Annotated in this window: 49 protein-coding genes (1 of these 49 running past the window's edge); 25 read left to right on the top strand and 24 right to left on the bottom strand. The window is 45.7% G+C overall.

The genetic code is table 11. The features are described 5' to 3' along the window. From rplL to IUA53_RS02050, 8 genes are all read left to right on the top strand, one after another. A protein-coding gene (gene rplL / locus IUA53_RS02015; RefSeq protein ID WP_044058296.1) for a 50S ribosomal protein L7/L12 crosses the window boundary here: on the top strand, window positions 1–83 show its final stretch. The gene continues 292 nt to the left of window position 1, outside the view; the window shows 83 of its 375 coding nt (coding positions 293–375); its start codon lies beyond the left edge, outside the window; its stop codon occupies window positions 81–83. A gap of 325 nt (window positions 84–408) precedes the next feature. Continuing rightward, window positions 409–4,437 (top strand): DNA-directed RNA polymerase subunit beta, encoded by a 4,029-nt coding sequence (rpoB, locus tag IUA53_RS02020; RefSeq protein WP_196898161.1) that lies wholly within the window; start codon window positions 409–411, stop codon window positions 4,435–4,437. 81 nt (window positions 4,438–4,518) lie between these two features. Then, window positions 4,519–8,691 (top strand): DNA-directed RNA polymerase subunit beta', encoded by a 4,173-nt coding sequence (gene rpoC / locus IUA53_RS02025; protein ID WP_044058294.1) that lies wholly within the window; start codon window positions 4,519–4,521, stop codon window positions 8,689–8,691. 310 nt (window positions 8,692–9,001) lie between these two features. Then, window positions 9,002–9,376 carry a 30S ribosomal protein S12 gene (gene rpsL, locus IUA53_RS02030; RefSeq protein WP_013786326.1) on the top strand — a complete coding sequence of 125 codons (375 nt, stop codon included), beginning with the start codon at window positions 9,002–9,004 and terminating at the stop codon, window positions 9,374–9,376. 75 nt (window positions 9,377–9,451) lie between these two features. Beyond that, window positions 9,452–9,922: a 30S ribosomal protein S7 gene (gene rpsG / locus IUA53_RS02035; protein ID WP_044058293.1), complete on the top strand. Its 471-nt coding sequence runs from the start codon at window positions 9,452–9,454 to the stop codon at window positions 9,920–9,922. A gap of 27 nt (window positions 9,923–9,949) precedes the next feature. Next, on the top strand, window positions 9,950–12,052 hold the full coding sequence (gene fusA, locus IUA53_RS02040) for an elongation factor G (protein WP_044058292.1): 2,103 nt from the start codon (window positions 9,950–9,952) through the stop codon (window positions 12,050–12,052). Window positions 12,053–12,115: 63 nt separating this feature from the next. Then, window positions 12,116–13,300, top strand: coding sequence for an elongation factor Tu (gene tuf, locus IUA53_RS02045; protein WP_014980400.1), 1,185 nt, complete (start codon window positions 12,116–12,118; stop codon window positions 13,298–13,300). A 349-nt stretch (window positions 13,301–13,649) separates the two neighbouring features. Beyond that, on the top strand, window positions 13,650–14,651 hold the full coding sequence (locus IUA53_RS02050; RefSeq protein WP_196898163.1) for an alpha/beta hydrolase: 1,002 nt from the start codon (window positions 13,650–13,652) through the stop codon (window positions 14,649–14,651). A gap of 83 nt (window positions 14,652–14,734) precedes the next feature. Here IUA53_RS02050 and IUA53_RS02055 read toward each other — a convergent pair whose 3' ends face one another. Then, a complete protein-coding gene (locus tag IUA53_RS02055; protein ID WP_044058291.1) occupies window positions 14,735–15,253 on the bottom strand; it encodes a membrane protein in 519 nt (172 codons plus the stop codon). Between the two features lie 300 nt (window positions 15,254–15,553). On the opposite strand from IUA53_RS02055, the gene IUA53_RS02060 reads away from it, so the two are divergent. The 3 genes from IUA53_RS02060 to IUA53_RS02070 all read left to right on the top strand — a co-directional run bounded on the left by IUA53_RS02060 (window position 15,554) and on the right by IUA53_RS02070 (window position 19,970). Beyond that, window positions 15,554–17,245 carry a carbon starvation CstA family protein gene (locus IUA53_RS02060; RefSeq protein ID WP_044058290.1) on the top strand — a complete coding sequence of 564 codons (1,692 nt, stop codon included), beginning with the start codon at window positions 15,554–15,556 and terminating at the stop codon, window positions 17,243–17,245. Between the two features lie 278 nt (window positions 17,246–17,523). Next, on the top strand, window positions 17,524–18,750 hold the full coding sequence (locus IUA53_RS02065; RefSeq protein WP_196898165.1) for an SO_0444 family Cu/Zn efflux transporter: 1,227 nt from the start codon (window positions 17,524–17,526) through the stop codon (window positions 18,748–18,750). 137 nt (window positions 18,751–18,887) lie between these two features. Beyond that, entirely contained in the window at window positions 18,888–19,970 is a 1,083-nt protein-coding gene (locus IUA53_RS02070) for a CNNM domain-containing protein (RefSeq protein WP_044448875.1), read from the top strand. Window positions 19,971–19,981: 11 nt separating this feature from the next. Here the strand turns inward: IUA53_RS02070 and IUA53_RS02075 are convergent, their stop codons facing one another. The 6 genes from IUA53_RS02075 to pdsR all read right to left on the bottom strand — a co-directional run bounded on the left by IUA53_RS02075 (window position 19,982) and on the right by pdsR (window position 27,961). Next, complete coding sequence (locus IUA53_RS02075; protein WP_231401238.1) at window positions 19,982–21,241, bottom strand: hypothetical protein; 1,260 nt, start codon at window positions 21,239–21,241, stop codon at window positions 19,982–19,984. Next, complete coding sequence (locus IUA53_RS02080) at window positions 21,198–21,854, bottom strand: methylamine utilization protein (protein WP_052364457.1); 657 nt, start codon at window positions 21,852–21,854, stop codon at window positions 21,198–21,200. Before IUA53_RS02080 ends, IUA53_RS02075 begins: the two co-directional genes overlap by 44 nt. A gap of 93 nt (window positions 21,855–21,947) precedes the next feature. Beyond that, window positions 21,948–22,628 carry a Fe2+-dependent dioxygenase gene (locus IUA53_RS02085; protein ID WP_196898167.1) on the bottom strand — a complete coding sequence of 227 codons (681 nt, stop codon included), beginning with the start codon at window positions 22,626–22,628 and terminating at the stop codon, window positions 21,948–21,950. A 29-nt stretch (window positions 22,629–22,657) separates the two neighbouring features. Then, a complete protein-coding gene (locus IUA53_RS02090) occupies window positions 22,658–24,952 on the bottom strand; it encodes a TonB-dependent receptor (RefSeq protein WP_044058285.1) in 2,295 nt (764 codons plus the stop codon). Window positions 24,953–25,081: 129 nt separating this feature from the next. Next, the gene (pdsS, locus tag IUA53_RS02095) at window positions 25,082–27,259 is read right to left on the bottom strand and encodes a proteobacterial dedicated sortase system histidine kinase (RefSeq protein WP_196898169.1); all 2,178 of its coding nucleotides are present in this window, start codon (window positions 27,257–27,259) and stop codon (window positions 25,082–25,084) included. 12 nt (window positions 27,260–27,271) lie between these two features. Continuing rightward, complete coding sequence (pdsR, locus tag IUA53_RS02100) at window positions 27,272–27,961, bottom strand: proteobacterial dedicated sortase system response regulator (RefSeq protein ID WP_044058283.1); 690 nt, start codon at window positions 27,959–27,961, stop codon at window positions 27,272–27,274. Window positions 27,962–28,527: 566 nt separating this feature from the next. On the opposite strand from pdsR, the gene IUA53_RS02105 reads away from it, so the two are divergent. From IUA53_RS02105 to panP, 4 genes are all read left to right on the top strand, one after another. After that, complete coding sequence (locus IUA53_RS02105) at window positions 28,528–29,448, top strand: ABC transporter ATP-binding protein (RefSeq protein WP_196898171.1); 921 nt, start codon at window positions 28,528–28,530, stop codon at window positions 29,446–29,448. 4 nt (window positions 29,449–29,452) lie between these two features. Then, a complete protein-coding gene (locus IUA53_RS02110; protein ID WP_196898173.1) occupies window positions 29,453–30,268 on the top strand; it encodes an ABC transporter permease in 816 nt (271 codons plus the stop codon). Further along, complete coding sequence (gene trmB, locus IUA53_RS02115; protein ID WP_044448861.1) at window positions 30,268–30,939, top strand: tRNA (guanine(46)-N(7))-methyltransferase TrmB; 672 nt, start codon at window positions 30,268–30,270, stop codon at window positions 30,937–30,939. Before IUA53_RS02110 ends, trmB begins: the two co-directional genes overlap by 1 nt. Window positions 30,940–31,141: 202 nt before the next feature. Beyond that, entirely contained in the window at window positions 31,142–32,767 is a 1,626-nt protein-coding gene (panP, locus tag IUA53_RS02120; protein WP_196898175.1) for a pyridoxal-dependent aspartate 1-decarboxylase PanP, read from the top strand. 112 nt (window positions 32,768–32,879) lie between these two features. Here panP and panC read toward each other — a convergent pair whose 3' ends face one another. The 7 genes from panC to sfsA all read right to left on the bottom strand — a co-directional run bounded on the left by panC (window position 32,880) and on the right by sfsA (window position 38,930). Then, a complete protein-coding gene (gene panC, locus IUA53_RS02125; RefSeq protein ID WP_044058278.1) occupies window positions 32,880–33,728 on the bottom strand; it encodes a pantoate--beta-alanine ligase in 849 nt (282 codons plus the stop codon). Window positions 33,729–33,738: 10 nt separating this feature from the next. Beyond that, entirely contained in the window at window positions 33,739–34,533 is a 795-nt protein-coding gene (gene panB / locus IUA53_RS02130) for a 3-methyl-2-oxobutanoate hydroxymethyltransferase (protein WP_044058277.1), read from the bottom strand. A 51-nt stretch (window positions 34,534–34,584) separates the two neighbouring features. Further along, on the bottom strand, window positions 34,585–35,082 hold the full coding sequence (folK, locus tag IUA53_RS02135; protein ID WP_044058276.1) for a 2-amino-4-hydroxy-6-hydroxymethyldihydropteridine diphosphokinase: 498 nt from the start codon (window positions 35,080–35,082) through the stop codon (window positions 34,585–34,587). After that, entirely contained in the window at window positions 35,075–36,406 is a 1,332-nt protein-coding gene (gene pcnB / locus IUA53_RS02140) for a polynucleotide adenylyltransferase PcnB (RefSeq protein WP_196898177.1), read from the bottom strand. The genes folK and pcnB overlap by 8 nt, the downstream gene beginning before the upstream one ends. 98 nt (window positions 36,407–36,504) lie before the next feature. Further along, window positions 36,505–37,449: a tRNA glutamyl-Q(34) synthetase GluQRS gene (gluQRS, locus tag IUA53_RS02145; RefSeq protein ID WP_196898179.1), complete on the bottom strand. Its 945-nt coding sequence runs from the start codon at window positions 37,447–37,449 to the stop codon at window positions 36,505–36,507. 109 nt (window positions 37,450–37,558) lie between these two features. Further along, a complete protein-coding gene (gene dksA / locus IUA53_RS02150) occupies window positions 37,559–38,008 on the bottom strand; it encodes an RNA polymerase-binding protein DksA (protein ID WP_044058273.1) in 450 nt (149 codons plus the stop codon). 220 nt (window positions 38,009–38,228) lie between these two features. Continuing rightward, window positions 38,229–38,930 (bottom strand): DNA/RNA nuclease SfsA, encoded by a 702-nt coding sequence (gene sfsA, locus IUA53_RS02155; protein ID WP_196898181.1) that lies wholly within the window; start codon window positions 38,928–38,930, stop codon window positions 38,229–38,231. 89 nt (window positions 38,931–39,019) lie between these two features. Here sfsA and pepB point away from each other — a divergent pair, with 89 nt between their 5' ends. Next, window positions 39,020–40,309: an aminopeptidase PepB gene (gene pepB, locus IUA53_RS02160; RefSeq protein ID WP_044058271.1), complete on the top strand. Its 1,290-nt coding sequence runs from the start codon at window positions 39,020–39,022 to the stop codon at window positions 40,307–40,309. Window positions 40,310–40,383: 74 nt separating this feature from the next. Here the strand turns inward: pepB and IUA53_RS02165 are convergent, their stop codons facing one another. Next, window positions 40,384–40,566, bottom strand: coding sequence for a hypothetical protein (locus IUA53_RS02165; RefSeq protein WP_044058270.1), 183 nt, complete (start codon window positions 40,564–40,566; stop codon window positions 40,384–40,386). A 341-nt stretch (window positions 40,567–40,907) separates the two neighbouring features. On the opposite strand from IUA53_RS02165, the gene IUA53_RS02170 reads away from it, so the two are divergent. Then, window positions 40,908–41,510, top strand: a complete 603-nt coding sequence (locus IUA53_RS02170) for a YhgN family NAAT transporter (protein ID WP_196898183.1) — start codon at window positions 40,908–40,910, stop codon at window positions 41,508–41,510. After that, complete coding sequence (locus tag IUA53_RS02175; RefSeq protein WP_196898185.1) at window positions 41,511–42,089, top strand: YjaG family protein; 579 nt, start codon at window positions 41,511–41,513, stop codon at window positions 42,087–42,089. It begins immediately after the preceding gene. On the opposite strand, the gene rsmD is transcribed toward IUA53_RS02175, so the two are convergent. Beyond that, window positions 42,086–42,742 carry a 16S rRNA (guanine(966)-N(2))-methyltransferase RsmD gene (gene rsmD, locus IUA53_RS02180; protein WP_196898187.1) on the bottom strand — a complete coding sequence of 219 codons (657 nt, stop codon included), beginning with the start codon at window positions 42,740–42,742 and terminating at the stop codon, window positions 42,086–42,088. The genes IUA53_RS02175 and rsmD overlap by 4 nt on opposite strands. Window positions 42,743–42,808: 66 nt before the next feature. Between rsmD and ftsY the strand changes: the two genes are divergently transcribed. Genes ftsY through ftsX form a run of 3 tightly spaced genes read left to right on the top strand, consistent with a single transcriptional unit; the run spans window position 42,809 to window position 45,989 of the window. Further along, complete coding sequence (gene ftsY / locus IUA53_RS02185; RefSeq protein ID WP_196898189.1) at window positions 42,809–44,290, top strand: signal recognition particle-docking protein FtsY; 1,482 nt, start codon at window positions 42,809–42,811, stop codon at window positions 44,288–44,290. Between the two features lie 29 nt (window positions 44,291–44,319). Further along, window positions 44,320–45,012: a cell division ATP-binding protein FtsE gene (gene ftsE, locus IUA53_RS02190; RefSeq protein WP_044058265.1), complete on the top strand. Its 693-nt coding sequence runs from the start codon at window positions 44,320–44,322 to the stop codon at window positions 45,010–45,012. Further along, window positions 45,009–45,989 (top strand): permease-like cell division protein FtsX, encoded by a 981-nt coding sequence (ftsX, locus tag IUA53_RS02195; RefSeq protein WP_196898190.1) that lies wholly within the window; start codon window positions 45,009–45,011, stop codon window positions 45,987–45,989. The genes ftsE and ftsX overlap by 4 nt, the downstream gene beginning before the upstream one ends. A gap of 89 nt (window positions 45,990–46,078) precedes the next feature. On the opposite strand, the gene IUA53_RS02200 is transcribed toward ftsX, so the two are convergent. Both IUA53_RS02200 and IUA53_RS02205 read right to left on the bottom strand, forming a co-directional pair. After that, complete coding sequence (locus IUA53_RS02200) at window positions 46,079–47,323, bottom strand: EAL and HDOD domain-containing protein (protein ID WP_196898192.1); 1,245 nt, start codon at window positions 47,321–47,323, stop codon at window positions 46,079–46,081. Window positions 47,324–47,477: 154 nt separating this feature from the next. Beyond that, on the bottom strand, window positions 47,478–48,701 hold the full coding sequence (locus IUA53_RS02205; RefSeq protein WP_196898194.1) for an EAL and HDOD domain-containing protein: 1,224 nt from the start codon (window positions 48,699–48,701) through the stop codon (window positions 47,478–47,480). Between the two features lie 530 nt (window positions 48,702–49,231). Here IUA53_RS02205 and rpoH point away from each other — a divergent pair. Further along, window positions 49,232–50,086: an RNA polymerase sigma factor RpoH gene (gene rpoH / locus IUA53_RS02210; protein WP_044058261.1), complete on the top strand. Its 855-nt coding sequence runs from the start codon at window positions 49,232–49,234 to the stop codon at window positions 50,084–50,086. Between the two features lie 183 nt (window positions 50,087–50,269). On the opposite strand, the gene IUA53_RS02215 is transcribed toward rpoH, so the two are convergent. From IUA53_RS02215 to pip, 3 genes are all read right to left on the bottom strand, one after another. Next, window positions 50,270–51,190, bottom strand: a complete 921-nt coding sequence (locus tag IUA53_RS02215) for a bifunctional GNAT family N-acetyltransferase/hotdog fold thioesterase (protein ID WP_196898196.1) — start codon at window positions 51,188–51,190, stop codon at window positions 50,270–50,272. Between the two features lie 82 nt (window positions 51,191–51,272). Continuing rightward, on the bottom strand, window positions 51,273–51,710 hold the full coding sequence (gene dtd / locus IUA53_RS02220) for a D-aminoacyl-tRNA deacylase (RefSeq protein ID WP_044058259.1): 438 nt from the start codon (window positions 51,708–51,710) through the stop codon (window positions 51,273–51,275). Beyond that, complete coding sequence (pip, locus tag IUA53_RS02225; RefSeq protein WP_196898198.1) at window positions 51,707–52,684, bottom strand: prolyl aminopeptidase; 978 nt, start codon at window positions 52,682–52,684, stop codon at window positions 51,707–51,709. The genes dtd and pip overlap by 4 nt, the downstream gene beginning before the upstream one ends. Window positions 52,685–52,782: 98 nt before the next feature. Between pip and IUA53_RS02230 the strand changes: the two genes are divergently transcribed. Together IUA53_RS02230 and IUA53_RS02235 are read left to right on the top strand one after the other, a co-directional pair. Further along, complete coding sequence (locus IUA53_RS02230; protein WP_044058257.1) at window positions 52,783–53,025, top strand: hypothetical protein; 243 nt, start codon at window positions 52,783–52,785, stop codon at window positions 53,023–53,025. Next, window positions 53,022–53,660, top strand: a complete 639-nt coding sequence (locus IUA53_RS02235) for a DUF2959 domain-containing protein (protein WP_044448849.1) — start codon at window positions 53,022–53,024, stop codon at window positions 53,658–53,660. Before IUA53_RS02230 ends, IUA53_RS02235 begins: the two co-directional genes overlap by 4 nt. A gap of 91 nt (window positions 53,661–53,751) precedes the next feature. Here IUA53_RS02235 and IUA53_RS02240 read toward each other — a convergent pair whose 3' ends face one another. Both IUA53_RS02240 and metF read right to left on the bottom strand, forming a co-directional pair. Then, the gene (locus IUA53_RS02240) at window positions 53,752–54,636 is read right to left on the bottom strand and encodes a virulence factor BrkB family protein (RefSeq protein WP_044058255.1); all 885 of its coding nucleotides are present in this window, start codon (window positions 54,634–54,636) and stop codon (window positions 53,752–53,754) included. A gap of 115 nt (window positions 54,637–54,751) precedes the next feature. Next, entirely contained in the window at window positions 54,752–55,645 is an 894-nt protein-coding gene (gene metF / locus IUA53_RS02245; protein WP_044058254.1) for a methylenetetrahydrofolate reductase, read from the bottom strand. Between the two features lie 151 nt (window positions 55,646–55,796). Here metF and metJ point away from each other — a divergent pair, with 151 nt between their 5' ends. Next, complete coding sequence (gene metJ / locus IUA53_RS02250) at window positions 55,797–56,123, top strand: met regulon transcriptional regulator MetJ (RefSeq protein ID WP_044058253.1); 327 nt, start codon at window positions 55,797–55,799, stop codon at window positions 56,121–56,123. Between the two features lie 80 nt (window positions 56,124–56,203). On the opposite strand, the gene IUA53_RS02255 is transcribed toward metJ, so the two are convergent. Further along, the gene (locus tag IUA53_RS02255) at window positions 56,204–57,439 is read right to left on the bottom strand and encodes a malic enzyme-like NAD(P)-binding protein (RefSeq protein ID WP_044058252.1); all 1,236 of its coding nucleotides are present in this window, start codon (window positions 57,437–57,439) and stop codon (window positions 56,204–56,206) included. Window positions 57,440–57,671: the final 232 nt, after the last annotated feature.

Below are 57,671 nucleotides of genomic sequence, written 5' to 3' on the forward strand. Positions count from 1 at the left end.
TCAAAGAAGGCGTAAGCAAAGAAGAAGCTGAAGAACTTAAAGCACAGCTAGTTGAAGCTGGCGCTGAAGTTGAAATCAAGTAATCTATTTGTTTAGATTATTTGCCTGAGACGGCAAGGCTGGTGGTTTTTTGAACCACCAGCCTTTTTGCGCTGTATAGCGTGTAGATTCTAACCCTTGACTACACGGCTAAATGCGTAATTCGGAAATACCCATAAAAAGCATAAAAATCCAACAAGTTAACTAATAATAAGTTGAATTTTGTTGTATGCTGGTGTATCTACCCGAAAAAGGGTTGTGGAAGTTTGTTGCTTAGTGCGCCATTTAAAACGCAGCTTTTAGCCCATAGCACGCGTTTTAAAGCATTTTGCAGCAGGTTGGGTCATAAATCAGCAGGCTGAGGAACCCATGGTTTACTCTTATAGCGAAAAGAAACGTATCCGTAAGGATTTTGGCAAACGCCCACAGGTATTGGAAATTCCATACCTTCTTTCAATTCAGCTTGATTCTTTCAAAAAGTTTATTGAGATCGACGCAGATGCTCAATACGGTTTGGAAGCAGCATTTCGTTCCGTTTTTCCAATTAAAAGTTACTCAGGTAATTCAGAGCTTCAATATGTAAGCTACCGCCTGGGAGAGCCAGTATTTGACGTTAAAGAATGTCAAATTCGCGGTGTAACTTTCTCTGCTCCGTTAAGAGTAAAACTACGGTTAGTGTTGTTCGATAAAGACGCTGCCCCAGGTACCGTAAAAGATATTAAAGAACAAGAAGTGTACATGGGCGAGATCCCATTGATGACCGAGAACGGTACGTTCGTTATCAATGGTACTGAGCGTGTTATCGTGTCACAGCTACACCGTTCACCAGGTGTCTTCTTTGATCACGACAAAGGTAAAACCCACTCGTCAGGTAAAGTGCTTTATAACGCACGTGCCATTCCTTACCGTGGTTCGTGGTTAGACTTTGAGTTTGACCCGAAAGATAACCTATTTGTTCGTATTGACCGTCGTCGTAAGTTGCCTGCAACTATCATCTTACGCGCGCTAGAAATGACGTCAGAAGAGATCCTAGATACCTTCTTTGACAAAGTTAGCGTACGTATTGATAAAGACAAGTTAATGATGGAAGTGGTGCCTGATCGCCTACGTGGTGAAACAGCCGCCTTTGATATCATTGATGGCGAAGGCAACGTGGTTGTTGAAACCGGGCGTCGTGTTTCTGCTCGTCACACTCGTGCCTTGGAAAAAGCCGGTCTTACTGAACTAGAAGTACCTGCAGATTACCTGATTGGTCGTGTATTTGCTGCTACTTACGTCAATGAAGACACTGGCGAAGTCATTGTTAGCGCGAACGACGAACTCACTCTTGAAAATCTTGCTGCGTTAAGCCAAGCGGGCATCAAAGAGTTCGAAACGCTTTATATCAACGAATTAGACCACGGTTCATACATCTCTGACACATTACGTATCGATTCATCAACTAACCGCCTAGAGGCGCTTGTTGAAATCTACCGTATGATGCGTCCTGGTGAGCCACCAACGAAAGATGCAGCGGAAACCTTGTTTGATAACTTGTTCTTCTCTGAAGAACGTTATGACTTGTCATCTGTTGGTCGCATGAAGTTTAACCGTCGTCTTGGTCGTGAAGAACTCATTGGTTCTGGCACACTAGATAAAGAAGACATTATTTCTGTTATGAAACAGCTAATAATGATTCGTGATGGTAAAGACGAAGTTGATGATATCGATCACCTAGGTAACCGTCGTATCCGTTCTGTAGGTGAAATGGCAGAAAACCAATTCCGTGTTGGTTTAGTGCGTGTTGAGCGTGCTGTTAAAGAGCGTCTTAGCTTAGGCGATCTTGACAATGTTATGCCTCAAGACCTCATTAATGCTAAGCCTATCTCAGCTGCCGTTAAAGAGTTCTTTGGTTCATCACAGCTTTCTCAGTTCATGGACCAAAACAACCCGCTTTCAGAAGTCACGCATAAGCGTCGTATTTCTGCTTTAGGTCCGGGTGGTCTTACCCGTGAACGTGCAGGCTTCGAAGTTCGAGACGTACACCCGACCCACTATGGTCGTCTATGTCCAATCGAAACCCCTGAAGGCCCGAACATCGGTCTAATTAACTCATTGGCGAGCTTCGCGCGCACCAATGATTTCGGTTTCTTAGAAACGCCGTTCCGTCGTATCGTAGACGGTGTGGTTACTGACGAAATCGATTATTTATCTGCGATTGAAGAAGGCCAATACGCCATTGCACAGGCAAACATTGCGCTAACTGAAAATGGTGAGCTAGTTGACGACCTTATTCCATGTCGTCACCGCGGTGAAACTACTTTGATGCCTACAGAAGACATCAAATACATGGACGTTTCACCACAGCAAATCGTTTCAATTGCGGCAAGTATTATTCCGTTCCTTGAACACGATGATGCTAACCGCGCACTGATGGGTGCCAACATGCAACGTCAGGCTGTACCAACACTACGCGCCGATAAGCCGCTAGTAGGTACAGGTATGGAACGCACTATCGCGGTAGACTCAGGTGTAACTGTTGTCGCTAAACGCGGTGGTGTTGTCGATTATGTTGACGCAAGTCGTATCGTTATTAAAGTCGATGAAGAAGAAATGCTTCCTGGCGAAGCGGGTATCGATATCTATAACCTGACTAAGTACACCCGTTCTAACCAGAACACCTGTATCAATCAGAAGCCGACGTGTAGCGTGGGTGACCCGATTGTGACAGGCGATGTACTTGCTGATGGTCCTTCTACAGACTTAGGTGACCTTGCTCTAGGCCAGAACATGCGTATCGCGTTCATGCCTTGGAATGGTTACAACTTTGAGGATTCAATCCTTATTTCTGAGCGTGTAGCACAAGAAGACCGGTTCACTACAATCCACATTCAGGAGCTAAGCTGTATTGCTCGTGATACTAAGCTTGGGCCAGAAGAAATTTCTTCTGATATCCCGAACGTAGGTGAATCTGCATTAAGCAAGCTTGATGAATCTGGTGTTGTTTACATTGGTGCAGAAGTGAAAGGCGGTGACATTCTAGTAGGTAAAGTGACACCTAAAGGTGAAACCCAACTTACGCCAGAAGAGAAGCTATTAAGAGCTATCTTCGGTGAGAAAGCGTCTGATGTTAAAGACACGTCTCTACGTGTACCTAACTCAGTTCACGGTACCGTTATCGACGTTCAAGTATTTACCCGTGATGGTGTAGAGAAAGACAAACGCGCGCTTGAAATCGAAGACATGCAACTTCGTCAGGTTAAGAAAGATCTTACTGATGAATTTGAAATCTTAGCGGATGGTATCTTTGCACGTGCTCGTAACGCATTTAACCGCGCTGGTGTTGATCAAGCTAAGCTTGACAGCATGCCTCGCGAGAAGTGGTTCGAAATTGCACTTAACGATGAAGACGCGCAGCTAGAGATTGACCAAATTGCAGATCAACACGCCGAAATTAAAGAAGACTTCGATAAGAAGTTTGAAACTAAGCGTCGTAAGATCACGCAAGGCGATGACCTAGCACCAGGTGTTCTTAAAATTGTTAAGGTTTACCTAGCGGTTAAACGTCACATCCAACCGGGTGATAAAATGGCCGGTCGTCACGGTAACAAAGGTGTTATCTCGACTATCCAGCCAGTAGAAGACATGCCATACGATGCTAACGGTACGCCGGTAGATATCGTGCTTAACCCTCTAGGTGTACCGTCTCGTATGAACATCGGTCAAATCTTAGAAACTCACTTAGGCATGGCAGCCCATGGTCTCGGTGTGAAGATTGATCGCATGATTAAAGAGCAGCGTGAGTTGGCAGAATTACGTGAATTCTTGAAGAAGGTGTACGAACTTGGTGAAAATCACCAAGAGGTGGACATTGATAACTTCACTGATCACGAAGTTCGTCGCTTAGCCGAAAACCTACGTAAAGGTGTTCCAGTAGCAACACCTGTATTTGACGGTGCACGCGAATCTGAAATCAAAGAAATGTTAAAGCTAGCTGATATTCCAGAAAGCGGTCAGATTTCTTTGTTCGACGGTCGTACTGGTCGCGAGTTTGAGCGTCCTGTAACCGTGGGTTACATGTACATGCTGAAACTGAACCACTTAGTAGACGACAAGATGCACGCGCGTTCTACTGGTTCGTACAGCCTTGTTACGCAACAGCCGCTGGGTGGTAAAGCTCAGTTTGGTGGTCAGCGCTTCGGTGAGATGGAAGTGTGGGCCCTTGAAGCTTACGGTGCAGCATATACCCTTCAGGAAATGCTTACTGTTAAGTCGGATGATGTTAACGGCCGTACTAAGATGTACAAGAACATCGTCGATGGCGACCACAGAATGGAGCCTGGCATGCCAGAATCATTCAACGTATTACTTAAAGAAATTCGCTCGTTGGGTATCAACATCGAGCTTGAAGAAAAGTAACACGGCAATCGCTGCGTAATGATATGAGATGGCCCGGCGCTTGCGCCGGGTTCTAGAGACTGACTCCGCTGGGAGAGTAATGTGAAAGACTTATTAAAGTTTCTAAAGCAACAAAACAAGACCGAAGAATTCGATAATATTCGCATTGGTCTTGCTTCACCTGACATGATTCGTTCATGGTCATTTGGTGAAGTTAAAAAGCCTGAAACCATTAACTACCGTACGTTCAAGCCTGAGCGTGACGGGCTGTTCTGTGCGCGTATCTTTGGTCCGGTAAAAGACTACGAATGTCTTTGCGGCAAGTATAAGCGTCTTAAGCACCGTGGTGTTATCTGCGAGAAGTGTGGCGTTGAAGTGACGCTGACTAAAGTTCGTCGTGAGCGTATGGGCCACATCGAGCTAGCTAGCCCAGTGGCACACATCTGGTTCCTTAAATCACTCCCGTCTCGTATCGGCTTAATGCTTGATATGACACTGCGTGATATCGAACGCGTGCTTTATTTTGAATCATACGTGGTAACCGAGCCAGGTATGACGACCCTAGAACGTGGACAACTTCTTAACGAAGAAGAGTACCTTGACTCTCTAGAAGAGCACGGTGACGAGTTCGACGCTAAAATGGGTGCCGAAGCGGTTTTCGATTTGCTAACTGTCCTTGACGTTGATGCCGATGTAGCAGCCATGCGTGAAGAGTTACCTTCAATTAACTCTGAGACTAAGCGTAAGAAAATCACTAAGCGTCTTAAGTTACTAGAATCATTCCAACAGTCTGGTAATAAGCCAGAGTGGATGATCTTGACAGTACTTCCGGTTCTTCCACCGGATTTACGTCCGCTAGTACCACTAGATGGCGGCCGTTTTGCAACGTCTGACCTTAACGATTTATACCGTCGTGTTATCAACCGTAACAACCGTCTTAAGCGTCTTCTAGACCTTGCGGCTCCTGATATTATCGTACGTAACGAAAAACGTATGCTTCAGGAAGCGGTAGATGCCCTTCTAGATAACGGTCGTCGTGGTCGTGCGATCACGGGTTCTAACAAGCGTCCACTTAAGTCGCTTGCAGACATGATCAAAGGTAAGCAAGGTCGTTTCCGTCAAAACCTTCTTGGTAAGCGTGTTGACTACTCAGGCCGTTCTGTAATTACCGTTGGTCCTACACTACGTCTTCACCAGTGTGGTCTTCCTAAGAAGATGGCACTTGAGCTATTCAAACCGTTTATCTACGGTAAGCTTGAAGGCCGTGGTTTAGCCACAACAATTAAAGCAGCTAAGAAGCTTGTAGAGCGCGAAGCACCAGAGGTTTGGGACGTACTAGACGACGTTATCCGCGAACACCCGGTACTACTTAACCGTGCACCTACACTTCACCGTTTGGGTATCCAAGCATTCGAACCAACACTTATCGAAGGTAAAGCGATTCAGCTTCACCCGCTAGTGTGTGCGGCGTATAACGCCGACTTCGATGGAGACCAAATGGCGGTACACGTTCCGTTGACAATCGAAGCACAGCTAGAAGCACGTGCGTTAATGATGTCTACGAACAACATTCTGTCACCGGCGAATGGTGAACCAATCATCGTACCTTCACAGGACGTTGTATTAGGTCTTTACTACTTAACCCGTGACAAAGTAAACGGCTTAGGCGAAGGCATGGTATTTACCAGCCCGAACGAAGCAGAAAAAGCATACCGTACAGGTAATGCTGAGCTTCATTCTCGCGTTAAAGTACGTATTTCAGAATTCGACATCGATGAAGATGGCAACAAAACTGAGAAAGTTACGCTCACTGACACTACGGTTGGTCGTGCGATTTTCTCACTGATCCTACCTAAGGGTCTGCCGTTTGAAATCATCAACCAAGCCATGGGTAAAAAGCAAATTTCAAAACTATTGAATGCTTGTTACCGTACGCTAGGTCTGAAAGACACAGTCATTGCTGCTGACCAAATCATGTATACCGGTTTCCACTACGCGATGATCGCGGGTGCATCTGTTGGTATCGACGATATGGTTATCCCTGCTGCTAAGAAAGAAATTATCGACGCGGCTGAAGCAGAAGTTATCGAAATTCAGGAACAGTTCCAAAACGGTCTTGTTACCGCGGGTGAGCGTTACAACAAAGTTATCGATATCTGGTCTAATGCCAACGAGAAAGTTGCAAAGGCCATGATGGATAACCTTAAGACTGACATCGTAATTAACCGCGATGGCGAAGAAGAAGAGCAATCATCATTTAACTCTGTTTACATGATGGCTGACTCCGGTGCTCGTGGTAGTGCCGCACAGATTCGTCAGTTAGCGGGTATGCGTGGTCTGATGGCTAAGCCAGATGGCTCAATCATCGAAACACCAATTACGGCGAACTTCCGTGAAGGTCTGAACGTACTACAGTACTTCATCTCTACTCACGGTGCGCGTAAAGGTCTAGCGGATACTGCACTTAAGACTGCTAACTCGGGTTACCTAACCCGTCGTCTAGTAGACGTTGCACAAGATTTGGTTATCACTAACGACGACTGTGGCACATTCGAAGGTGTTCAAATGACACCACTTATCGAAGGTGGAGACGTTGTTGAGCCACTACGTGAACGTGTACTCGGTCGTGTTATCGCTGAAGACGTTATCAAGCCAGGTTCTGATGAAGTGCTTGTTGAACGTAACGTATTGCTTGATGAAGCGCTAGTAGACATGTTGGAAGCGAACTCAGTGGATCAAGTTATGGTTCGCTCAGTAATCACTTGTGACAACGACTTCGGCGTATGTGCTAAGTGTTACGGTCGTGACCTAGCACGTGGTCACATGGTAGGTAGTGGTGAATCGGTTGGTGTTATTGCAGCACAGTCAATCGGTGAACCAGGTACACAGCTTACCATGCGTACCTTCCACATCGGTGGTGCGGCATCAAGAGCATCAGCAGAAAACAGCGTACAGGTTAAAACAGCGGGTAGCCTTAAGCTACACAATGCGAAGTTCGTACGTAACTCTGATAGCAAATTGGTTATCGTTTCTCGTTCAACCGAGCTTACTGTTATTGATGAGCAAGGTCGTGAGAAAGAGCGCTATAAAGTGCCATACGGTGCTGTACTTAGCGTGGATGACGGTGCAACGATTGCAGCTGGCGACATTGTTGCTAACTGGGATCCGCATAGTCACCCAATCGTTACTGAACGTGCAGCTAAGATTAGCTTCGCTGACATTGACGACTCTAACACCGAGATGCAGCAGGATGAGCTGACCGGTCTTACACGTATCGTAGTGAAAGATCTTTCTAAGGTTAACTCTAAAGAGCCTAAGCTAATTCTAGAGAGCGACGAGTTCGGTCTTCAAGAAATTCGTCTTCCGAGCTTCACCACTATTGAAGCGAAAGAAGGCAAAGTGGCTAATGAAGGTGATGTGCTAGCACGTATACCTCAAGAAAGCTCGAAGACCCGTGATATTACCGGTGGTCTACCTCGCGTAGCCGACCTGTTTGAAGCGCGTAAACCGAAAGAGCCAGCTATTCTTGCAGAAGTGTCAGGTACTATCGGCTTTGGTAAAGAAACCAAAGGTAAGAAACGTCTTGTTATCACGCCGCCAGACGGCGACGCATACGAAGAGATGATTCCCAAGTGGCGTCAACTTAACGTGTTTGAAGGTGAGAAAGTGGAAAAAGGTGAAGTTATCGCCGATGGTCCAGAATCTCCACATGATATCTTGCGTCTACGTGGTATCTCAGCGGTAGCGAACTACATCGTGAACGAAGTTCAGGAAGTATACCGTCTACAGGGTGTAAAAATTAACGATAAGCACATTGAAGTCGTTATCCGTCAGATGCTACGTAAATGTATTATCACGCACCCAGGCGATACCCAGTTCCTTGAAGGCGAGCAGGTTGAAGTCTCGAACGTTAAAGTGGCTAACCGTGAAATTGAAAAACACGGTAAGATCCCAGCGCAGTATGAAACACAACTGCTTGGTATCACCAAAGCGTCACTGTCTACTGAGTCATTTATCTCAGCGGCCTCGTTCCAAGAAACAACCCGTGTTCTTACCGAAGCTGCGGTTCAAGGTAAAGAAGATGACCTACGTGGTCTGAAAGAAAACGTAATCGTTGGTCGACTCATTCCAGCGGGTACCGGTTTCGCTTACCACGAACGTCGTGCACAAAAACGCAAAGAGCAAATCGAAGAAATGTCAGTATCTGCTGCAGAAGCAGAACAGGCATTAACCGAAGCGCTAAATGCGGGTGCAGACGAAGATACTGCCGAATAAGGTATGATTATGGGAGCACGTTAACGTGCTCCTAACAAATTGGCACGTCAAGCTGACATATTTTAGGAATATTAACTGCCTATCCTTTGTACAGCTTGACAGTCAGGGCGATGATCATTAATATTCCGCGACCCGATTTTTGATAGCCTTTAAAAGGTAACAGAAAAGGGGCGCGGTTTTTTGTATCAGAGCTCTGCTAAACCTGACGAGCACAGGGTTAGCAATAAGAGAGCGACGAAGATGAAGTCGCATTAGTATGGACCCAATCATAGTGATTGGGTTTTCGTAGTTTTTAATCAGGAGCTAGTTAATGGCAACAGTTAACCAGTTAGTGCGCAAGCCTCGCAAAAAGCCCGTTGAAAAAAGCAACGTAGCTGCTTTGCAAGCTTGTCCACAAAGACGTGGTGTATGTACTCGTGTATATACTACTACGCCAAAGAAACCAAACTCTGCACTACGTAAAGTATGTCGTGTACGTCTAACTAACGGTTTTGAAGTTTCTTCATACATCGGTGGTGAAGGTCACAACCTACAAGAGCACAGTGTAGTACTTATCCGTGGTGGTCGTGTTAAAGACTTACCAGGTGTTCGTTATCACACAGTTCGCGGTACCCTTGACTGTGCAGGCGTTAACGATCGTAAGCAAGCCCGTTCTAAGTACGGTGCGAAGAAGCCTAAATCTTAACGGTTCTCCGTTAGTAAGGCCAAACTGAAGTTTAAGAGTTTTGGGTTATCCCTGAATTCATACGGAGAAGAGAAAATGCCAAGAAGAAGAGTCGTAGGTCAACGTAAAATCCTACCTGAGCCGAAGTTCGGTTCACAACTACTTGCAAAATTCATGAATGTCGTAATGCTCGACGGCAAAAAGTCAGTCGCTGAAAAAATCGTTTACGGTGCGCTTGATATTGTTGCTGAAAAAACCGGCAAGGCACACCTAGATGTATTCGAGGAAGCACTTGATAACATCCGTCCTACTGTAGAGGTTAAATCTCGTCGTGTAGGTGGTTCAACTTATCAGGTTCCAGTTGAAGTACGTCCAGTTCGTCGTAATGCACTAGGTATGCGTTGGATGGTAGAAGCTGCACGTAAACGTGGCGAAAAGTCTATGGCACAACGCCTAGCGGCTGAAATGCTTGATGCTGCAGAAAACAAAGGTTCAGCGGTTAAGAAACGTGAAGACGTTCACCGTATGGCCGAAGCAAACAAAGCGTTTGCTCATTACCGTTGGTAATCAACGTTATATAACTGAGAGAGATTTATGCCTCGTAAGACCTCGATTGAGCGTTATCGCAATATTGGTATTGTGGCTCACGTGGACGCGGGTAAAACCACGACCACAGAGCGTGTTCTGTTTTATACAGGACTGTCTCATAAAATCGGTGAAGTGCATGATGGTGCTGCAACCATGGACTGGATGGAACAAGAGCAGGAGCGTGGTATTACTATCACGTCTGCTGCCACTACCTGTTTCTGGTCTGGTATGGAGCAACAGTACGATCAACACAGGATCAACATCATAGACACCCCTGGACACGTAGACTTTACTATTGAAGTAGAGCGTTCGTTACGTGTTCTCGATGGCGCTGTAGTTGTTTTTTGTGGGTCTTCCGGGGTTGAACCTCAATCAGAAACAGTCTGGCGACAGGCTGATAAATATGAAGTGCCACGCCTTGTGTTCGTCAATAAGATGGACCGGGCTGGCGCTGATTTTGAACGCGTTGTGGGTCAAATCCGCAAACGTTTAGGCGCAAACTGTGTTCCAATTCAATTGAACATGGGCGCTGAAGATGAATTCCATGGCGTCATCGATTTAATTAAGATGAAGTCAATCAACTGGAATGAGGCTGACATGGGTATGACCTTTACCTATGAAGACATTCCGGCTGAATATCTCGATAAAGCAGAGCAGTACCGTGTCGAAATGATTGAAGCGGCTGCAGAAGCATCAGAAGCGTTAATGGATAAGTACTTGGAAGGCGAAGAGCTCACCGAGGAAGAGATTCGTTTAGGCCTTCGTACGCGTACCTTGAACAACGAAATTGTTCTTGCCACTTGTGGCAGTGCCTTCAAAAACAAAGGTGTTCAAGCTGTACTCGATGCTGTTATCGACTTTTTACCTGCTCCGACAGAAGTTAAAGCCATCACAGGTGTGCTTGACGACAAAGACGAAACAGAAGCTGAGCGTCATGCAGACGACAACGAGCCGTTTTCTGCGCTTGCATTCAAAATTGCAACCGACCCATTCGTGGGTACGCTTACCTTCTTCCGTTGTTACTCAGGCGTGGTAAACACGGGTGACACGGTTTATAACCCAGTGAAGGGTAAGCGTGAGCGCTTTGGACGTATTGTTCAAATGCATGCAAAAGATCGCGAAGAGTTAAAAGAAGTGCGCGCTGGCGATATCGCCGCTGCCATTGGATTAAAAGACGTAACCACAGGCGACACCTTGTGTGATCCTAATAATGTGATTACCCTTGAGCGCATGGATTTTCCAGAGCCGGTTATCTCTATTGCAGTTGAACCTAAGTCGCAGGCAGACCAAGAAAAAATGGGTCTTGCACTTAGCAAATTAGCGGCTGAAGATCCGTCATTTAAAGTAAGAACAGATGACGAGACAGGCCAGACAATCATTTCCGGTATGGGTGAACTGCACCTGGATATTATTGTCGATCGCATGAAACGCGAATTTAAGGTTGAATGTAACGTAGGTAACCCTCAGGTAGCCTATCGTGAAACCCTTCGTAAATCTGTTGAAGTGGAAGGGAAGTTCGTTCGTCAGTCGGGCGGCCGTGGTCAATTTGGCCATGTTTGGTTGCGTATTGAGCCTCAGGAAGAAGGCGCAGGCTACGAATTTGTGAACGAAATCGTCGGTGGTGTTGTACCCAAAGAGTACATCCCCGCAGTCGATAAAGGAATTCAGGAGCAGTTGCAAAGTGGTGTCGTAGCAGGGTATCCGGTACTTGACGTTAAGGTTACATTGTTCGATGGTTCATACCATGATGTTGACTCTTCTGAAATGGCGTTTAAGATCGCCGGCTCTATGGGTTTCAAAAATGGCGCCGCAGAAGCAAATCCGGTGTTGCTTGAACCCACTATGAAAGTTGAAGTAACGACTCCAGAAGACTGGATGGGTGATGTTGTTGGTGACTTAAATCGTCGTCGCGGCATGATCGAAGGTATGGAAGATGGCGTAGCAGGTGTTAAAATAATACGTGCAAAAGTGCCGCTTTCAGAAATGTTTGGGTATGCTACTGCGCTGCGTTCACAAACGCAGGGTCGTGCATCATACTCAATGGAGTTCTTCAATTATTCTGAGGCGCCGAACAATGTGGCGCAGGCTATTATTGAATCTAGAATTTAATCTAAATGAAGGTTCGGTCCGGTCTATTTGTGGGTCGGACTTTTAACTTAGGAAACGAGAAAAATGGCAAAAGAAAAGTTTGAACGTACGAAACCCCACGTAAACGTGGGTACTATCGGCCACGTTGACCACGGTAAAACTACGCTAACTGCAGCTATCACTACAGTTCTTTCTAAAACTTACGGCGGTTCTGCTCAGGCTTTCGATCAAATCGATAACGCGCCTGAAGAGAAAGCACGTGGTATCACCATTTCTACTTCACACGTAGAGTATGACACTCCTACTCGTCATTACGCTCACGTAGACTGCCCAGGACACGCTGATTACGTTAAAAACATGATCACCGGTGCTGCTCAGATGGACGGTGGTATCCTAGTAGTTGCTGCGACTGATGGCCCTATGCCTCAGACTCGTGAGCACATCCTACTTGGTCGTCAGGTTGGTATTCCTTACATCATCGTATTCATGAACAAATGTGACATGGTTGATGATGAAGAGCTTCTAGAGCTAGTAGAAATGGAAGTTCGTGAACTTCTTAACGAATACGAATTCCCTGGTGATGACCTTCCAGTTATCCAAGGTTCTGCGCTTAAAGCCCTTGAAGGCGACGCAGAATGGGAAAAGAAAATCATCGAGCTTGGTGAAGCGCTTGATTCATACATCCCAGAGCCAGAGCGTGCAATCGACAAGCCGTTCATTCTTCCAATTGAAGATGTTTTCTCAATCTCAGGCCGTGGTACTGTTGTAACAGGTCGTGTTGAGCAAGGTATCGTTAAAGTAGGTGAAGAAGTAGAAATCGTTGGTATCAAAGATACAACTAAGACGACTTGTACTGGTGTTGAGATGTTCCGTAAGCTTCTTGACGAAGGCCGTGCTGGTGAGAACGTTGGTGTTCTTCTACGTGGTACTAAGCGTGACGAAGTTGAACGTGGTCAAGTACTAGCTAAGCCTGGTTCAATCACGCCACACGTTAACTTCGAAGCAGAAGTATACGTACTGTCTAAAGATGAAGGTGGTCGTCATACTCCATTCTTCAAAGGCTACCGTCCACAGTTCTACTTCCGTACAACTGACGTAACTGGTGCTGTAGAGCTTCCAGAAGGCGTAGAAATGGTAATGCCTGGTGACAACCTTAAATTTAAAGTTGAGCTAATTGCTCCGATTGCGATGGAAGAAGGTCTTCGTTTCGCAATCCGTGAAGGTGGTCGTACAGTAGGTGCTGGTGTTGTATCTAAGATCCTAGACTAATCTAGACTTAGCAACACAAGCCAAAAAGCGCACTTAGGTGCGCTTTTTTTATGCCTGCACACCAGAGGGCGCTTGTTCAACTCTAGAACACGCCGTGAACCCATCCATGGGGGCTCCGACACCGCATCCCTGCGGTGTAGGGTTTCAGAGGGCACAACACTCACTTCCTTTGCACGGCATAGTAGAAAGTCTGGGGGAGGGGATGCAGAGTGACCCTATTAGTACGTGATTGCCTTTATAACAGCGTGTTTTTCGTGGAGGTTTGCTATGGTAGTCGCTGGTTTACTTCGATGGTGTTTATACTATGCATCGCTATGGTCTTCTTGTTTTTTGTAGTTTGGTGATTTTAATGGTTCAAGGTGTTGATAAAGTGGTGGCGGGGGAACAGGCTAAAGAGGTGCCCATACCTCAGTCTATTAGTGCTGAATTAAAAGCGGCGCTTGCGCAATATCCTTCGCCTTCAGTGGAGGAAGCCAGGTCATTTGTTCCTACGACAGCCGCGCAGTGGCGTGACTATGTACAGGCCACAAACAAAATGCAAAAAACCAAAATTAAAAACATGCGTAAGCATTATGGGGTGACGGTTGAGATGCTCGATATAACGGGTGTAACGGTTCGTAAGATAACGCCGAAGTCTCTGTCTCCCGAATTCAAAGACCATGTGTATATTGATATTCACGGCGGGGCTTATGTGTTATTCGCCGGCTTGCCTTCTATTGAAGAGGGTATTTTGGTTGCCCACAGGTTGGGGATCGTGGTGTACAGTGTCGACTATAGAATGCCACCTGCCTCCCCGTTTCCTGCAGCGCTTGATGATGTTAAACATGTTTATCGTGTTCTATCTCAGCAATACGATGCTAATCATATTTTTATGGGGGGCACTTCAGCAGGCGGGGGCTTACTGCTCGCGTTTGTTCAAGGGCTAATTGAAAATGGTTTGGCAACGCCAAGGGCCATTTATGCAGGTACGCCTTGGGCTGATTTAACGAAAACGGGTGACTCTCTGTATACCAATGAAGGCATCGATAGGATTCTGATTACCTACGATGGAACACTCGGCGCATCGGCGCGCTTATATGCGGGTAATACCCCTCTCACCCATCCGAAATTGTCGCCCATCTATGGTGACTTTACCGACTTTCCGCCTACCTTTTTAGTTACAGGGACGCGGGATATGTTTTTAAGCGATACGGTAAGGGTAAACCGTAAAATGCGTGATGCGGGTGTCACTACCGTACTAGACGTTTATGAAGGTCTGTCCCATGCCGACTATTTGGTGTCGCATCAAACCCCTGAATCTCAGTCTGTATATCGACAGCTGAAACGTTTTTTGGTGGGCTTTACGAATTAGACGGTTGACGGTAGTTGGGCGTGCTGCAGTGAAGTATTCCTTTTGTGCAGCATGCCCCTGTGGGTGCTTTAGGTGTTGCGAGCTTAAGAGCCGAATACGACAACGAGTACAGTAACCACCGCACCTATTCCCGCTATTTTCAATCCATTTTTATACATGGGCAGTTTGGGAATAAACATCAAAAATGCAGAAATAACGAAAAATAGTAAGCTAATACCAAAGAAAATATTCAGCCAAAATAGCGGGCTATTGTTGGTGGCTTTGTGTAGCTTAACCATTTTATTAAGCACCAACGGGTAGTTCTTGCGGGTAATAGTCGCTTCACCCGATGCTTTACTATACTCACCCACGTTTAAGGTGATGTGGGTATCGGTTTCATCCACAACGCGACTTCCCTTTATTTTAAGCACATTAGGAAGTTGTTTGGCAGTAAGCCCGCTGTCTAATTGTCTTATCTCAGTTTGCTCAAACTTTAAGAAGTCGGTGGGACGGAAAATCAATAAAATCCCACTAATGGCATACACAGCCATTATCCCAGCAAGGAAAAATCCCAGCCAGCGGTGATATTTACGAAATGCCATGTGTAATTTTGGTGAAGCCATAGATGTTTTCAAGTTTGTATGATGATTAGGGGCTATAGTTATAAACGAGAATAAGTATTATTTGAAGTGGCACGGGGATAAATGGCGGAATTTTAAGAAATTTGCCGGAAAAACATGAAAATTGTCGTAAAAATGGTACGACGAGTAGCAAAAAACTTCTCGTTAATGAGACTTTAGTCTAACATCCCGTTTGTTAACGCCACATTAATGTTCTAATTACGTATTGGGTAATGCTTTTACCCACTTTTAGTTACCGTAGCGCCCTTACGGCGTGTACTAATGCGACAGTAGGATAATAACATGCAGTCTATTGCCATCGTTATACTGGGCATCATCGGAATGATGTTTGGTTGGTTTGTGTATTCAAAATTTATCGCAAGCCGCATATTTAAATTGGATGATAGTTTCGTTACCCCCGCACACACCGAACAAGACGGTGTGGACTTTGTTCCTACTAACAAAGTGGTATTGTGGGGGCACCATTTCACCTCGGTAGCCGGTGCTGCCCCCATTGTTGGACCCGCTATTGCGGTGTATTGGGGCTGGGTTCCCGCGGTGTTATGGGTTGTGTTTGGTACAATATTGTTTGCCGGGGTGCACGATATGGGCGCCTTGTGGGCCAGTTCACGCCATAAAGGCAAATCAATGGGGGCGTTATCTGAAAGTGTGATAGGTAAGCGCTCACGCTCGTTGTTTATGATTGTCATCTTCCTGGTATTGCTTATGGTGAATGCGGTATTTGGTGTGGTGATCGCCAATTCCTTCGTTTCACAGCCCAATGCTGTATTTCCTGCATGGATGGCCATAGCCGTTGCCTTAGTTATTGGGCAATTGTTAAAACGTAATTTTGCATTGGTGCCGCTTTGCTTAGTCGGTATTGCTGTACTGTATGCATCTGTTTATTTTGGCAGTTATATTCCGATTAGTTTGCCGGAAACCATGTTCGGTTTAGCAGACAAAGCAAACTGGATCATTATCTTGTTTGTTTACGCAGCCATTGCGTCCTTACTTCCGGTATGGATGTTATTGCAACCCCGTGACTTCATTAATGGTATGCAGTTATTAGTGGGGCTGTTCTTACTGTATGGCGCGGTTTTCTTTTCACTACCAGACATTACCGCACCAGCGTTTAATACCCAAACCGCCATTGATTCGCCTAGCCTGATTCCTTTGCTGTTCGTGACGATTGCGTGTGGCGCTGTATCCGGTTTCCACGGTATTGTGGCTTCAGGTACAAGCTCTAAACAGCTAGATAAAGAAACCGATGCGCGTTTTGTAGGCTACTTAGGCGCTATTGGGGAAGGCTCTCTGGCACTCATTACCATTGTGGCCGTCAGTGGTGTAGCGTTTGCAGCATCGCCGGAAGAGTGGCATGAAGTCTATAGTCATCTTGGAGCGGGCAGCGTAGGGGCCTTTATTACCGGCGGCGCAAATCTCATTCAACAAGGGTGGGGGCTACCTGTAGATTTCTCATCCACTATTCTGGCTGTCATGGTGGTGTTGTTTGCCGGTACCACCATGGACTCTGGTGTACGCCTTCAGCGTTACATTATTCAAGAATGGGGGGATATTTACGCCATTAACCTATTGAAAAACGGTGTGGTTGCTACCTTGCTTGCCGTGGGATGTTGCCTACTATTAGCCTTTGGCGCAGGCGGCGCGTCTGGAAGTGGCGGTATGATCATTTGGCCACTGTTTGGTTCAACCAACCAGATACTTGCCAGCCTCACCTTGTTGGTTATCTCTGTGATGTTGATAAAGCTAGGACGCCCCGCCAAATACACCCTCATCCCTATGGTGTTTGTACTCGTAATGGCGTTTTTCGCCGGGCTAATTAAGCTAAAAGAATACTATCTGGCTGAAAACTACCTATTGGTGTTCCTTGATGCAGTCGTGTTGGTGGTCTCTGTGCTGGTTATGCTTGAAGCGTTCTCCGTGGTGTCCAAACTGAAAAAGGATGAAAAGCGCGAAAGCCTAGAGTCTGAAGGTTAAAAGGCACCTTGTAGTATCGTTATTGTCGATAACGCGTCAATCATGAAATAAGGCCAGCCTAACATGCTGGCCTTATTTTGTTTGCGCTAAACAAATTAAACTAATCGTTTTTCGCCATTTTCTGTGGTGAGAGACTTCTGTTACTATGAAATAGAATTCTTTGGGTGCTTAGTCACGCGGGTTATCAAGGGCATTGGTGCACAATGAGGCTAAATGGCTCTGGAGATACCTAAGTGTCAACACGGATCAGCTAACCCCTAACACGGCAGAGAGGGTACATGTCCGATATTTTAATGCTGGGTCAAAACTTCGTTGCACTGTTCTTAGAGTCTGCGCCTTGGCTACTATTGGGCTTATTGGTTGCGGGCATCATGCATGAATTAGTACCCGTGACATTTTTAGAGCGCCACATGGGGAATAACTCTGTGGGTGCTATTACGAAAGCAGCCGTTATAGGCGCGCCTTTGCCTTTGTGTTCCTGTGGCGTCATTCCTGCTGCACTCGGTTTACGCCGAAGTGGCGCTTCTACGCCTTCGACTATTTCCTTTTTAGTTTCTACTCCCGAAACTGGGGTAGACAGTGTTTCTGTTTCATATGCATTGTTAGGCCCGTTGTATGCCATTGTCAGGCCCATTGCCGCTATTGTGAGTGCTATCTATGCGGGTCTCATGGTGCGCTTATTTAATCACGCGCCTGTAGCTAAGGTGTCTACTCATGATGACGGTCACGGGCATCGTTCTTCTACCTCGCAAAGTACATGCTGCAGTTCAAAAGCAGAGGTTATTAAAGTCGAGACTAATCAACATAGCTGCTGTGACAGTACAACTGTGAACGCCTCGCCGGTTAAAGAAGACACCTGTTGTTCTGGTGAAGCCAAAGCAGACGCCCCTGCTCACGCCGGTGTTTTTTCTACTGGTGTGGCAAAATTAGGCCAAGTGGTGAGTTATGCCAGTGGAAAATTATTAGATGATATCGTTAAGTGGCTGCTCATTGGTTTAGCCTTAGCTGCCGCCATCAAAACCTGGGTGCCCACCGATTTTCTCACCCAATGGGGCGACGGTGTTATCGCGATGTTGGTTATGGCAGTGATTGGTATTCCTATGTATATTTGCGCAACGGCTTCTACCCCACTCGCGGTGGGATTTTTAGCCGCCGGATTATCTCCCGGTGCTGTGTTGGTATTTTTAATGGCGGGGCCAGCCACAAACGTTTCTACTATGGGTATGATAAAGCAAGAAATGGGCAGCAAAACCCTAGTGACGTACCTTTTTAGTGTGGTGTCTGCCAGTATCGCATTTGGCTATTTAGTTAACTGGGCGGTGTCCGCATTTTCACTACAAGGCCTCATTAAAACTGAAGGGGCATTGCATCAGCATGGTGCCGATGTTCAAGCCATTTACGCACTTTGCGCAGTGGTTTTAGCTGGGTTGATAGTGCGCCTATACATTAAAAAGATGTCAGCGTTGAATAGAGTAAAGCACGAAAGTAGCCATTGTTGTGGGTAAGACGGCGCCAAAGGCGGGTGCGTAAATCCACATCAACGGAAGCAGCAAAAGAAAAATTAGGAACTGCTCTTGTAAGTGGCGTCTATGACAGCATAATAGGGGTTTGAGTTTAGGATCCATTTTCACGGAAAGGACACATGCTGTTATTAATTTTTTATGTCGTTATTGCACTGGGCTTTTCTTTTTTATGTTCCATTGCTGAAGCTGTCATACTTAGTGTGTCCTCTGCTTACATCTCTGTATTAGAGAAAGAAGGGCGTCCTAGCGGGGCGCTACTACGAAAGCAAACAGACAATATCAATACCCCTCTATCGGCCATACTGACCTTAAATACTATCGCTCATACAATGGGAGCAGCAGGCGCAGGCGCGCAAGCCGCTGCGGTATTTGGTGAGGCCTACTTAGGCGTTATATCGGCCGTACTGACTTTGCTTATCTTAGTATTTTCAGAAATTATTCCTAAAACATTAGGCGCCACCTATTGGCGCGGCCTTGCCCCCGCCACTGCGTATTTTTTGAAGTATTTATCGCTCATCTTATTGCCGTTTGTGAAAATGTCTGCGCTACTAACCCGAGGCTTTAAAGAAGACAGTCCGCTAAGAGGGTTAAGCCGAAGTGAATTACATGCCATGGCGGAGTTATCGGGTGAAGAAGGCCAGTTGGCCAATCACGAAGCCACAGTATTAAAGAGCCTGCTCAGCCTACATGAACTCAAAGTCAAAGATGCGATTACTCACAGAACCGTGTTGTTTTCGGTGTCTGAGCAAACCACAGTAGAGGCGTTTTTCCACAAATACGCCAATATTGAATATTCCAGAATTCCAGTCTACGAAGAAAAGGACTCGGAAAATATAACCGGTTTTGTTATGCGTTCCGATTTATTGGTGGCGCAAGCAAGGGGAAATACTGATAAGCCTTTGTCTGAGTACGCTAAAGATATGGTTACCGTGCTCAATACTATGCCGTTGTCGGTAACCTTCGAACACTTCATTAATAAGCACGTTCATATGTTGCTGGTGGTGGATGAATACGGCGGCTTAGAAGGTGTGCTTACCTTGGAAGATTTGTTAGAGCGATTACTCGGTGTAGATATTGTCGATGAAAAAGACACCACGGTAAGCATGCGCCGCTTGGCTAAAATGATGATAAAGCGTAAAGAGCGAATGTTAGTGAAAAACGTACCTGATGCAGCGTTAGACAAAAATGGTAAAGATCAGTAGCCGCTTCGGTGTTAATAACGAAGGGTTATCGCTAGCTTGGCACTATGTTCACTGAAAGATTCACTGTACTGGGCTTCAACGCGGTTTGCCTGCTGACCCTTATTCAGTTGCCATTCCGCTGACAGGGTTAACAACTCGGAAAGGGGGCGGGAGTAATTTAACGTCATGGCTTGGCCGATGCTTCGGTTGGGATCCCGCCATGTAGAGTCATCATCAATCACATGATACCAGTCTAAGCGAGTAGACAGCACCGCGTTGTCAAGTTGATAGCTAGCAGCAAGATACACACTATAGAAGTGGTTTCTGACAATATCTTCCCCCATTAATGTGCTTCCCGCTAGCGCTTGGCTGAATAAAGTTAGCTTAGAGGATAGGCGGTGTCGAACAGACAAAGAGTGAAATTTAGTTCGCCATGCATAAAGCCTATCTGGGTCTACTTTTATCGGATTTGCTCTATTGTCGTAGTAATAATAACGTAGCTCCGATTGCCGCTGGTAAGCGAGGTGACCGCCTAAGTAAAACCCTATTCGGTTATCTATTTCTCTAAAGGGCTCTGTCCAAGCAGGGGCATTTAACTCATCATCATTCACTATCCAAGGCAGGGGGTAGAAATTAACCCTATCGTCAAACAATGATTGGCGATCGTGTAACGCGAAGCCACGCCAAGATAATAAGGTGCCTGTGGTGTCATTGCCTTTAAACAGGCCAGCTAAGGCTTTCCACGACCATGAACGTCTTACTTGACGGCCGTTTTGCCGTAAACTGGCTTCTACCCCTCCAATGCGAAGCTCCTCGCCAATCCAACTATTAATGGCTGAGTTCGAGAGAAAGTGAGGAGATAGCCAAGCCATATCCGTATTTTCGACAGAAAGCGCGGGGTAAAAAGCACCGACTTTGACTTCGGGTTTAATGGTGTGGCGTACCAACGGACGATACTGGGCGAATAACTGCGAGACCCCCACTGTTTTCTCGCCATCACTGTAAGCGTTGAAGACACCATGAAGTTTCCAATCACTGTTTAGCTGTAAGCGGGTACTTAAAATGGCTTGCGACAGCTGTAATTCATTATCGTCGAAGCGTTGATGACTAATGCCTTGCTGTTGAAAACTGGTGTCTGCATCTTGGCTAACCAATTCACCACGCAATAGTAAGGTGGTGTCTGCATAAAGTTGACCACTGACTAAAAGCGTCAGTAGGAAAACAGCTGCGCTAGTTAAAGGCGTACGGCTAGTATTCGCCAAACCCATCATCAAACCCCAGGTCGTTTTCAATCACTGTATCGAGTTGCAAAGACAGCGTCTTTGAGGTGTCAAATACCATGGTGTTCTGGCTAAATGGTGTCGCATCCTTAGCGCGGGGGTGCCAGAATGATAACGCGTACTCACCCGCTGGTAGGTCAATCTGTGCTTTGCCATGAGTGTCTGTCTTAATAAAATAGGGCGACTCTGTAACCACAATATAGCCTAACATCCAATCGTGAATGTTACAGCCTATGTCCACTATTCCCGGCTCGTCGAAGCGCAAAGGTTCAGCAGTAAATTCCTTATACAGCTTTAATTCAAATTGCTTTGCGGGCGAGAAAGAATAGACGTGATGAAAGAGGTTGTCGGCATTTGGAAAGGCAATAAACCTGCCGGCTTGAACCACTAAAACATGAGGTGCAAATTGTTTATCAATTTGATTCATGATTGCCGGTGTTTGGTTCTGCTCTGAGACTGCGGGGGCAGAAAAGGTTGGCGTAAAAATAATAACGGCATTTTCCACGGCATGGCTTTCGGCATCATTTAGGTTAACCTGCACCGATACCGATTCTTGCGCATTAACAAATAAACACGAGAAGGTGAAAAGTAGCAAATAAATGAACTGGACAGGTGTTGTTCTCATGCAGGTTTCTCAAATGGTGAGTGATATATAGCCTATACCCGATATAGAGACCCGACAAGTCAGGTTTTACTTTCATTGCCAGTTAGTAGGTTTTTACAATTGGGTAAATTTGCGAATCAGATTGTGATAAACATGATGCAATTGGTCAAGTTCTTCTCGCGTGGCCGACTCATTAGCAATAAGTGACTGAATGCTTTGATCCAATTGATAAAGCGTCTCGCGAATGTGCTGATCACTGACCATGCTTTGCATCCACGTGATGGCCGCCATTCGTTCACCTTTGGTAACGGGGGTCACTTTATGTAAACTTGAAGATGGGTATAAAATAGCACTGCCAGCGGCACACTTGATACTCTGCTCGCCAAAGCCTGTTTGAATAACGAGTTCTCCTCCTTCATAGCTATCAGGGTCAGATAAGAACACCGTCATCGACATATCACTTCTTAATACGTCCGCCGTATTGGGGATGCGCATAATGGCCGCATCAACATGATAACCATAGGTTTGTGATTCGCTGTAGCGATTAAAGCAAGGCGGGAAGATACGTTGAGGAAGCGCAGCAGAAACCACCTTAGGGTGGCTTCCCAATGTCGATAGCAAATGATTAGCCAGTTGCTGAACTTGCTTATTTTGTGCGTCTGCCTGACCGTTATTTTTAACCCCAGCGGCCATGCCCATGGCGGTTTCTTTACCATCATTAAAGGGCACAAGCGCTAGTGCTTCAACAAATTGTTCAACTTCGTTAGCACTTAGCAGGTTATCAATAACGATCATGGTTCAACGTATCTCTTTGTCGTGGCTAATTAGAACTCGTAGTTCACGGTGCCGGTAATATTACGGCCATCACCTATGTACATGAAGGCGCCAGAACGGTATGCCGCTGTCCAGTACTCTTCATCAAGGGCATTGCCGATATTAACACGGAATGTCAATGATTCTGAGTGATAGTAGTTAGCAAAGAGGTTGATAACTTGATAGTCAGGTACGCGAATACTGTATTCACCCGCATCAGCATCGTAACCCGCCGCCGTATCGGGTTGGCCACCATACATTTCAGATTGATAGCTGTAATCACCACCGAACGCGAACTTCTCGTTGGGTTGATAACGCATTTGTAGGTAGAAGCTCTTATCAGCAAAGTTACTCAGTGCAAGGCCAATGTTATCGTCAGAATAAGAGTCTAGTACTTCAGAGTCCATAACGGCCGCAGACGCTTGAATGCTAAACTTCTCAGTCACGTCACCACTCACACCAAATTCTACACCTTCAACGCGGTTCTCACCGGTGTTTAGTGTGCCTAGCGTAGAATATGCATCGCCTACGCTTTCGTGTACATCGCTTTTGGTGATGCGGAAAATAGCGGCATTAGCGCTGAGTTTCTCATCAAACAATAGCCATTTAGTACCAAGTTCAATATTTTCTACTTGTTCAGGATCGGCTTGCGCCGCTTGCTCAGGTGTACCGCAAAGGCCGCCATAGCCACAGTTAGCACCTAGGTCAGACTCGCCGCCATTAATGTTAGTGGCTGTACTGTAAGAGGCATAAATATTACCGTGCTCTGATACTTCATAAACAAGGCCGGCGTGGCCGTTATAAAGTTCATCAGAGAATTCATAGAGTTCAGAAGATGTTTGGTTGCTATAGTCGTAGCTATCTATACGTAAGCCGAAAAATACATCAAGGGCTTCAGTTAGCTCGAAGGTATCCATTGCGTACAATGAGTAGGTTTCAATATCGTAAAGCGCGTCAGCATCACCACGGGTGATTTGTTTACCCATTAGGCTGTTGATGTTGTCTACCATGTTGCCATCACCATCGAGCAGGCAGTAGCTTTCAGATACACCACGACGACCACCGGTTAAGCAGTTTGACTCATTTCCGTATTCTACACTGAATACACCGTTGTCCACTGACTCGTCGGTGTACTCAAAACCGAACACAAATTTATGCTCGAATCCGGCAAATTGCGTGTCCCAGAATAGGTTAAACTGAGTAGTGACATAGTCAACATCTTGCCAGCCTTGGTGATTGCTTAGCGAGAGCGTGTAGGCACCAGGGGCATCAGGGTCGGTTGCGTCTCGGTTTGTTCCTCGCATACCGGTAGTGACATATTCATTTTCTGTTTTGCCGACGCGGGTCGCGTTATAAAAACGCACGTTGTCACTAATTTCATACTCGGTACGCAGTGTAAAGGTCGTCACTTCTGAGTTCATGAAGTCTTCATCTTGTGCGTATACTGGAATATCTTCAAGAGGATAGCCGGCATCGCGGTCGAAGTAGCTGCCAAGGTCAGGCTTATCTTCCGCATCAAGATAGTAAATATCACCAGTAAACGACAAGCGATCGGTAGGTTGGTTTACATAAGAAAGCTGAAGGCCATTACGATCCCGTTCAATACCTTCGCGACCTGGCTTGTCTTCTGACGACGTCAGGGCGTTTAAACGAACGGCGCTGTTTTCGGTAAGTGTCTTATTTAAATCGAGAGTAAAACGAGTATGTTCATCGGTACCGATGGCTGCATCTACACGGCCAAAGTTGTAGCTGGTTGACGCCTTTTTAGTAATAGAGTTAACCGCACCGCCTGATGAACCACGACCGGCAAATGTAGAGCTTGGGCCTTTCGTAATTTCAACACGTTCGGTAGCAAAGCTTTCACGCGTGGTCATGCCTGGGTCACGCAGTCCATCAACAAAAACATCGCTGCGGGCTTCGTGGCCTCGAATAATATAGCGATCACCAAAAGCATTACCATTCTCACCAGTACCCAGCGTTACACCGGCCTGCGCTGAAAGAATATCTTTAAGGTCGGTTTTTCCGCTCTCTTGAATTTGGTCTTGAGTAAGAACGCTAATGGTTTGTGGTGTATCAACTAAATCCGCAACACGGCGAGGATCGCCAGACTTGCTATAACGGTATATCGACTGCTGAACGCCATGAATTCGAATGAGCTCAATGGCCTCGTCGCTTTGTTTTGCGCACTCTGCAGCCGTTAAGTCTTTACAATCAACATCGGTATCTTGCGCAAATGCGGCACTGTGTCCAAATGCTAAGGCCGCAGCAATGGTAGATGCACCCATCGATAAGCTTTTATTTTTCATTGTGTTTCCTAGTGTCTTCTTTGAAGTATCTGTATGTGTGTGATCAGAAGTGTAAAGAAAGTCAAAATATTTGTAAATACAAATGATAATAATTATCATGTTGATGTTATTTTAACAAAGTTTTAAGTGTTACTTTAAGGTGGGGAAGGTAAAAATCACTTCTACGCCACTAAAATCAGGGGCGTTGCTAATATTAAGGGTGCCGCGGTGAAAGTTAGCAATAAGGTCGGCAATAAACAAACCTAGGCCTAAGTGGGGGGTATCACTCTTTTCATGGCGTGTGGCATCGGCACGCACGGAGACCATAGAATTGACGAGTTGCGACTTCATACCATCGGGAAGTAATGGACCAGGGTTGTAGATAATAAGCTGAATTTGTTTATCTTTTTGCGAAATGGAGAGGCTTATTTCATCATTGTTTTGGCTGAAGTCAACGGCATTTGCTACCACTTTATCCAACATTTGTGCGATTAAGTCTGGTGAGCCATGCAATTTACTGTTGTCGGTATGACAAGCAAAGCTGAATTTACGTTGCGTGTAGGCATGCACGTACCCGCCAACACATCCTTCAACTACGTTAGCGAGTTGAAAGGTTACGCGTTCTTCATCCACAAGGGCTTGCTCTAATCTTGTGGCTTCGCTCATGCTATTTAAAATGGTACTGAGTCGATGAATTCCACTTTGCGCTCGCTGTATAAAAATATCTTTTTGAGACTCATCATCGATTTGCGAAAAGGTGTCTAGCGAAGATTTAACGATGGCAATGGGCGTTCGCAGCTCATGAGACAATCGCGCCGCCATATTTTCCAGGTACGAGTTATATTGCTGCAAACGTTGAAGTACATCTGAAAACGCACGAGATAAATCACCAATTTCATCCTGATTTTTACTCACAGGTAAGGTGCCCACAATTTTTCCGTTGTTGTCGATGATACGCTCGGTGCTGTCCCGTAAATGGCGAATGCGGCCAGAGATACGGTTTGCAAATAATAGTAAACCTACTGTACCAAGTAGCATGACTGCCAGTATTACGTGGAAAAGTTGCTCTAAGGCGCGGTTACGCAAAGAACGAATACCATTTGTGGTTTGCTCTACCACTACCGCGCCCATCACGTTACCTTCAATAAAAATAGGGTAAGAGGCGGATAAAATCACCGCTTTATTGTCTGGACTAAGACGCCATAAAGAATCGGGTTGACCAGCAAGGGCCTTGCCGAGATCTTGACCGGCAAGGGCATAGGCGTCTTCTAGTTCGTCTACGAAATCTGCCGGTGGTTTTGTGAGAATATGGTAATAAAGGGGCAGTAGCCAACGGGATTCTATCCATCCCCAAACACCTTGCGATTCGCGCCTGGCATCTTTTATTGCAATACCTGGGGCGGTTTGAATATCGCCGGCCCGAGCAAGCACACGTTTGTGTTTATCTATCACCCAAACCCGTGAGTCTGCGTATTTCAATCCCGCCAATATTCGTTCAATTTCCGGTGACGGCGTAACTACGGTGCCTAGCTCCTCAATATGATTAGGGTTAGCAGTGCCAATGGCGTGTCGTTTCTCTCTAGTCCTATCATCATCAACATCTACAATGGCGAAGCCCAAAGCATCTGTTGTCATCGATAAAGGAAAACGAAGCTCTATATTGTAGCCGGTGGCGGTTTGCTGCCAGCGTCCTTGTATCTGTAGGGCATTCTTAACCGCACGATAGGAGTTGGGGTTATCTGACAACTTATACGCGTTTACCCATCCGCTCTCAAAAGGGGCGATAACATAGCGTGCGAGGTCGCCTTGTGGCGTTTTTAACCCAATCAGTAAATGGTCTGCTCTTTCTACACTTAAACTATTGGGTTGACGCCAAAGCAATACATCATCAGTGACTTCAAACATAGCATACAAAAACTGGCCGTAACGACCCACCATGTGTTTGAAGCGTAAAGTGGGGTTGGGGTTAGCCAGTGACTTTGTGTAGGTTTCGACGACTTCATCGCTGCCATAACTTGCCACCAAGTGATCAATTCGCTGCCAATCATTAAGTTCGCCATCAAGCTGAATAGGGTATTGTATAGGCGGTGCGTAAAGATCTGTGCCTGGGCGTACATTCTTTAGATACGCAGATTGACTGTCAAACAGCGCAGGGCGTTCGTGTAGGGCAGTGGCCACGGCTCTTGCCGTACCAATCATGGTTTGTTCTTGGCCAATGCGCAAATACTGTTCTAATTCCCATACGTATTTGTATCCTAAATACGGAATAGCAAATAAAAACAGTGACAGCACCAGAAGCTGTAGACGTATGGAAAAACGAAACCGCATTAGGTGAATGCCCTATAGCTGCCAGCGATAACCCATACCGTATACGGTATCGATATGATCAAATTGAGCATCAAGCTGAATAAACTTTTTACGCATCCGCTTTATGTGTGAGGTAATGGTGGTATCGTCAACCACCATACGAGACTCATCCATTAATTGCTGGCGACTTTTAACGTGTCCGGGATGTTTAATTAAAGCATGTAGCATCCAAAATTCGGTCACAGTTAGCGCCACGGGTTCATTCTTCCAGCTCACTGTCATTCTCGATGCATCAACACGTAATTCTCCAATCACAGTTTCATCATTTTGTGCCTTTGGCGCTCGCATCAAGTCTATACGGCGAAACAAAGCCGCAATCCTGGCCAACAAATGCGCCATACTAATGTCTTTGGTGAGGTAGTCGTCTGCGCCCATTCTAAGCCCGCTGATAGTATCCACATCGTTGTCACGGGCAGTGAAAAAGATTATCGGTAAGGTTGGCGACAAGTTGCGTAGTTGCTGGCACAGTAAAAAACCGCCTTCCATCTCTTCTTTTAAGCCGATATCAATGATGGCAAGGTCAGGTAGGTTTGCATTAAATGCGCGTGACGCGCTGGGTCTATCTTCATAGGCATCTACGTGGTAACCCTGAGCGCGTAAAACCGCCAAATAGTTTTCTCTAATCGCGGCATCATCTTCAACCAAAGCAATGGTTTTAGGCATAAAAATCACTCTTCATTTACAGAGGAACATGGATATTGTGTGTACTATACCGTGCAAGTTTCACAATTGCCTGAGTTCGGCAAAAAAAGCATAACTTGGCCACAATGCTGACATAATTGCCCGTAATCGTCGGAACTTTTCCCCTTTCGCTCCCCAACAATGCCTCATCGTGATGTTTTACTTATCAGGTGCTTGAAATCATGTATGCCTTCATGCACACCCCAACTTGGGTCACCTACCCTTTGCGCTGTGTTTTGTCCCCAACCGAAGCACAGCGCTTTTTTATTGTCGTTATCAGCTTTCTATTTTATGTCATTCATGTTGCCCAATCAGTGGCGCTTAGGGTTGAAATATGGAATTTCACTATTATTAATCAACAACGGCACAAGGTAGGCGTTTGCCTTATTATTCACATGTGTTGGGTCAAGGAATTGCTGAGTGAGATCAACTTAATCAATGGATTAGGGTACACTAGGGCGAGAAGCAATATAATACCCTACATGTTTTTTTGGCAGGCACCTCTCACCAACGTGAATAAACAGTAGCATTCAACACACGGGCATTTCATGAAAGCGTTAGATATTCAAGGGTTAACAAAGACCTATAAAGGCGGCGTGCAAGCGTTAAATGGCGTAGATCTCACGGTTGAGCAAGGCGATTTCTTCGCACTACTGGGGCCAAATGGGGCGGGAAAGTCCACCACCATTGGCATCATTAGCTCGTTGGTTAATCAAACCAATGGCAAGGTGTCTGTATTTGGTTTCGATTTGAATAGCCAAATGGAACAAGCAAAAGCCTGTATTGGCTTAGTGCCACAGGAATTCAACTTTAATCAGTTTGAAACTGTCATGCAGATTGTGCTGAATCAAGCCGGATACTATGGTGTGCCTCGTTCCGTGGCCAAAGAACGAGCACAAAAATACTTAGCCCAGCTGGATTTGTGGGAAAAGCGAGATGCCCGTGCCCGTGAGCTCTCTGGCGGTATGAAACGCAGATTAATGATAGCGCGTGCCCTGATGCATGAGCCAAAACTACTGATTCTTGACGAACCTACGGCGGGGGTTGATATTGAAATTCGCCGCTCTATGTGGGGCTTTTTAGAAGAGATTAACCGCCAAGGCATCACTATTATTTTAACCACTCACTACCTTGAAGAGGCTGAAATGTTGTGCCGCAATATCGCCATTATTAACAAGGGGATTATTGTAGAAAATACCAGTATGAAATCATTACTCTCCAAACTGAGTATTGAAACTTTTGTGTTGGATATTAAAACCACGGTGCAAGCGCCCAGCTTAACAGGGTTTGAGTACCGCTTAATCGATGATCACACGTTAGAAGTTGATGTTGAGAAAACCGAGGGATTAAACCCGGTGTTTACTCAGTTAAGTGAACAGGGTGTTCAAGTGATGAGTATGCGTAATAAATCAAACAGGCTAGAAGAGCTGTTTGTTCGCCTAGTGGAAACGGCGAAGCAGGCAGGGTAAAAGAATGAAGCAAGAAAGTAGCTTAATGAATCAAGACAAAAAAGTAAGTTGGTTTAAACAAAACTACGTGGCACTGACCACTATTTGGATAAAAGAGTGCACACGTTTTTTACGAATTTGGGTACAAACCCTCGTGCCACCCGCCATTACCATGAGCCTATATTTCGTCATATTTGGCAACTTAATCGGTAACCGCATTGGTGAAATGGGTGGCTTTACTTACATGGAGTTTATTGTTCCAGGCCTCATTATGATGTCGGTAATAACCAACTCCTATGCGAACGTATCTTCCTCTTTCTTTAGCGCGAAATTTCAGCGCAACATTGAAGAGTTACTGGTTTCCCCCGTGCCCACCTCGGTGATTATTTTAGGGTATGTAGGCGGCGGTGTGGCCCGGGCCATTTTGATTGGTATTATTGTTACTTTGGTGTCGTTATTTTTTGTTGATGTGCAAATTCATCACTTGGGCATCATCGCCCTTACCCTAGTATTAACGGCAACGCTTTTTGCCACCGCAGGGTTAATCAATGCGGTGTTTGCGAAAACCTTCGATGACATCAGCGTGGTACCAACGTTTGTATTAACCCCATTAACGTACTTAGGGGGCGTCTTTTACTCGCTAACCTTATTGCCTGAATTTTGGCAATGGGTGAGTAAAGCCAACCCTGTTGTTTATATGGTAAACGGCTTTAGATATGGCTTTTTGGGTGTTTCTGATGTTCCAGTCACCTTTTCCCTGAGTTTATTAGTGATATTTAATGTCGTGCTTTTTGGCATTGCCTATTATTTACTTAAAACTGGAAAAGGGATCCGTAGTTAATGACCACTGGCAACTCCCGTGCTATCTCCACTAATCAACAAGGCGTGCATGAGAAGCTTGATGATGTGGTGAAAAAGTACAAAACGTCAGAAAATTTGCGCCCTATCGGGGAGCATACACAAGCGGCTTTTAACCACGTGTGTGAATGGCTAAATGGAGACTTTTCCAACATCATTTTAGATTCGTGTTGTGGGGTCGGAGAAAGTACTGCGAATATCGCGAACGCGTACCCGACACATAGGGTCATAGGCCTAGATAAATCCGCACAGCGTGTGGATAAGCACGGGCACTATGCAGCTGGGCAAGATAACTACCGCGTTATGCGTGCGGATGTTAACGATTTTTGGCGTTTAGTGCGCCGCCATCAGTGGCAAGTCCATAAGCACTTTTTGCTATACCCGAACCCCTATCCTAAAAAAACACAAGTGCAAAAACGCTGGCATGCAAGTGCTGCGATGGTGGACTTGATGGCCATTACCCCGCATATTGAGGTTCGCAGTAATTGGTTAGTGTATTTGCTGGAATTTGCGCAAGCGGCGCAGCAATATGGTATTCAGTCAGATATTATTGAAATTACTGGAGATAAGAGCATGACGCCGTTTGAACGCAAATATCGCGCTAGCGGCCAAGTATGCTGGCAGCTTCTTTGTGGGCAGGAAGAGTCACGATAGCACCCTTGTCAGCTATCGTGTAGGGCAAACAAATGCCTTATGTTACCTCTTGGCGAGTTCGTCAATCTAGGGTAAAGTTCGTCACCCTGAAAGTGTTGTGATAAGTTTTCATAGGGAATAACCAATCAGTCCAAGGTGATGAGCATTGACCAACAAGTATTGTCGATGTACATAAGTTTTATCGTTTAGCGAGGTGTGTTTAGTGGGTGAAGCTCAAGTTAGTCTGGAGCACTTGTTTAGGGTCTTTACCAAGCCTGAACACAAAGACTCAAAGCTGGCGCAAATAGAACAGCATTTGTCCGACAATATTTTAGATTTTTTGTCGCAGCACGTGGTCACTAAAAAAACCTCCCTTGAAGAGGTTGAAAAAGACTTTGCCAACGCGAAAGTGCCTGAATCGCCAGAGTTTGTCTCTACCCATGCGGAAACCTTGTTAGATAAACTGGTAGCGCACTCGGTGAACACATACTCGCCTACCTTTATTGGGCATATGACCTCTGCGTTACCCTATTTTCATTTACCCCTCTCAAAGCTCATGGTTGGTTTAAACCAAAACCTGGTGAAAATAGAAACCTCGAAAGCTTTCACGCCGCTAGAGCGTCAAGTCTTGGGGATGTTGCACAATCTAGTATACGACCGTTCAGAGGCCTTCTACGAGCAACACTTACACAGCGCGCAACATGCACTTGGCGCATTCTGTTCAGGCGGTACTATTGCAAATATCACTGCCCTTTGGGTAGCGCGAAACAAACTGCTAGGGCCACAGCCAGGGTTTGCTGGCGTGGCTAAAGCGGGTCTGGCCGCCGCCTACCGTTTTCACAACATCAATCATTTAGGGGTGATGTGCAGTAAACGAGGGCATTATTCTCTGTCTAAAGCTGTCGACGCTTTAGGATTAGGCCGCGAGCAGTTAATTGCCTTACCAGCGCCTCAACAAACGCTAGATCCTGAAAAAGCCTTACGCGCAGGTAAACGTTATCAAGAGGAAGGAAACAAGTTACTGGCTATTGTGGGCGTAGGTGGAACCACTGAAACCGGTCACGTAGACCCGCTAGACGAGTTGGCGGATGTTGCTGAGCAATTAGGTTGCTGGTTTCACGTCGACGCTGCGTGGGGGGGAGCTACGCTTTTCTCTTCACAATACCGAGATAGACTGAAAGGGATTGAACGTGCTGATTCAGTGACCATAGATGCGCATAAGCAAATGTATGTGCCTATGGGGGCAGGTATGGCGCTCTTTAAAGACCCCGAAAACGCCAATGCCGTACGTCATCATGCACAATACATTCTGCGCGCAGGCTCGAAGGACTTAGGAGCCACTACCCTTGAAGGTTCAAGAAACGGTATGGCCATGATGGTCTACTCAGCGCTACATATTTTTGGGCGCAGAGGCTATGAATTGCTTATTGATAGAAGTATTCAAAAAGCCAAAGCTTTTGCTGACATGATAGATAAACACCCTGATTTTGAACTAACCACGTCACCTACCTTGTCGTTGCTTACCTATCGCATTTGCCCACAAGCCTTGCAACACACCTTAAAGCAGGTAGACGACAGTACCCGTGATGAAATTAATGAAAAAATTGATACGCTGGTGGTGAGTGTGCAGAAGCAACAACGTGAGGCGGGCAAATCTTTCGTGTCACGTACCCGTTTAGAAGCGCCAGACTACCCAGCAAAGTGCATAACGGTTTTCAGGGTGGTTTTGGCTAACCCATTAACCAGTCACAATGATTTAGCCGCCATTTTGGCAGAGCAACACCTCCTTGCCACCAGTACGCCATTATGGCAATCACTCAGTCAGTTGGCTGCGCAAGACCCAGCATAACGGCTAAGCATCCTTAAGTTTAGTGGCCGGATTTACCGGACACGCACAATAAAAAATGCCCCTGCATGAAGTGCGGGGGCATTTTCGTTTGTCGTTATGTGGCGTTTAAACGTTACAGGTTAATTTGTAAGTTATCGATAAGACGAGTAGTGCCTAAAAACGCAGCCACAAGAATCACTAAATGGGTATCTTCTTGGGTGGCTGGCTTAAGCGTATGGGCATTAACTACATGCACATAGTCTTTTTTAAAGCCGACATTTTCTAACGCATCTGCGAGGTCGTTTGCCACAGTGATAAAGTCTCGCTCGCCATCAAGGATTCGGGCTTTGGCAATATGCATTTGTTTGTAAATAGATGCCGCTGTATGCTTTTGTTCTGCCGATAAATAACCGTTACGCGAGCTAAGCGCTAAGCCGGTTGCGTCTCGTTCAGTCTCCACACCGTGTATAACAATGCCGGTAGACAAATCTTGCGCCATTAACCGTATGACTTGAAGCTGTTGAAAGTCTTTTTCACCGAAAAAAGCGTCGTCAGGATGAACCATATTGAACAGCTTGGACACCACAGTGGCTACGCCTCTGAAGTGGCCAGGACGGCTTGCACCACACAAGATGTTCGAGATGTCAGGCACTTCTACAAAGGTTTGGTGATCTAGCCCTCGTGGGTACATGTCCCTTACAGAGGGCATGAAAACTGCGTCTACACCCGCCTCGATTAACTTCTGCTTATCTTCTTCAATGGTACGAGGATAGGCATCTAAGTCTTCGTTTTGCCCAAATTGTAATGGGTTTACAAAGATACTTACCACCACCTTGCTATTATGTGCTTTCGCACGTTTCACGAGTTTAAGGTGCCCTTGGTGTAAGTTTCCCATGGTGGGAACAAAACCTACTGTGTTGCCATCGCGCTTCCATTCGCGAGTAAGCGCACGTAACGCCGCGATATTATCGACAACTTGCATAAAAACCTCTTTACTCAAAACTGTGTTCCGCTGACGGGAATTCACCGTTTTGCACTTCTAAAATGTATTGTTGAACTGCTTTGCGCAAATCTCCGGTTTCACTCAAGTAGTTCTTTGAAAATTTAGGCATATAATTGGCGCTTATTCCGAACATATCGTGCATAACTAGTATTTGACCGTCGGTATCTTTGCCCGCACCTATCCCGATAACCGGTATAGTGAGCGCTTCACTCACCGCTTTACCAAGTGACGAAGGTACGCATTCAAGCACCAATAATTGAATACCTGCTGCTTCTAGGGCTTTGGCTTCTTCAATAAGTTGTTGCGCTTTATCTGCATCTCTTCCTTGAACTTTGAAGCCGCCAAACACGTGAACAGACTGAGGCGTTAGCCCTAGGTGACCACACACAGGGACACCACGCAAATTTAACCCCTGAATGGTTTCGCATAACCAGCGTCCACCTTCCATTTTCACCATGCTTGCGCCTGCAGCCATTAGTTTTGCTGCGTTTGCATAGGTTTGCTCTGGTGTGGCGTATGACATAAATGGCATGTCAGCTAACACAAACGCCCGTTGCGTTCCCGCTCTAACGCTACGTGTATGATAGGCAATATCATCGATAGTTACAGGTAAGGTATCGTCTTCGCCTTGAAGTACCATGCCTAAGGAGTCACCAATCAACAACGCGTCAATACCTTGTTCGTCAAACATCTTAGCGAAGCTGGCGTCGTAAGCGGTCAAGGAGGTGATTTTTTCTCCGGCTTGCTTCTTCTTAAGCAAACCAGAAACGGTAACTTTTTTCATGGTAACCATCCGGATGTTGATATCGTGTGGCGAACTATACGGATTTTGCGGCTAATTGGAAGAGCGTAGGCGTTTTAGCCCATCAAGAGCGCAGTTAGCCACCCAATGAGAAATGGGTTTTCCATCTGGCATTATCATACTTGGTGCAATTTCAAACAAGGGAACCATCACAAACTCGCGTTCCGCCATGCCTATGTGTGGAATAGTGAGGTCGGCGGTTTTTATTTGTTGGCTACCGTAAAGTAATATGTCCAGATCAAGGGTTCTCGCTCCCCACCTTTCGCCTTTACGTTCTCGGCCAAAGTCGAGCTCCACCTGTTGGAGTTGTTTTAGCAGGCTATGGGGCTTAAGTGCCGTTTCGATTAAGCAAACAGCATTAATGTAATCCGGTTGATCTTGCGGCCCCATAGGCTTGCTACTATAAAGCGACGAGGTTTTTAATACCCGTGTATCTTCAATGGTGTGCAAGGCAGAGAAAGCGTCTGTGACGCGTTTAATAGGGTTTTCCAGGTTACTGCCGACGCCAAGGTATACATGCTCTTTATGCATCAGGAGGCCTCTTTGCTGGTCGACGTTTGCGTTTGCGTGGTCTAGGCCCGTTTTCGCTTTTACGTAGTGCGTTTAGCATGCCCTTTTGCTTCGTTGCATCAGCGTGTTGAAATTGAGTCCACCATTGGGCCAACTCCAACAATTCACCCCCTTCAATTTGACCACGCACTAATAAGAAGTCGTAGCCCGCTCGAAATTTAGGATGGGTAAGTAACTGAAAAGCTCGACGGCCAAATCGTTTAGGTAAGCGTTGCTGCAAAATCCAGATATCGCGCATCACCGTTGAGAAACGCTTCGGGATCATGATGCGCTGAGTTTGCTTGGCAATGACTTCACCTGACGCAATATTAAAAGCATCGTGAGCATTTAACCCAGACTCAGCTTGTAAAATTTGGCTCTTTTCTTCTAGTGGATACCACAGTAGCGCCGCATACAAGAAGGCAGGTGTCACTCGTTGATCATTGTTGATTCTATCGTCGGTGTTACGTAATACCTTAAGGATAAACTGCATTTCGCGACAGCTTTCGTCGGCTAAAAAGGGTTCAATTTGCGGAAACAATGGCGCAATCAGGCCGTATTCGCGCAGCATCAAGAAGGTCGCTTCCCCTTTTCCCGAAAGAAAGAGCTTAAGGGTCTCTTCAAACAAACGGGCCGGTGGAATATTCGTCAGTAAGCTTGCGAGTTTCTTTATAGGTGTCGCGGTATCCGGGTGAATGGACATAGACAGCTTAGCGGCGAACCTTACGGCACGAAGCATTCTCACCGGATCTTCACGGTATCTCACTTCGGGGTCGCCAATCAGCCTAACTTCGCGTTTTTCTATGGCCTCTAAGCCTCCGGCAAAGTCTTTTACTGTAAAGTCCGCCACACTGTAGTACATGGCATTGAAGGTAAAGTCGCGACGTTCAGCATCTTCTTCAATGGTGCCAAATACGTTGTCGCGAACCAGTTGTCCGTGGGCGTCTTGTTTGGCCGTAACCTTGGCTTTTGCCGCTTTACCATCGCCAGCAGCCTCATCGTTACTATCAGGCTCACTGTGATGGCCTCGGAAGGTGGCGACTTCAATGATTTCGCGGCCAAAAACAATGTGAGCTAGACGAAAACGTCGACCGATTAAACGACAATTTCTAAATAAGCCTTTAATTTGCTCGGGAGTCGCATTGGTGACCACATCGAAGTCTTTGGGCTCATGCCCCATCAAAATATCGCGTACACAACCGCCAACTAAGTAGGATTCAAAGCCCGCGCCATTTAAGCGGTACATCACTTTTAACGCGTTAGGACTTACATCTTCGCGAGATATACCATGTTCTCCTCGCGTCATGGTGCGAGGGATTAGTGCGGTGTCAGCAGTGTTTTCCTTGGTAAAGGCACGCTTAACAGAATTGAAAACACGATGAATGATGACGGAGTCTCCGAAGGTTATAAAGGTTGGCTATAATAAGTGGATTCGTTGCTATCGACAATAATTTCAGCAGTATTTGGTACTAATTTCCTATCCCAATGGCTAATTGCGGCAGAAATTAAAGATTCTGGGCTGGAATAATGCTGAGAATCTAACGGCATTACGTTGGCCAAACCTAAAAATTGCAGGCAGTGAAGCAAGTTTGTCATCACGTGTTTGTTATTTACTGGCTTTGCATGGTTTTGTTTGCTGAGCTTTCGTCCAGCAGCGACAGCAGCCACTGGCACGTGACAATAGGATACCGGTGGGCAACCTAAGGCGGCATAAAGGGTTTTGTGAAACGGGGTTACATCAAGTAAATCACGGCCACGTACAATATGGGTTACCCCTTGGTAAGCATCATCAAGGGCGACGACTAAGTGATAAGAAAACAAGCCATCACGGCGCTTGATAACACAGTCTTCTGGTTCACCCCCTGCGTCGACGTGCCCAATCATTCCATCGTCAAACGACATCAGTGGATTGTCCAGCTTCATTCGCACGGCGACGTGACCATCGTCCACGATGTTTTGTGTGCGGCATTCGCCATTATACCGCCCGCCCATGGCTTTTATTTGCTTACGGGTACACCGACAATAATACGCAGCACCTTGCTGTAAAAGTTGATTCACTTTCTCTTGGTATCTGGGGTGCTGCTGGCTTTGATAGAGAACATCTCCGTCCCACTGTAAATGATGACGTTCAAGCGTAGTGAGAATGGCAGCATCAGCGCCTTTTACACACCTTGGTTCATCAATATCTTCCATACGTACTAACCAAGTCCCTTTGTGATGTTTTGCATCAAGATAACTGGCTAAGGCTGTGATTAAGGAACCGAAATGGAGTGAACCTGAAGGCGAGGGCGCGAAGCGACCGACATAAGCAGAATGATGACTGTGCGGGGATATAGCTGTGTGGGTCATAGGCACTTAACATTAGCTATTGGCGCAGTTATATAGCGCTAGTGGTAAGCGCAATAGCAACAAACTGCCAAACGAGTATTCGGTTGGCAGTTTGCTCATTACAAGTGAATTATCCTTGTAACTGCTTCTCTTTAATTTCCGCCATTGTCTTACAATCGATACATAAATCGGCTGTAGGGCGGGCTTCTAGACGACGAATACCAATTTCGATACCGCATTGGTCGCAAAAACCAAAATCGTCTTCTTCAATACGCTTAAGTGTTTTTTCAATCTTTTTAATGAGCTTACGTTCACGATCACGGGTACGTAATTCAAGACTGAACTCTTCTTCTTGCGCCGCACGATCGACGGGATCGGGGAAGTTAGCCGCTTCGTCTTTCATGTGGGTTACAGTGCGGTCAACTTCTTCACGAAGTTGGTTACGCCATGCTTTAAGTAGCAAACGGAAATGTTCCATTTGCGGTTCGCCCATATATTCTTCGTCAGCTTTTGCTTCGTAAGGCTGTAAACCTGCAAGGGCTAAAAGTCCCAGGGATTTTGTTTCTTTTCCTGTTGGCATATGCCACATCTCCTACACTACGACATCCATTTTGTCCCGAAAGAATCGCATATCTATAGCAGAATCGCGCATTTCAGGCAATGACTCGTGTCTATGTAATTAGTATGCTAATGGGAATTCGTGAATTCATTAACACAGTTACCAGTCAACGCAAATAGTCGCCCTTCTGGTAAAACAAGGCGCAAATATGAAGGCGAATTAAAAAAAATCAACCTCTTTTTTACAAGTTTAAAGGGAGTGGTTGATTTATATAAATTTTTTGTTCATCAATGAAACACGATAATGCCATGATGCTGACGCCAGCACGGGCGGCAATCTTTACGGCCTCGCCATAAAGGGGATCAATGTCTTGCGCAATTTGCACTGAGGTTACTCCGGTGTGTTGCACGCAAAAAATAAGCGTGGTGTGTATACCCTGTTGCGCAAGTGCAGCAAGAGAGTGGCAGTGCTTCGCTCCTCTCGCGGTAACTGCATCGGGGAAAAATCCCTGTTCGCCACGAGCCAAGGTTAATGACTTCACTTCAATGTATTGGGTTTTATTATTCGCTACGCAGGCAAAATCAAAACGGCTATCAGCGCCAGGCGGTGTGACTTCCGCTTTTACGCTTTCTATGTGAGAAAAAGCGGGTATGGCCTTGTTATTTAGTGCTTCTGCCACCAGTTTATTAGCATTGTGCGTGTTAATGCCAATGAAGTCGCCATGAAAGGTTTGTGCTAGCTCCCAAGTGTATTTAAGTTTACGTTTTGGGTTGTTTGATTCACTTAAATAAACGGTGAAGCCAGGTTCAGCACAACCGGTCATGGCGCCGGTATTCGGGCAGTGTGCAGTGACAACTTCACCATTTTCTAAGGTCACGTCAGCTAAGAAACGCTTATAGCGTTTCACTAATGTGCCGCGAATTAAGGGTGTTGAATATTGCATGCTTTCAGCCTCCTAGCACGGGTGATGGTGCGGTTAAATTGAAGCAGCACCGCAACATAAATTGATAATGATATAAGGATAAACTTGCCATGGCAGATTTTACCGTTAGCTTGAGTGACGAAAAGGCTGGCGCGCCTTGGGGCGAAAATGCACGGCTTTCATTTACTGAAACCGGCGCGGTGATTCACCTAGCACAAGACAGCGACAGTGAGCGTGCGATTGCCCAAGCGGCCCGTAAGTTAGACGGTCTTAATTTACCGGCGGTTACTTTAACGGGTGATTGGCAAAAAGAACAGCAATGGGCGTTTGCGTTAAGCTTTACCCGTGCCCGTCATCCGGGTGCTATTACTTGGGCCGACAACGATGACCAAGCGCAATTGGCGCAAGAATATGCCGCACTTGTGTTTACCCGCCAATTGGTGAACGACACCCCAGAAGATTTAAGCCCCGAAACCTTGGCTCAGCGCGCTGCGCAATGGGTAAAAAGCTTAGGTCAAGACAAAGTTAGCTTCACGATGACCGTAGGCGAAGCATTAAAAGATGCAGGTTGGGTGGGTATTTACAATGTGGGGCGTGGCAGTGAACGGCCACCAGCCATGTTAGAACTAGATTACAACCCCACTGGCAATGCTGACGCGCCCGTTGATGCCGTCCTCGTAGGAAAAGGCATAACCTTTGATAGCGGTGGCTACAGCATCAAATCGAGCGAAGGCATGCTCGACATGAAATGCGATATGGGCGGCGCAGCGACAGTGACAGGCGCATTGGGATTGGCCATTACCCAAGGTATTAATAAGCGTATCAAACTTATTTTATGCTGTGCGGAAAACCTGATTAGCGGCCACGCTTACAAGCTTGGTGATGTGCTCACCTATAAAAATGGGGTGACGGTAGAAGTCGTGAATACTGATGCCGAAGGTCGTTTAGTATTAGCTGATGGCTTAATGGCGGCAACGGAAACGGGCGCGCCACTGATTATCGATGCTGCTACCTTAACGGGGGCTGCAATGGTGGCACTGGGTTCTGACTATCATGCCGTATTTTCAAAAGACGACAGTGCTCGCGAGCAAATGCTGAATGCCGCTAAACTTGAAAATGAACGTTTTTGGCCGTTACCTTTGGAGGCGTTTCACGCCGATCGTTGTCCATCGGCATTTGCCGATACTGCGAATAGCCGTCCCATGAAAGGGGGCGGAGGCGGCGGCGCATCGAATGCGGCTGGATTCTTGTCTCGTTTTGTTAATCCACAAGGCAAGGGGTGGGTGCATTTAGATTTAGCTGCAGCTTATCATGGTGGTGCAACGGCAGAAATGCCTGTTGGGGCAACAGCAAAAGGCATCCGAGCTATTGCTCGTATGCTTCACGATTTCAAAGCCTAACTACACATGTTCCCCCTTTGCGTGTCACATTCCCGTGTGGCACGTATAGGGGGTAAATGCGTGAAGGAGGAAAATTAAATTCCGCCCAATCGCTCGGCTAATTGCTTGTAACGATCCACATCACCGCTGTCGAAAAGGGGGTTACCGTCGGTGTCTTTTTCTTTCGATACTAATAAGCTTTCACGCTCTAGCCTTTCCACACGAACTTCTTTCACACCCAGATAGGCAGCCACTTCTTTTACCGTCATTAAACTCATTCTGCTGATTCCACACGTTGTTGTATTTTATTGGGTTTCTTTCTAATTTTGGTTACACTCTACGCCAATCACCTTAACCGTACTCAGTGAATACATTCGTTTCACAGCGAAACAAGAGAACCGATTCGCTATTACACCAAAAGTAGTACAGATATGGCATTGTTCTTAAGGCGTAATCTTAAGGCGTAATCTTAAGGCGTAATCTTAAGGTGTATTCTTAGGACGTAATCTTTATAGTTAAGCCTAAATCTCATTTTTTTCGAGTGCTTTTTTGCCCATCACGTACAAATAGCACCATTTATTCTGCGTACACGCAGGAATCTATTGGAGAATAAACACCCATGGACACTTGGTCTGCCGCAGTCATGTTATTTTTGATCATGGACCCCCTGGGCAATCTACCGATATTCATGTCGGTACTAAAATCAATAGAACCCCGACGAAGACAAATGATATTGATAAGAGAGCTTGTGTTCGCGCTTGTCATTTTGTTTGTTTTTCTATTTAGCGGTCAGTCAGTGTTAAACTTCCTCAACGTGGGACAGGAAACGGTCAGCATTGCTGGTGGTATTATTCTCTTTCTTATCGCACTAAAAATGATATTTCCCTCCGCCGGTCACCAAAGTGGGCTGGCAGTAGGAGAAGAACCCTTCCTGGTTCCATTGGCCATTCCAATGATTGCGGGTCCCTCCACGTTGGCCGCGCTAATTTTGTTAGCAAATCAGAATCCAGACCGCATGACAGACTGGTCAATAGCCTTGGCCGCAGCTTGGTCGGTGAGCGCTATTATTTTGATGTTTTCAGGGGTGTTTCATAAACTACTAGGCGAAAAAGGCTTGGTGGCAATGGAACGATTAATGGGCATGATTTTGGTTATGATCGCAATCCAGATGTTACTTGATGGTGCCACCCAATACTTTATGCATGCCACCGGAGCAAATTAAATGGCAAAGCAAAAACTTAATACATTCGCACGGGTTCGCGCGTTAGAAGGCTGGAAAGCCGTTGCATTTAGCGCTTCTCTTTTAGAGCGTATGATCCCTAACTACGCACTTTTTTGCGAAGTGTCAGAGTACGAAGAGCCAGCCAACCTACGAAGCTGTCTCGATTTAGTATGGGAGGCCATAACTTCCCCTAAGAGTAAATTTAATATTGGGGTGCAACTGGAGAAAGTGGAAGTAGGCACGCCAGACACGCAAGACTTTGATACCTACGGCGTATACCCAGCAATCGATGCCGCGATTGGTGTGGCTGCGGTACTTAATTTATTAGCCGGTGATGATCCACAAGGTGCCGTGGTTGTGAGCAAGCTGTCACAGGGCAGTGTAGAAGCCTATTTACTTGCCAGTGATGAAGCCGATGATGACACCGTGAAGTCTCATCCTTTAATGGAATTTGAAATTGCGGTGCAAGATGCGTTGCTGGCATGCGTAGAGCAATCAAGCACGCCAAAGGAAGCCGCTCAGCAATTAAAAGCTATTGCGTTAGAAGAGGGTATATCCAATATAGGGCTGGCGCTCTAACTGACTGCTATTAAAAAATAGCGCAGTGCACTGGTGTGTTTTTCCTTAATGACCTGCCAATGGTCAGGTAACGAAAGAGGCGGTAAGGCGGCTTCGTGTTCCACGTAAATGTGGCTGCCTTGATGCACTAAGGCCAATGCGTCGAGGGCAATTAACGTTGGCTCGACCAATCCCTTATTGAATGGCGGGTCCACAAACACAATATCGTAGGGAAGTGTGTTTAGTTGAGGTAAAACGGCAAGAGCGTCACCTGGGTGAACCGACGCACTGCTCTCTTTTGAAACCGCAAGTGTACGAAGGTTATCGACTAATTGCTCTCTTGCTTGTTTATCAAGTTCAATAAAGTCACAGCTTGCCGCGTAGCGTGAAAGCGCTTCTAAACCTAAACTGCCTGCGCCAGCAAACACATCTAAACAACGGGCATTTTGCGTATATTGCATTAGCCAGTTAAACAAGGTTTCTTTATTTCGGTCGGTGGTAGGGCGTAAACCTTCTGCGTCGATAACGGGGAGTTTTCTACCTCGCCACTGACCGCCGATAATCCGAATATGACCTGATTTTCCGGCTTTATGCGTAGTATTTCTACGATTTGTGTTTGATGATGCCCTAGCAGGGCGAGAAACTCGCTTCATGGTAGCTGACAGTGGTATCATTGGTTCATACAATATCCGGCCAGTGTAGCCGAATTTGCGCAGAATTTATAAGGATTTGTCCTCACTATGTCGAAACTTTTTGGCTGGTTCAGCAAGAACAAAAAAGCAGATAAACAAAAAACGACTCAAAACGAAACAGAGCATTCCACGCTTTCTGAGTCGAATACAGACAATAGCAACGAAATCAGTACGCAGCCGCAAGGTTCATCTGACATACCTGACGTCACCGTCAGTGACGATACGCAGGAAGTACCGCAAGCGCTTGCTGAAGAAAATGTCACACCATTAGAAGTTCCAGGCAGTGACGCCGAAGATGATGTGCTAACGACGCAATCACCTATTACACCTTCAGAAACTGAAAACTTGATGTCCGATCAAGCGCCAGAGGCGACAAGAGACGAAGGTGTGCCCGTAGAGGCTGATGCCATTGTAGATACGCCTACCGCAAAAGACGATGTCAGTGTCGATACCGCCAGTGTCAGTGAGGCTGTGCCTGCCACGGAAAGGGTCGTTGATACAGCGCAAACCGAGGAAGCTGTTGCGCGCTTAAAACAAGAAAGCGCCACGCCAACAGCGCAAGAGAAAAAAGAAAAGAAATCACTTTTCTCACGTTTAAAAGATAGCTTATCGAGAACAAAGGCTAATTTAGGCAGCGGGTTTGTTAGCTTATTTAAGGGAAAAACCATAGATGATGAGCTATACGAAGATTTAGAAACGCAATTGCTTGTCGCCGATGTGGGGATGGATACCACACAAAAAATTATTACCCATTTAACAGACAGTGCATCTCGAAAAGATTTGAAAGATGCCGAAGCCTTGCTCGATATTTTAAAACAGCAAATGTCAGATATGCTCGCCAAGGTAAATCAACCCTTACCAGACGTTATGCAAAGCCACGACGCGCAAGATGGGCCTTTTGTTATTTTGATGGTAGGCGTTAATGGCGTAGGTAAAACCACCACCATAGGCAAGTTAGCTAAGCAATTTGAGCAGCAAGGTAAAAAGGTCATGTTAGCGGCGGGTGATACTTTCCGTGCGGCGGCCGTTGAGCAACTACAAGTGTGGGGCGAACGCAACAATATACCGGTTATCGCACAACACACAGGTGCAGACAGTGCATCTGTATTGTATGACGCTTTAGAAGCGGCTAAGTCCCGTAAATGCGATGTACTTATTGCGGATACAGCGGGTCGCTTACAGAACAAAAATAATCTTATGGAAGAGCTGAAAAAAGTGGTTAGGGTGATGAAAAAACTTAACCCAAATGCCCCCCACGAGGTCATGCTGACGCTAGATGCCGGCACAGGCCAAAATGCAGTAAGCCAGGCGAAGCTCTTTAATGAAGCCGTAGGGCTAACAGGTATTACCTTAACGAAGTTGGATGGCACGGCTAAGGGTGGGGTCATCTTCTCTATTGCTGATCAATTTGGTATACCTATTCGATATATCGGAGTGGGCGAGGGCATAGACGATCTCCGCCAATTTGATGGCCAAGAGTTCATCGATGCGCTGTTTAGTGAAATAGAGAGTGGCGACGTCGCAAAATAAATTTCACTGGCATTTTGTAGGGAACATTCATGATTAAGTTTGAGCAGGTAAGCAAAACCTACCCAGGCGGCCAACGTGCACTGAGTAAGGTTAACTTTCATATTGCCCCAGGGGAAATGGCGTTTTTAACCGGCCATTCTGGCGCGGGAAAAAGTACGTTGCTTAAACTCATCAGTATTATGGAGCGCCCTACCGTAGGGCGCGTTTTAATTAACGGCCACGATCTTAACGCCATCAAACGGCGAGATGTTGCCTATATAAGACGTGATATAGGCATGATATTCCAGAGTCATCAGCTGCTTATGGATAAGTCGGTGTTTGACAACGTGGCATTACCCTTAGTGATTGAAGGTTACACCCACAAAGAAATCAGTAAGCGCGTAGACGCCGCGTTAGAAATGGTTGGGTTAAGGGATAAGAGCCGAAGCCTGCCTATTATGCTATCTGGTGGTGAACAACAGCGTGTGGGCATTGCCCGTGCAGTGGTGAACAAACCGCCTTTGCTTCTTGCCGACGAGCCTACCGGTAATTTAGATCCAAAACTGTCTATGGAAATTATCCGCTTATTTGAAGATTTCAATCAAGCGGGGGTTTCTGTCTTCATTGCCACCCATGATTTGGGGCTAATAGCACGTATGAAATACCGTACATTGACATTGAAAAATGGGCAAATGATCACTGACGGCCTCAACGACAGTTTGGATGAAGGTTGGCAATCATGAGTATTCTTTTTTCAAATCGAAAAGCGGGGGCGTCGCGTGTCAAAATTGGGGTTATTCAATCTTTGGTGATGTTTTTTGTTAGCCATGTTAGGCAAGCATTGTCTAGTCTTGGTGAGCTATGGCGTCAACCGGTAGCCTCGTTAATGACTATTGGTGTGCTGGGGTTAAGCATAACCTTGCCTAGTACACTTTATATCATGGTAAAAAATACAGAAAAGATTACCGCGGGGTGGGAGCAAGCTTCTGAAATATCGCTCTTTTTGAAATCGTCTACATCGTCAACCAGTGCTCAGCAGTTGGTTGCACGATTAAACACCTGGTCAGAAATTGACACAGTCGTTTACATACCCGCGGATGATGCACTAAAAGAATTCCAGCATTTGTCTGGCTTAGGTGATGCCATTGCGTATTTAGAATCTAACCCCTTACCCGATGTGGTGTTAGTGACCCCAACTGATAAGCACGCTGGGCCTACAGCCGCAAAAGCGCTACTGAATAAGTTAACGCAACAGCGAGAAGTGGATATCGGAAAGCTAGATATTGAGTGGTTAGAGCGCCTGTACGCGCTAGTGGACATTGCCAGTGATTTAGTCACCCTTATCGGTCTGCTTCTGTTTGTGGCTGTGGTGCTGATTATTGGCAATACTATTCGCCTCAATATACTTAATAAACATGATGAAATTGTGGTAATGAAACTGGTGGGCGCCACAGACGCATTTATTCATCGTCCGTTTCTGTATACCGGGTTTTGGTATGGTTTGCTAGGTGGCTTAATGGCGTGGTTCGCTGTGATTATTATTCTGTGGTGGATGGACAGTAGCATTCAAACATTTGCCGCTATGTATCAAAAAGAATTTAATATTACAGGGCTTACAGGCACGGCACTACTGACCATGCTAGGCTTGTCAGTGGCGCTTGGCCTATTGGGTTCACGTATATCAGTGCAGCGCCACGTTAGTCAGATCGAACCAAGGTAGGCAGATTGAACTAAGGTAGGCAGATTGAGCCAAGCTAGCAGCTAAACAAGACAGCACCGGGGCAACTTACTTTGCCTACTTCTTTTGGCTTAGTTTGCTCGTACTTGGGCTTGTGGATAATGGGCCGTAATCACACTTCTTACGCCATTGCCCCAAACAATAGCTTGGTTATAGAGGGTGTGTAGCTGCTTCTGATCAATATCTAGGTTCTTGGCAACCTTAATAACGTTCATCCATAACGCACTTTCAAACGCCTTAACTAACGTCATGTATTGAACAAACTCGGCATTTTTGCCTAACAGCGCATTGTTAAGAGCGTCGGAAAGTGGCAGCTGCTTCACAATGTCAGACATTGACTGGTCTAATAGCCCTTCTAGCAACGAAAATAACCCGACTAGGAAGCCAATAGGTGGGTTGGCCTTTAACCCTCTTTGTTGTGAGAGTAAGTCAAAGAACTTTGCCCTCACCAAAGACATGTGAATAATTTCTAATGGCTTTTCATCACCCAGGTTAGTCAGGCTTAGTAGCGCAATAAATTTCTTAATTTCGACTTCGCCCATGTAATTAAGGGCGTGCTTTAAGGAAGTGATTTTATAGCGTTTATTAATGGCTGGATTATTAATGAACTTCAGAAGCAAATAGCTTAACGCCGCATCCCGCTCAATCACATGACTTATGCGGTTAATATCAAAGCTATCGCCAGAAACTTCTCCCATCAAATCGACAATGTTCATTTTAGAGGCGGGCAGTTGTCGCACAATTCGGGCTTCAGGCTGGGCAAAGAAGTAGCCTTGAAAGAGGTCGAAGCCTAAATCTGAACACGTGGCGAAATGATCCGGTGTATTCACTTGTTCAGCGACCAATTTGACATTGGCATCTAAATAACGAGGAATATGTTTTTCAATGGTTTCAAAACGAGTACGGGACACGTCTACTTTCACAATGTCGATAAGAGGCAGAATATCGTGCCTAGCGCTCAACATCATAGGATCATCAATTGCCAGCCGATAACCTAATTGCTTGATATGTTGACAGGCTTCAAGTAGCCCCGTTTCTGTAAACGGGTTATCAGCCAATTCAACCACCACCGATGCCGGATCCAGAGTGGTGGGGAAGCGTGAAATAAGGGTTTCCGATGAAAAGTTGATGAACGAACTTTTTTCGCCGCTAATATCGTCTAAACCTAAGGGGTGAAACTGCGCTTCGATGTATTGTGCTTTTTCAGGAGAGTGTTCTGGGTACGCACCGCCTTTTCCATCTCTAAAGATAAGTTCATAGGCAAAAACGCTTTTGCTTTTGTCTAAAATGGGTTCTCGAGCGATAAACGCAAACATAAAATTTCCTGAAAATTCAACCTTCTTACATGACGGCAATGTAGCGGCGTGAATCTATATCATCGACCTAAAGATGTGTCACGTCAACTAATTACAGGGTTTTTACATTAAATGCAGAATTTCGTTATTATTGTATAAAAAATGACGAGCCTCTTTACGTTTTCGTGGTTGATGCTTGAACGTGATGTGCCCACTTTATGGCTTCATTGAAGTAATCATGCAGTTTGGTTTGCTTTAAGGCATGTTTAGACGCTAACTTTTTAACCCCTCCCCAATTTGCCCGTTCAAAACATTGGGCGAGTAAAAGAGTGTCTCTTAGATGACCCCGTTCGGCACATAGCGCCGATTTTACATCGTCGCTAATAGGTATTTTACGAATAAGATCTTCTATGGGTTGCTCCATCATGGCGTCTAGCAACGACAGTAAGCCTGTGAGAAACCCCTTCATGGGGTCGTTGTGTGTGTTCATATCGGCAAAGGCGAGTTCACAAAATTTTGCTCTAACTAAGGCCATAGACATAAGTTCAGTAGGTTTACTCTCGCTGAGATTAGCGAGCGCAAGTAACGCGATAAACTTTTTAACTTCCACTTCGCCCATGAAGTTTAAGGCATGCTTCAATGACGTGATCTTGTGCCTTTTATTAATAAGCGGATTATTGATGAAGCGAAGCAAAAGGTAGGTTAAGGAAGGATCTCGCTCTATGATGGTATTGACTTGCGTCAAATCGAGTTGAGGGCGGCTACTTAGGGTAAGTAACTCCATCATGGTTAAACTACTTGGCCCAAGTTTCCTATGCCTGACGACTTCAGGTTTCGCTAAAAAGTAACCTTGAAAGTAGTCGAACCCCATATGTTTAAACGTTTGAAATTCTTCGTGGGTTTCAATTCTTTCAGCCACCAGTTTTATGTTATGCGCTTTAAACCGTTCAACCAGTGCCGGGATCTCGTCATGGGGAATGTCGGTAATGTCTATTTTAATAACACTGGTAAAGGGGATAAAGGCTTCCCACTTTCCTTTCATGTCATAGTCATCTAGGGCAATAGGGTACCCCATTTCCTTAATATGTTTGCAGGCACAGACAAGCGCGTCGTCGACGTCCACCGTTTCAACAACCTCGATCACCACTTTGCTGGGATCTAGCGAGGTAGGGAAATGATTCATCAAGGTGTCGCGATGAAAATTGATAAACGCCTTTTTATCTCCTGTAATTTCTTCAATACCTAAGCTTAGATGGGTAGAAGTCAATATTTTGGAAGTGGCTTCGTCAGGGGAAATATCGGGAAAGCAATTGTCTTCTCCCATTCTAAACAACAACTCGTAGGCATATACCTGCTGCTGTGCATCAAAAATGGGTTGTCTGGCCACGTACGCGAACATTAAGGACCTCTTATCTCTCAGCGTTCATTATTTATCATTATTTTTATCTACGCGATGGGGGGCGTACTTCAGGTAGATAGTCTTCTATCGAAAAAAGCGACGCTATTAATCTAATTGTTGATGTCGCAAATGTCGAGTAAAAGCACTATAGTCATATTCGTGGCCTAGAACAGCCAGAAGAAGTCGGTGTCCAACCGCCTGAAAAGCGGCTGATGTCAGTATGATAGGATGAACGGATTGGGTTTTTTCTGTCATTAAATTATAATGGAACAGTGATATTTTTTAGTTCGTAGATAAAAATATGAAGGTAGCGGTAGAGTTATTACCATGCTGCTAAACACAGGCGTCGTTCCTTTCTAGCTATCTGTCTATCCACGTTTTAGTAAAATGAACTTTTTTTTTGTGATTTGGTCTTGATCTCTAGCAGATGAGTACTATATCCATATATCGGTTAGATTTCTGATCACAATTAGGTCTCGCGCGGCTTATATTAGTTTGCTAATATGAAGCGGCAACGAATGAGGTGAATAATGAGCAACAACTTACAATCAATGGCACTGTCAGTGCCTCACAATGGTAGCATCGAAGGCTACATTCAAGCTGTGAGCAGCATTGATATGTTAAGTGCGGAAGAAGAGCGTGAGCTCGCTGTCCGTCTTCGCGAAGATGAAGATCTCCAAGCTGCACGTAAGCTGGTGATGTCGCATCTGCGTTTTGTTGTGCATATTGCAAAGTCTTATTCTGGCTATGGCTTGCCACAAGCCGACTTGATTCAAGAAGGTAATATTGGCTTGATGAAAGCCGTGAAGCGTTTCGACCCTACTGTGGGTGTACGCCTAGTGTCTTTTGCGGTGCACTGGATTAAAGCCGAAATTCATGAGTTTGTGCTTAAAAACTGGCGTATTGTGAAAGTCGCCACCACAAAAGCACAAAGAAAGCTTTTCTTTAACCTACGTAAAGCGAAAAAGCGTTTGGGTTGGTTTACTCATGAAGAAGTACAAACTGTGGCTAACGAGCTCGGTGTAAGTACAAAAGAAGTGCTTCAAATGGAAGCGCGAATGAGCAGCCAAGATCAAGCTTTCGATTTGTCGGCTGATGAAGATGAAACCGGCAATTTTGCACCTGTACAGTTTTTAGAAGATAAATCGTCAGATGTTGAAACTGATGTTATCAACAGTGACTGGGATGCCAACGCAAGTAAGCGTCTTTACTCTGCAATCAAAACCCTCGACGAGCGTAGTCAGGACATTATTGAAACCCGTTGGTTGGCAGACAGTAAAATTACTTTGCAAGATTTGGCCGATAAATATGAAGTATCTGCCGAGCGTGTTCGTCAAATAGAAAAGAACGCGATGAAAAAACTTCAAGCGGCTATGGTGGCGTAATAGACATCACATAGCTAAACCTAGTCAGGTCTCGTTACCCAGCAGGGTAATCACATTCCGAAAAAGCGCCTTATAATGGCGCTTTTTTATTGTCTTAAAAAAATGAGAGCTTAGTTTACGTTGCCACTAGGTTGACGCAGCCATGTAGTCATACGTCGTGATAGGTTAGCGGTGACACGGGGACTAGTGGTCGTCGTTTTCGTTCTCCGTGGCAGGTAAAACCCAAAATACCCCTTCAAACTCTGCTACCGCGGTATCGCCATCGAGTATATTCACACTCAACTCAAATCGCGCTTTTTGTTGTTTTTCCAACGGAGAGTACTTGCCGGACAAAGATTCTATGTTGCAGATGGCCCGAGGTTTCATGGTAATGGGTTTATGATAATGAATGTCTCCATCACCTAAGACAATATCCCCTTCCAGTCCGCGCTCTTTTAGTTGTAAGTAAATTAGCCCCCACCCTGTGAGGGTGGCCAAAGAAAAAATACTGCCCGCGAACATAGTGCCATGAATATTGATATTTTTGTTTAACGATGCACGGGTTTCAAGCGTGCGCCCCGTGTACTGATATAACTTAATCCCCATATGCTCAGTAATGGGTATGGTGTCCGACCATGTTTGTTGTAATGACTTACACCATTTAGGGTGCATCACTAACGAGTTATTTTCGGTGAGCTTTTTCACCATTTGCTGGCGTTTAAGCATGCCTAATTCGTTTGGGGCTTCTCTTTCCACATAAAAACCACACGAGGTAAAAAAGTCGATAGATATTTCTCGGCTGTTGGTAACCGCACGCTCTGCGCCAAGCTCTTTGGCGACATTTTCAAGTGCACTCATCATCATTTGGCCTAAGCCTTTACGCTGGTGATGAGTGTCTACTGCTATGTGACGTATTTGCGCTTCTTCGGCTGTGTTAAGGTGAACGCGACCACATGCCACGATGTTGCCTTTACCATCAACAATCATGCGATGCTCTGCGACTTGCTCATACTCGTCTTTTTCCGATCCCGGAGGGAAATTCCACGGCTGGCGTAAGTGAGCCCAGCGAAACTGAAAGTACGCGTCAAAGTCTGTATTGCTTGTTGGTGTGACAACCTTATACACGGTAATACGCCTTATATGAAGTAAGAGAAAATCAAAATTGTTTTTCCCAAAATATGTGGGTACACACGAATTTAGGCGAGTATTATACCTTAAAATGAAAGGTAACGGGGCCATCGTTAACTAAAGCAACTTGCATATCAGCACCGAACTCTCCGGTTTCCACGGCCAGCCCTTTCGCCTGAAGGGCTTCAACAAACTTTAAGTAAACCGCTTTGCCGTGTTCTGGGGTTGCGCCCTGAGAAAAGCCGGGTCGGTTACCTTTTTGCGTATCCGCGACGAGTGTAAATTGGGATACCACGAGAATTTTTCCGCCAACTTGCTCTACATTTAGGTTCATTTTACCGTCGCTGTCGGCAAACATGCGGTATCGACTCACCTTATTGGCAAGCTTTTCAATTTCATCGTCACCGTCATCTTTTTCAACACCAAGTAGTAACAGAATACCTTGGTCTATTTCACCAATAACCTTGCTCTCAACCGTCACGCTAGCCCGTGACACGCGTTGAATCAATCCAATCATTTTTTACTTTCCTGAATAAATCGAGACATATCTCGGGTCGCTCTACATAACGCATAGGCAATACTGGGTTCTGAAGTGCTATGCCCAGCGTCAGGAATTATCTGTAACTGACTCGATGGCCATGCCCGATGTAAGCTCTCCGCTGCCTCGGTTTTACATATCATATCGTATCGGCCGTGAACGATGGTTCCGGGGATATCTTTAATTTTACTTATGTTATCAAGAATATAGTTTTCTTCCATAAAGCATTTGTTAAGCAAAAAGTGACATTCTAGCGTGGCTAGGCTGGTAACCAGCGAGAGCGGATATTGGCCTATAGATTCTCCCGTTCCTGGGGGTAAAGCTAGGCGTGATAGTCGCTCTTCCCATTGATACCATCGTTTAAGTGCACTGTGCCGGCGAACTTCATTGTGCTCGCTAAGCACTTGATTGTAATGCGAACAGATTGACTCGCTAGTCAGGGGAAATTCTATGTCTTTGGTAAACTTTCGGTAATGCTCAGGAAATAGTTGTGCTGCGCAACCCTGGGGAGAAAGGAACCAGTCTCTGTCGGTTTGCCGCGCGAGAAACACGCCTCTAAGTATCAAGCCATAGGCGTGACTTGGGTGTTTAAGTGCCGAGAGTAACGCTAACGTGGACCCCCATGAACCACCAAAAAGGAGCCATTTATCTATAGCAAGATGTTGGCGGAGGGTATTGATGTCATCTACGTTTAGCCAAGTGTCATTATGGTGAGTGGCGTGGTGGAATTGAGAGCGGCCACACCCCCGTTGTTCGTATCCGATAATGCGATAACGCTGGTTGTCAAAAAAGCATTTATAGTTTGGCGGCAGGCCAGCGCCGGGTCCGCCATGGACAAAAAGTACGGGGATACCGTCAGGGTTGCCGCTTTGCTCGTAGTAGAGCGAGTGCCCATTTCCTACATCCACAAATCCACTTTGATAGCAGGTTACATCTGGGTAAAGTCGTTTCATTTTATTTCAACGCGTTGTGCGGGTGCCTGTTTTAGTTTAGTTTATGCTTACATAAATCTACATAATCATATTCTAAGAGCAATTGCGAGGAAGTTTGTATGTCAGGTCAAGGATCAGGGGGCAATGTCATTGCCGCCATTTGTAACTTTTTTATTCCAGGGTTAGGCCATTTAGTACAAGGGCGTATTTTAGGCGCACTGTTTTACTTTATTGCTGTGGGTGTGAGTTATGCGCTTGCTGCAACCGTGGTATTGGCTATTATTTTCTGGCCCCTAGGTGTTATTTTACACATTATTTCTATCATTAGTGCAGCGCGCTATAGCGGAAGATCAGCATTATGATGCGCGCAATACTAGCCGTGTTTACTATTATTGCCCTCACCGGCTGTCAATCAGCTTATTACGCCGCCTGGGAAAAGGTAGGGGTAGAGAAGCGTGATATCCTGGTAGATAGGGTGGAAAATGCAAAAGAGTCGCAAGAAGATGCACAGGAGCAATTTAGCTCTGCACTAGAAGCTTTCAGCGCGGCGGTGGCTTTTGACGGTGGCGAACTAGAAGACGTCTATAACGACCTCAATGGCCAATACGAAGACAGTGTTGCTGCAGCTGAAGATGTATCGGCGCGTATCGATAAAGTTGAAAGTGTGGCCGAGGCCTTGTTTGACGAGTGGGAAACTGAGCTGGAAGAGTACCAAAGCGGTGCGCTGAAACGAGACAGTGCCGCTAAGCTTCGTGACACTAAGCGTAGATACAGCAGTTTAATGGCTGCAATGCGTAAGGCGGAAAGCAAAATGCCGCCAGTGTTAGAGGCATTGCAAGATAACGTGTTGTACTTAAAGCATAACTTAAATGCCAACGCGATTGGCGCATTGCAGGGTGAACTCTCTAGCATTGAAACCAATGTTAGTCAGCTTATTCGTCAAATGAATGCCGCCATTGCAGAATCAGATGCGTTTATTTCAGCCATGAACAACTAGCATCTACTGTAAACGAAAAAAGCGTGACTAACGTCGCGCTTTTTTTATGTCTGCCAGGCTTACACGCAGCTTAATTGAACCGAATCAAGCGCTATTCTTTAGGGACTTTACGAGGTTCATTTTCCGCTTTTCTATGGTCAAGCGCTTCACCCAAGCTACACGTAAATTCAGCGCCAAATAAGACAATGACCCATGACATGTATACCCATAAAAAGAGAATGGGTATAACGGCTAAGGCGCCGTAAATGAGTTCATAAGAAGGAAAGTTAGTGACATAAAGTGCAAACCCCTTCTTCGTTATTTCAAACGCCACTGTAGCCACAAAGGCGCCACCGAATGCATGGCGTGCATAGACCCTACGGTTAGGGACCACCATGTACAAGATACCGAAAGCGAGAAGGGCGGCAAAACTCGGCACCAGGCTGAGTAAGAAGGTACCTAAGCCTGGGGTATATTCTTCTGTGAAGGTTGCAAGGCCAGTTAAATAAGAACTGACCACAACGCTTGAGCCAATTAACATAGGGCCCAAAGTGATGACCATCCAATAAATGGCAAAGGTATAGACGATAGGTCTGTCGCTTTGCGTACGCCAAATACGGTTAAGGGTTTTATCGACATTAGAAATCAGCATGAGTGCTACCACCAATAACGACAAAATGCCGATGGCGCTCATTTGTGATGCGTTACCCACAAAGTCGGTCATGTATTTGTGTACCACGTCACTGGCGGTAGGGACAAAATTACTAAACACAAAATGTTCTAGCTTACTGCGCACGGAGGCAAAGGCAGGAAATGCCGACATAATGGTGAATGTCACCATGATAAAGGGCACTAAGGATAAGAGGGTTACGTAAGCAAGGTGGCCGGCAGAGATAGTAATATTGTCTTCTCTACAGCGCTTAATGAAAATACGAAAGAGATCCCGCATTTGCGGAGAAATCTTTTGATAAACGCTTGAAACCCTTTCCCAGTCCACTAGAGCACTCCTAAGTACCTTGCATCATAAATATGTGTTTCGTCATAAAACAAGGTAAATGGTATAACGCGTGCCCCATGACTAGCAAAGGGTTTCATGTATAAAACGTTTAAATCTATTTTGTCCCGTTGCCGCGTACACCCAACATATGACAAATGGCGTAGCTTAATTCACTTCTGTTAAGGGTGTAAAAATGGAAGTGTTTCACGCCTTCTTTGGCTAATACCTTAACCTGATCCATGGCGATGTTTGCGCCAATTAGGTTACGTGTGGCTTGGTCATCATCATCAAGACCATCGAACATTTTGTGTAAAAAGCCTGGCACGTGAACATTGGTAAAGCCCGCAAATTTCACCAAAGTTTGATAGTTGGTTACGGGTAGGATGCCCGGCACGAGGTCTAAATCTATTCCGGCTGCAGCGGCGCGATCTCTGAAGCGTAAAAATACACTGGTATCGAAGAAAAACTGCGTAATGGCTTCGCTGGCACCGGCTTCTGCTTTGCGCTTGAGGTTGAGTAAGTCAAACTGGGCGTTAGGGGCTTCAGGGTGTTTTTCAGGATAAGCAGCCACGGAAATATCAAAGTCGGCCACGTCTTTAAGCAAGGCCACTAAATCAGAAGCGTACATTTCAGTTTTTTGAACACCAGGAGGAAGATCGCCACGTAACGCCACAATTCGGCGAATACCGGAATCCCAATAGTCTTTTGCAATTTGCTTAAGTTCATCGCGACTGGCATCCACACACGTGAGATGAGGTACGGCGGCAACGCCAGTTTGTTGTTGAATGCGCTTTACTACGTCGTGGGTACGATCACGTTCACCGCTGTTCGCACCGTAAGTTACCGACATATAACTTGGTTTTAGTGGCGCCAAGCGTTCTACTGACTTCCACAAGGTTTGCTCCATCTTTTCAGATTTTGGCGGAAAAAACTCGAATGACACATCAATATCGCGCAGTTCCGAAAGGGACTGATTTAGTGCATCCACACCTTGTGCGTAAGAAACCATGACTTATTACTCTCTGATAGACGTTTAGACGTCTAAACTAATGAATATATGTCTAGACGTCAAGAGGTTTACACTGCTCAATTGACCTTTTCGTGAACTTGTTTAGAATTTCGGTTCATAACATAAAATAAAAGTGGACTGAGTTAGTATAATGGCAGAGTGGAACGGTAACTATATTCACCCCTACGCAGAGCATGGCAAAAAAAGTGAACAAGTAAAGAAAGTCACTGTGTCTATTCCAATTAATGTGCTTAAAGCGCTAACGGATGAACGCACACGTCGCCAAATTAATAACCTTCGACATGCGACTAATTCAGAATTGTTGTGTGAAGCTTTTCTACACGCATTTACAGGTCAGCCATTGCCCAATGATGACGACTTGAAAAAAGACAACCCGAATCGTATTCCGGCAGAGGCGCGCCGTATTATGGAAGAAATGGGGATAGACCCCAGTGTAGAAAATGAAAAAGAATCTTAGCCGTTAATAAGCCTAGTAGAGGGCCCCATCTAACCGTATGGGTTAGATGGGTTGGGATTAGTGATTAACTCGACAGCATGTTAGTCCGTAGAGGTACCCGGTATTCTGGCCACACCAGAATCAATCGCCGCTTGGGCGACAGCGCCGGCGATACGTTCACATAAGCGTGGATCCATAGGTTTAGGAATAATGTACTCTTTTCCGAACGCCAAACTTTCACTATTGCTGGCTTTAAGCACTTCTTCAGGAACCGGCTCTTTTGTAATACTGCGCAACGCTTCTACCGCAGCAACTTTCATTTCGTCGTTTATCGCGCTCGCACGTACATCTAATGCACCGCGAAAAATAAAGGGAAAACACAACACGTTATTCACTTGATTAGGGTAATCAGAGCGTCCCGTTGCCATAATAAGATCTTGCCTAACTTCATGGGCGAGTTCTGGCTTAATTTCAGGGTCAGGGTTAGAGCACGCAAACACCACGGGGTTTTCCGCCATCAGTGCCAATGCTTCTGGTGGAAGTACGTCAGGGCCGGATACCCCAACAAAGATATCTGCGCCTGCCATTACGTCTTCTAACGTGCGTTTATCCGTATTGTTGGCAAACAGCTTTTTGTGTTCGGTTAAATCTTCCCGGCGAGTATGAATAACACCTTTGCGATCGAGCATATAAATGCGCTCACGCTGCGCCCCACATTTAATCAGTAATTCCATACAAGCAACGGCTGCAGCCCCTGCACCCATACAGACTATTTTGGCACTTTCGATATTTTTGCCCTGAATTTCCAGCGCATTTAACATTCCCGCAGCCGTTACAATAGCCGTGCCGTGCTGGTCGTCGTGAAACACCGGAATTTTACAGCGCTTTATCAATTCTTGCTCAATCTCAAAGCACTCAGGTGCTTTAATGTCTTCTAAATTAATGCCACCAAAGGTATCTGCAATATTGGCCACCGTGTTGATGAACTCTTCAGTGGTGCGGTGTTTTACTTCAATGTCGATAGCATCTAAGCCTGCAAAGCGTTTGAACAGGAGCGCCTTACCTTCCATCACGGGTTTTGACGCCAGAGGGCCTAAGTTGCCCAATCCTAAAATGGCAGTACCGTTACTGATGACCGCCACCATATTGCCTTTAGCTGTGTATTTATAAGCGTTGTCGGGGTCTTCGGCAATTTCTCTCACCGGCTCGGCTACGCCAGGGCTGTAGGCAAGAGCTAAGTCATCTACGCCATCCGCCGGCTTCGAAAGCTCGACACGAATTTTTCCTGGTGTAGGCTTTGCGTGATAATCGAGTGCGCGTTGTCTAAAATCTGACATGAGTAAACGTATCCTTAGATGTAGGGTTATTGCAACGTGTTTACCAGATAGCGATAAAGGGGGTTATTTTTATCTTTGTCATTGCCCAGTTTTTGCTATGGTTTATATTTGTTAGAAACAAAAAAAATTGCCTAAATGAGAACCAGATAGCATGCAAATTTGCTGACGTATTCTCACGCGGCAACTGTATCACACGCCATTAAGTGGTACATATCTGATCAGCTTTTTACAT

The sequence above is a fragment of the Alteromonas sp. B31-7 genome, assembly GCF_015767655.1.
GTDB lineage: Bacteria > Pseudomonadota > Gammaproteobacteria > Enterobacterales > Alteromonadaceae > Alteromonas > Alteromonas australica.

What these genes read in the sequence shown, in the direction of transcription:
- rpoB (WP_196898161.1), top strand. Translation starts at nt 409, where the DNA reads ATGGTTTACTCTTATAGCGAAAAGAAACGTATCCGTAAGGATTTTGGC.
- rpsL (WP_013786326.1), top strand. Translation starts at nt 9,002, where the DNA reads ATGGCAACAGTTAACCAGTTAGTGCGCAAGCCTCGCAAAAAGCCCGTT.
- rpsG (WP_044058293.1), top strand. Translation starts at nt 9,452, where the DNA reads ATGCCAAGAAGAAGAGTCGTAGGTCAACGTAAAATCCTACCTGAGCCG.
- fusA (WP_044058292.1), top strand. Translation starts at nt 9,950, where the DNA reads ATGCCTCGTAAGACCTCGATTGAGCGTTATCGCAATATTGGTATTGTG.
- tuf (WP_014980400.1), top strand. Translation starts at nt 12,116, where the DNA reads ATGGCAAAAGAAAAGTTTGAACGTACGAAACCCCACGTAAACGTGGGT.
- IUA53_RS02050 (WP_196898163.1), top strand. Translation starts at nt 13,650, where the DNA reads ATGGTTCAAGGTGTTGATAAAGTGGTGGCGGGGGAACAGGCTAAAGAG.
- IUA53_RS02055 (WP_044058291.1), bottom strand. Translation starts at nt 15,253, where the DNA reads ATGGCTTCACCAAAATTACACATGGCATTTCGTAAATATCACCGCTGG.
- IUA53_RS02060 (WP_044058290.1), top strand. Translation starts at nt 15,554, where the DNA reads ATGCAGTCTATTGCCATCGTTATACTGGGCATCATCGGAATGATGTTT.
- IUA53_RS02065 (WP_196898165.1), top strand. Translation starts at nt 17,524, where the DNA reads ATGTCCGATATTTTAATGCTGGGTCAAAACTTCGTTGCACTGTTCTTA.
- IUA53_RS02070 (WP_044448875.1), top strand. Translation starts at nt 18,888, where the DNA reads ATGCTGTTATTAATTTTTTATGTCGTTATTGCACTGGGCTTTTCTTTT.
- IUA53_RS02080 (WP_052364457.1), bottom strand. Translation starts at nt 21,854, where the DNA reads ATGAGAACAACACCTGTCCAGTTCATTTATTTGCTACTTTTCACCTTC.
- IUA53_RS02085 (WP_196898167.1), bottom strand. Translation starts at nt 22,628, where the DNA reads ATGATCGTTATTGATAACCTGCTAAGTGCTAACGAAGTTGAACAATTT.
- IUA53_RS02090 (WP_044058285.1), bottom strand. Translation starts at nt 24,952, where the DNA reads ATGAAAAATAAAAGCTTATCGATGGGTGCATCTACCATTGCTGCGGCC.
- pdsS (WP_196898169.1), bottom strand. Translation starts at nt 27,259, where the DNA reads ATGCGGTTTCGTTTTTCCATACGTCTACAGCTTCTGGTGCTGTCACTG.
- pdsR (WP_044058283.1), bottom strand. Translation starts at nt 27,961, where the DNA reads ATGCCTAAAACCATTGCTTTGGTTGAAGATGATGCCGCGATTAGAGAA.
- IUA53_RS02105 (WP_196898171.1), top strand. Translation starts at nt 28,528, where the DNA reads ATGAAAGCGTTAGATATTCAAGGGTTAACAAAGACCTATAAAGGCGGC.
- IUA53_RS02110 (WP_196898173.1), top strand. Translation starts at nt 29,453, where the DNA reads ATGAAGCAAGAAAGTAGCTTAATGAATCAAGACAAAAAAGTAAGTTGG.
- trmB (WP_044448861.1), top strand. Translation starts at nt 30,268, where the DNA reads ATGACCACTGGCAACTCCCGTGCTATCTCCACTAATCAACAAGGCGTG.
- panC (WP_044058278.1), bottom strand. Translation starts at nt 33,728, where the DNA reads ATGCAAGTTGTCGATAATATCGCGGCGTTACGTGCGCTTACTCGCGAA.
- panB (WP_044058277.1), bottom strand. Translation starts at nt 34,533, where the DNA reads ATGAAAAAAGTTACCGTTTCTGGTTTGCTTAAGAAGAAGCAAGCCGGA.
- folK (WP_044058276.1), bottom strand. Translation starts at nt 35,082, where the DNA reads ATGCATAAAGAGCATGTATACCTTGGCGTCGGCAGTAACCTGGAAAAC.
- pcnB (WP_196898177.1), bottom strand. Translation starts at nt 36,406, where the DNA reads ATGACGCGAGGAGAACATGGTATATCTCGCGAAGATGTAAGTCCTAAC.
- gluQRS (WP_196898179.1), bottom strand. Translation starts at nt 37,449, where the DNA reads ATGACCCACACAGCTATATCCCCGCACAGTCATCATTCTGCTTATGTC.
- dksA (WP_044058273.1), bottom strand. Translation starts at nt 38,008, where the DNA reads ATGCCAACAGGAAAAGAAACAAAATCCCTGGGACTTTTAGCCCTTGCA.
- sfsA (WP_196898181.1), bottom strand. Translation starts at nt 38,930, where the DNA reads ATGCAATATTCAACACCCTTAATTCGCGGCACATTAGTGAAACGCTAT.
- pepB (WP_044058271.1), top strand. Translation starts at nt 39,020, where the DNA reads ATGGCAGATTTTACCGTTAGCTTGAGTGACGAAAAGGCTGGCGCGCCT.
- IUA53_RS02165 (WP_044058270.1), bottom strand. Translation starts at nt 40,566, where the DNA reads ATGAGTTTAATGACGGTAAAAGAAGTGGCTGCCTATCTGGGTGTGAAA.
- IUA53_RS02170 (WP_196898183.1), top strand. Translation starts at nt 40,908, where the DNA reads ATGGACACTTGGTCTGCCGCAGTCATGTTATTTTTGATCATGGACCCC.
- IUA53_RS02175 (WP_196898185.1), top strand. Translation starts at nt 41,511, where the DNA reads ATGGCAAAGCAAAAACTTAATACATTCGCACGGGTTCGCGCGTTAGAA.
- rsmD (WP_196898187.1), bottom strand. Translation starts at nt 42,742, where the DNA reads ATGATACCACTGTCAGCTACCATGAAGCGAGTTTCTCGCCCTGCTAGG.
- ftsY (WP_196898189.1), top strand. Translation starts at nt 42,809, where the DNA reads ATGTCGAAACTTTTTGGCTGGTTCAGCAAGAACAAAAAAGCAGATAAA.
- ftsE (WP_044058265.1), top strand. Translation starts at nt 44,320, where the DNA reads ATGATTAAGTTTGAGCAGGTAAGCAAAACCTACCCAGGCGGCCAACGT.
- ftsX (WP_196898190.1), top strand. Translation starts at nt 45,009, where the DNA reads ATGAGTATTCTTTTTTCAAATCGAAAAGCGGGGGCGTCGCGTGTCAAA.
- IUA53_RS02200 (WP_196898192.1), bottom strand. Translation starts at nt 47,323, where the DNA reads ATGTTTGCGTTTATCGCTCGAGAACCCATTTTAGACAAAAGCAAAAGC.
- IUA53_RS02205 (WP_196898194.1), bottom strand. Translation starts at nt 48,701, where the DNA reads ATGTTCGCGTACGTGGCCAGACAACCCATTTTTGATGCACAGCAGCAG.
- rpoH (WP_044058261.1), top strand. Translation starts at nt 49,232, where the DNA reads ATGAGCAACAACTTACAATCAATGGCACTGTCAGTGCCTCACAATGGT.
- dtd (WP_044058259.1), bottom strand. Translation starts at nt 51,710, where the DNA reads ATGATTGGATTGATTCAACGCGTGTCACGGGCTAGCGTGACGGTTGAG.
- pip (WP_196898198.1), bottom strand. Translation starts at nt 52,684, where the DNA reads ATGAAACGACTTTACCCAGATGTAACCTGCTATCAAAGTGGATTTGTG.
- IUA53_RS02230 (WP_044058257.1), top strand. Translation starts at nt 52,783, where the DNA reads ATGTCAGGTCAAGGATCAGGGGGCAATGTCATTGCCGCCATTTGTAAC.
- IUA53_RS02235 (WP_044448849.1), top strand. Translation starts at nt 53,022, where the DNA reads ATGATGCGCGCAATACTAGCCGTGTTTACTATTATTGCCCTCACCGGC.
- metF (WP_044058254.1), bottom strand. Translation starts at nt 55,645, where the DNA reads ATGGTTTCTTACGCACAAGGTGTGGATGCACTAAATCAGTCCCTTTCG.
- metJ (WP_044058253.1), top strand. Translation starts at nt 55,797, where the DNA reads ATGGCAGAGTGGAACGGTAACTATATTCACCCCTACGCAGAGCATGGC.
- IUA53_RS02255 (WP_044058252.1), bottom strand. Translation starts at nt 57,439, where the DNA reads ATGTCAGATTTTAGACAACGCGCACTCGATTATCACGCAAAGCCTACA.